At 72.1% G+C, this 57325-nt stretch carries 51 protein-coding genes and 1 tRNA gene (1 of these 52 cut by a window edge); 18 read left to right on the top strand and 34 right to left on the bottom strand.

All coding sequences use genetic code 11. The features are described 5' to 3' along the window. Positions 1–792, top strand: partial view of an amino acid ABC transporter permease gene (locus tag Q0283_RS15965; RefSeq protein ID WP_298045555.1) — the 3' portion only. The gene continues 96 nt to the left of window position 1, outside the view; the window shows 792 of its 888 coding nt (coding positions 97–888); its start codon lies off the left edge, out of view; the stop codon is at positions 790–792. 25 nt (positions 793–817) lie between these two features. Here the strand turns inward: Q0283_RS15965 and dapE are convergent, their stop codons facing one another. Then, entirely contained in the window at positions 818–2014 is a 1197-nt protein-coding gene (dapE, locus tag Q0283_RS15960) for a succinyl-diaminopimelate desuccinylase (RefSeq protein ID WP_298045553.1), read from the bottom strand. 17 nt (positions 2015–2031) lie between these two features. Here dapE and dapD point away from each other — a divergent pair, with 17 nt between their 5' ends. Both dapD and Q0283_RS15950 read left to right on the top strand, forming a co-directional pair. Next, on the top strand, positions 2032–3009 hold the full coding sequence (gene dapD / locus Q0283_RS15955) for a 2,3,4,5-tetrahydropyridine-2,6-dicarboxylate N-succinyltransferase (protein ID WP_298045551.1): 978 nt from the start codon (positions 2032–2034) through the stop codon (positions 3007–3009). Positions 3010–3024: 15 nt separating this feature from the next. Then, positions 3025–3879, top strand: coding sequence for a hypothetical protein (locus tag Q0283_RS15950; RefSeq protein ID WP_298045550.1), 855 nt, complete (start codon positions 3025–3027; stop codon positions 3877–3879). A 102-nt stretch (positions 3880–3981) separates the two neighbouring features. Here Q0283_RS15950 and Q0283_RS15945 read toward each other — a convergent pair whose 3' ends face one another. From Q0283_RS15945 to Q0283_RS15885, 13 genes are all read right to left on the bottom strand, one after another. Next, on the bottom strand, positions 3982–5265 hold the full coding sequence (locus Q0283_RS15945) for a citrate synthase (protein ID WP_010144451.1): 1284 nt from the start codon (positions 5263–5265) through the stop codon (positions 3982–3984). A gap of 121 nt (positions 5266–5386) precedes the next feature. Then, positions 5387–6529: a succinyldiaminopimelate transaminase gene (dapC, locus tag Q0283_RS15940; RefSeq protein WP_298045548.1), complete on the bottom strand. Its 1143-nt coding sequence runs from the start codon at positions 6527–6529 to the stop codon at positions 5387–5389. Next, complete coding sequence (gene fdxA / locus Q0283_RS15935) at positions 6529–6861, bottom strand: ferredoxin (protein ID WP_010144448.1); 333 nt, start codon at positions 6859–6861, stop codon at positions 6529–6531. Before fdxA ends, dapC begins: the two co-directional genes overlap by 1 nt. Before the next feature lie 84 nt (positions 6862–6945). Next, positions 6946–7434 carry a hypothetical protein gene (locus Q0283_RS15930; protein WP_298045546.1) on the bottom strand — a complete coding sequence of 163 codons (489 nt, stop codon included), beginning with the start codon at positions 7432–7434 and terminating at the stop codon, positions 6946–6948. Continuing rightward, the gene (typA, locus tag Q0283_RS15925) at positions 7421–9328 is read right to left on the bottom strand and encodes a translational GTPase TypA (RefSeq protein ID WP_298045545.1); all 1908 of its coding nucleotides are present in this window, start codon (positions 9326–9328) and stop codon (positions 7421–7423) included. The genes Q0283_RS15930 and typA overlap by 14 nt, the downstream gene beginning before the upstream one ends. A gap of 110 nt (positions 9329–9438) precedes the next feature. Continuing rightward, positions 9439–11259 carry an ABC transporter ATP-binding protein gene (locus Q0283_RS15920; protein WP_298045543.1) on the bottom strand — a complete coding sequence of 607 codons (1821 nt, stop codon included), beginning with the start codon at positions 11257–11259 and terminating at the stop codon, positions 9439–9441. 14 nt (positions 11260–11273) lie between these two features. Continuing rightward, positions 11274–12662: an ABC transporter permease gene (locus Q0283_RS15915; protein ID WP_324590045.1), complete on the bottom strand. Its 1389-nt coding sequence runs from the start codon at positions 12660–12662 to the stop codon at positions 11274–11276. 5 nt (positions 12663–12667) lie between these two features. Then, positions 12668–14185 carry an ABC transporter permease gene (locus Q0283_RS15910; RefSeq protein ID WP_183527099.1) on the bottom strand — a complete coding sequence of 506 codons (1518 nt, stop codon included), beginning with the start codon at positions 14183–14185 and terminating at the stop codon, positions 12668–12670. Positions 14186–14372: 187 nt separating this feature from the next. Continuing rightward, positions 14373–16211 (bottom strand): ABC transporter family substrate-binding protein, encoded by a 1839-nt coding sequence (locus tag Q0283_RS15905; RefSeq protein ID WP_298045541.1) that lies wholly within the window; start codon positions 16209–16211, stop codon positions 14373–14375. A gap of 272 nt (positions 16212–16483) precedes the next feature. Continuing rightward, entirely contained in the window at positions 16484–17368 is an 885-nt protein-coding gene (locus Q0283_RS15900) for a hypothetical protein (protein ID WP_298045540.1), read from the bottom strand. After that, complete coding sequence (locus Q0283_RS15895) at positions 17365–18132, bottom strand: hypothetical protein (protein WP_298045538.1); 768 nt, start codon at positions 18130–18132, stop codon at positions 17365–17367. Before Q0283_RS15895 ends, Q0283_RS15900 begins: the two co-directional genes overlap by 4 nt. Beyond that, positions 18129–19682 (bottom strand): NAD(P)/FAD-dependent oxidoreductase, encoded by a 1554-nt coding sequence (locus Q0283_RS15890; protein WP_298045581.1) that lies wholly within the window; start codon positions 19680–19682, stop codon positions 18129–18131. Before Q0283_RS15890 ends, Q0283_RS15895 begins: the two co-directional genes overlap by 4 nt. A gap of 243 nt (positions 19683–19925) precedes the next feature. Beyond that, entirely contained in the window at positions 19926–21026 is a 1101-nt protein-coding gene (locus tag Q0283_RS15885) for a serine hydrolase (RefSeq protein ID WP_298045537.1), read from the bottom strand. A 136-nt stretch (positions 21027–21162) separates the two neighbouring features. On the opposite strand from Q0283_RS15885, the gene zupT reads away from it, so the two are divergent. After that, complete coding sequence (gene zupT / locus Q0283_RS15880) at positions 21163–21966, top strand: zinc transporter ZupT (protein WP_183527117.1); 804 nt, start codon at positions 21163–21165, stop codon at positions 21964–21966. 50 nt (positions 21967–22016) lie between these two features. Then, entirely contained in the window at positions 22017–23333 is a 1317-nt protein-coding gene (locus Q0283_RS15875; RefSeq protein ID WP_298045533.1) for an MFS transporter, read from the top strand. Positions 23334–23337: 4 nt separating this feature from the next. Here the strand turns inward: Q0283_RS15875 and Q0283_RS15870 are convergent, their stop codons facing one another. Further along, on the bottom strand, positions 23338–24699 hold the full coding sequence (locus tag Q0283_RS15870) for a S1C family serine protease (protein ID WP_298045531.1): 1362 nt from the start codon (positions 24697–24699) through the stop codon (positions 23338–23340). Positions 24700–24709: 10 nt separating this feature from the next. Then, the gene (tpx, locus tag Q0283_RS15865) at positions 24710–25210 is read right to left on the bottom strand and encodes a thiol peroxidase (RefSeq protein WP_298045530.1); all 501 of its coding nucleotides are present in this window, start codon (positions 25208–25210) and stop codon (positions 24710–24712) included. A 31-nt stretch (positions 25211–25241) separates the two neighbouring features. Between tpx and Q0283_RS15860 the strand changes: the two genes are divergently transcribed. Continuing rightward, a complete protein-coding gene (locus tag Q0283_RS15860; protein WP_183527129.1) occupies positions 25242–26135 on the top strand; it encodes a patatin family protein in 894 nt (297 codons plus the stop codon). 39 nt (positions 26136–26174) lie between these two features. Here Q0283_RS15860 and Q0283_RS15855 read toward each other — a convergent pair whose 3' ends face one another. After that, entirely contained in the window at positions 26175–26762 is a 588-nt protein-coding gene (locus tag Q0283_RS15855) for a PACE efflux transporter (protein WP_298045529.1), read from the bottom strand. 345 nt (positions 26763–27107) lie between these two features. Between Q0283_RS15855 and Q0283_RS15850 the strand changes: the two genes are divergently transcribed. Then, positions 27108–28067 (top strand): diaminopimelate dehydrogenase, encoded by a 960-nt coding sequence (locus tag Q0283_RS15850; RefSeq protein ID WP_298045528.1) that lies wholly within the window; start codon positions 27108–27110, stop codon positions 28065–28067. A gap of 212 nt (positions 28068–28279) precedes the next feature. Further along, positions 28280–29344: a DUF808 domain-containing protein gene (locus Q0283_RS15845; RefSeq protein WP_298045527.1), complete on the top strand. Its 1065-nt coding sequence runs from the start codon at positions 28280–28282 to the stop codon at positions 29342–29344. A gap of 31 nt (positions 29345–29375) precedes the next feature. Here Q0283_RS15845 and Q0283_RS15840 read toward each other — a convergent pair whose 3' ends face one another. Beyond that, entirely contained in the window at positions 29376–29810 is a 435-nt protein-coding gene (locus tag Q0283_RS15840; protein WP_298045525.1) for a VOC family protein, read from the bottom strand. A 167-nt stretch (positions 29811–29977) separates the two neighbouring features. Here Q0283_RS15840 and Q0283_RS15835 point away from each other — a divergent pair, with 167 nt between their 5' ends. After that, complete coding sequence (locus Q0283_RS15835) at positions 29978–30886, top strand: macrolide 2'-phosphotransferase (RefSeq protein ID WP_298045524.1); 909 nt, start codon at positions 29978–29980, stop codon at positions 30884–30886. A 122-nt stretch (positions 30887–31008) separates the two neighbouring features. Further along, entirely contained in the window at positions 31009–31848 is an 840-nt protein-coding gene (locus Q0283_RS15830; RefSeq protein WP_298045523.1) for a patatin-like phospholipase family protein, read from the top strand. On the opposite strand, the gene Q0283_RS15825 is transcribed toward Q0283_RS15830, so the two are convergent. Beyond that, positions 31803–33419: an SDR family oxidoreductase gene (locus Q0283_RS15825; protein WP_298045522.1), complete on the bottom strand. Its 1617-nt coding sequence runs from the start codon at positions 33417–33419 to the stop codon at positions 31803–31805. The two genes, Q0283_RS15830 and Q0283_RS15825, sit on opposite strands and share 46 nt — an antisense overlap. 143 nt (positions 33420–33562) lie before the next feature. Between Q0283_RS15825 and Q0283_RS15820 the strand changes: the two genes are divergently transcribed. Further along, positions 33563–34042, top strand: a complete 480-nt coding sequence (locus Q0283_RS15820; protein WP_183527143.1) for a pyridoxamine 5'-phosphate oxidase family protein — start codon at positions 33563–33565, stop codon at positions 34040–34042. 56 nt (positions 34043–34098) lie between these two features. Here Q0283_RS15820 and Q0283_RS15815 read toward each other — a convergent pair whose 3' ends face one another. The 6 genes from Q0283_RS15815 to Q0283_RS15790 all read right to left on the bottom strand — a co-directional run bounded on the left by Q0283_RS15815 (position 34099) and on the right by Q0283_RS15790 (position 39595). Beyond that, a complete protein-coding gene (locus Q0283_RS15815; RefSeq protein WP_298045521.1) occupies positions 34099–35028 on the bottom strand; it encodes an NADP-dependent oxidoreductase in 930 nt (309 codons plus the stop codon). 47 nt (positions 35029–35075) lie between these two features. Further along, on the bottom strand, positions 35076–35423 hold the full coding sequence (locus Q0283_RS15810) for a hypothetical protein (protein ID WP_183527149.1): 348 nt from the start codon (positions 35421–35423) through the stop codon (positions 35076–35078). 147 nt (positions 35424–35570) lie between these two features. After that, a complete protein-coding gene (locus Q0283_RS15805) occupies positions 35571–37346 on the bottom strand; it encodes a glycoside hydrolase family 15 protein (RefSeq protein ID WP_298045519.1) in 1776 nt (591 codons plus the stop codon). Positions 37347–37378: 32 nt separating this feature from the next. After that, complete coding sequence (locus tag Q0283_RS15800; protein WP_298045517.1) at positions 37379–38188, bottom strand: alpha/beta fold hydrolase; 810 nt, start codon at positions 38186–38188, stop codon at positions 37379–37381. A 19-nt stretch (positions 38189–38207) separates the two neighbouring features. Next, positions 38208–39182 (bottom strand): SRPBCC family protein, encoded by a 975-nt coding sequence (locus tag Q0283_RS15795; protein ID WP_298045515.1) that lies wholly within the window; start codon positions 39180–39182, stop codon positions 38208–38210. Between the two features lie 32 nt (positions 39183–39214). Continuing rightward, positions 39215–39595 (bottom strand): helix-turn-helix transcriptional regulator, encoded by a 381-nt coding sequence (locus tag Q0283_RS15790; protein ID WP_298045514.1) that lies wholly within the window; start codon positions 39593–39595, stop codon positions 39215–39217. A 196-nt stretch (positions 39596–39791) separates the two neighbouring features. Between Q0283_RS15790 and Q0283_RS15785 the strand changes: the two genes are divergently transcribed. Continuing rightward, complete coding sequence (locus Q0283_RS15785; RefSeq protein ID WP_298045512.1) at positions 39792–40598, top strand: SurA N-terminal domain-containing protein; 807 nt, start codon at positions 39792–39794, stop codon at positions 40596–40598. On the opposite strand, the gene Q0283_RS15780 is transcribed toward Q0283_RS15785, so the two are convergent. Together Q0283_RS15780 and Q0283_RS15775 are read right to left on the bottom strand one after the other, a co-directional pair. Further along, complete coding sequence (locus Q0283_RS15780; RefSeq protein WP_183527180.1) at positions 40599–41381, bottom strand: SCO1664 family protein; 783 nt, start codon at positions 41379–41381, stop codon at positions 40599–40601. It lies immediately after the preceding gene. A gap of 9 nt (positions 41382–41390) precedes the next feature. Further along, positions 41391–42041, bottom strand: coding sequence for a histidine phosphatase family protein (locus Q0283_RS15775; RefSeq protein WP_298045509.1), 651 nt, complete (start codon positions 42039–42041; stop codon positions 41391–41393). Between the two features lie 76 nt (positions 42042–42117). On the opposite strand from Q0283_RS15775, the gene Q0283_RS15770 reads away from it, so the two are divergent. The 3 genes from Q0283_RS15770 to Q0283_RS15760 all read left to right on the top strand — a co-directional run bounded on the left by Q0283_RS15770 (position 42118) and on the right by Q0283_RS15760 (position 46321). Further along, complete coding sequence (locus Q0283_RS15770) at positions 42118–43551, top strand: sigma 54-interacting transcriptional regulator (protein ID WP_183527186.1); 1434 nt, start codon at positions 42118–42120, stop codon at positions 43549–43551. A gap of 9 nt (positions 43552–43560) precedes the next feature. Continuing rightward, positions 43561–45567, top strand: coding sequence for a VWA domain-containing protein (locus Q0283_RS15765; RefSeq protein WP_298045508.1), 2007 nt, complete (start codon positions 43561–43563; stop codon positions 45565–45567). A 67-nt stretch (positions 45568–45634) separates the two neighbouring features. Beyond that, on the top strand, positions 45635–46321 hold the full coding sequence (locus Q0283_RS15760) for an HD domain-containing protein (RefSeq protein WP_298045506.1): 687 nt from the start codon (positions 45635–45637) through the stop codon (positions 46319–46321). Positions 46322–46345: 24 nt separating this feature from the next. Here the strand turns inward: Q0283_RS15760 and Q0283_RS15755 are convergent, their stop codons facing one another. Beyond that, the gene (locus Q0283_RS15755) at positions 46346–47512 is read right to left on the bottom strand and encodes an FAD-dependent oxidoreductase (protein WP_298045504.1); all 1167 of its coding nucleotides are present in this window, start codon (positions 47510–47512) and stop codon (positions 46346–46348) included. A gap of 274 nt (positions 47513–47786) precedes the next feature. On the opposite strand from Q0283_RS15755, the gene Q0283_RS15750 reads away from it, so the two are divergent. Both Q0283_RS15750 and Q0283_RS15745 read left to right on the top strand, forming a co-directional pair. Continuing rightward, the gene (locus tag Q0283_RS15750) at positions 47787–48947 is read left to right on the top strand and encodes a serine protease (protein ID WP_298045502.1); all 1161 of its coding nucleotides are present in this window, start codon (positions 47787–47789) and stop codon (positions 48945–48947) included. Further along, entirely contained in the window at positions 48944–49441 is a 498-nt protein-coding gene (locus Q0283_RS15745; RefSeq protein ID WP_298045501.1) for a hypothetical protein, read from the top strand. The genes Q0283_RS15750 and Q0283_RS15745 overlap by 4 nt, the downstream gene beginning before the upstream one ends. A 15-nt stretch (positions 49442–49456) precedes the next feature. On the opposite strand, the gene Q0283_RS15740 is transcribed toward Q0283_RS15745, so the two are convergent. The 4 genes from Q0283_RS15740 to Q0283_RS15725 all read right to left on the bottom strand — a co-directional run bounded on the left by Q0283_RS15740 (position 49457) and on the right by Q0283_RS15725 (position 54334). Next, positions 49457–50923, bottom strand: coding sequence for a hypothetical protein (locus tag Q0283_RS15740; RefSeq protein ID WP_298045499.1), 1467 nt, complete (start codon positions 50921–50923; stop codon positions 49457–49459). Between the two features lie 108 nt (positions 50924–51031). Next, a complete protein-coding gene (gene selB, locus Q0283_RS15735; protein ID WP_298045497.1) occupies positions 51032–52840 on the bottom strand; it encodes a selenocysteine-specific translation elongation factor in 1809 nt (602 codons plus the stop codon). A gap of 1 nt (position 52841) precedes the next feature. Then, a complete protein-coding gene (gene selA / locus Q0283_RS15730) occupies positions 52842–54188 on the bottom strand; it encodes an L-seryl-tRNA(Sec) selenium transferase (protein ID WP_298045496.1) in 1347 nt (448 codons plus the stop codon). A gap of 51 nt (positions 54189–54239) precedes the next feature. Further along, a tRNA-Sec gene (locus Q0283_RS15725) sits at positions 54240–54334 on the bottom strand. A 39-nt stretch (positions 54335–54373) separates the two neighbouring features. Between Q0283_RS15725 and selD the strand changes: the two genes are divergently transcribed. Beyond that, a complete protein-coding gene (selD, locus tag Q0283_RS15720) occupies positions 54374–55462 on the top strand; it encodes a selenide, water dikinase SelD (protein ID WP_298045495.1) in 1089 nt (362 codons plus the stop codon). Between the two features lie 14 nt (positions 55463–55476). Here selD and nrfD read toward each other — a convergent pair whose 3' ends face one another. After that, positions 55477–56700 carry an NrfD/PsrC family molybdoenzyme membrane anchor subunit gene (gene nrfD, locus Q0283_RS15715; RefSeq protein ID WP_298045494.1) on the bottom strand — a complete coding sequence of 408 codons (1224 nt, stop codon included), beginning with the start codon at positions 56698–56700 and terminating at the stop codon, positions 55477–55479. Then, a partial coding sequence (locus Q0283_RS15710) for a 4Fe-4S dicluster domain-containing protein (protein ID WP_298045493.1) occupies positions 56697–57325 on the bottom strand: 629 nt, incomplete at its 5' end. The genes nrfD and Q0283_RS15710, both read right to left, overlap by 4 nt.

The raw sequence follows: 57325 nt of genomic DNA, 5'->3' as shown, positions 1-57325 counted from the left end.
GTCATCGTGGTGCTGGTGCTGATCCAGCTCAACGAACAGGACCAGCTGGCCCCGGAGAAGTGGGCCAACGCCCTGAACGCCAACGCCTGGGCCAACTACTACCTGCCCGGGCTGAAGTTCACCCTGCAGGCCTCCGGGATCGCCGTGGTCACGGCCATGGTCTTCGGGCTCATCTTCGGCTTCATGCGCCTGGCCCCGTTCGGCCCGATCCGCTGGATCGCCGGCGTGGTGGTCGAGTTCTTCCGCGCCGTGCCGGTGCTGGTGATGATGTTCTTCCTGTACTTCTTCTTCTCCCGCATCGTCGCCCCCTCGGGACTGATCGCCTCCGCGGACGCCGCGTACTACGGGGTGATCGTCGGGCTCACCGTCTACAACGGGGCCGTGATCGCCGAACTGGTCCGCTCCGGGGTGAAGTCGCTGCCCAAGGGACAGCGCGAGGCCGCCGCAGCCGTGGGGATGACCAACAACCAGTCCCTGCGCCTGGTCGAGGTCCCCCAGGCCCTGACCGCAATGCTGCCCTCACTGCTGAGCCAGTTCGTGGTCATCATCAAGGACTCCGCCCTGGGCTACCTGATCGGCTTCTACGAACTGCTGCAGTACTCCCGCCAGCTCGGCTCGGGCTACTCCAACATCCTGCAGACCCTCGTGGTGGCCGCACTGATCTTCATCGTCATCAACTTCATCCTCACCTGGCTGGCCTCCAAGCTCGCCGGACGGCTCTCCTCCCGCACCGGCGGGGACACCGCACCGGTCACCTCCACCACCATGGGCCCCGCACTCTCGGTCAGGTAGGCCGGGCGGCCGGCGGTCCGGGCCGTCAGCGGACGTCGGACTCCGGCACGAGCCAGCGACGCAGCGCCCCCAGGCACGCCCGCACCGCGCCGGCGGTGACGTGCTCGTCGTCGGCGTGGGCCAGCAGGGCGTCCCCCGGCCCGAAGTTCACGGCCGGCACGCCCAGCTCGGAGAACCGGGCGACGTCCGTCCAGCCGTACTTGGGCATCGGTACCCCGCCGACGGCGGCGACGAAGGCCGCCGCCGCAGGGTGGTCCAGGCCGGGGCGGGCCGCGGGCGAGGCGTCCGTGACCTCGACGGCCTCCGGGGAGATGCCGGCGTGGGACAGGACCGCGTACACGTGCTCGTGCGCCTGCTCGACGGTCTTGTCCGGGGCGAACCGGTAGTTGACCTCCACGGCGCAGGAGTCGGGCACGACGTTGCCCGCGGTGCCGCCGTGGATCCGCACCGCGTTCAGTCCCTCCCGGTAGTCCAGGCCCTCGACCGTGACCGTGGCCGGCTCGTAGGCGGCCAGCACCGTCAGCAGGGGGGCGGTCGCGTGGATCGCGTTGACCCCGCGCCAGGACCGGCCCGTGTGGGCGGCGACGCCCGGCACCGTCACGAGGTACCGGCTGGTGCCGTTGCACCCTCCCTCCACCACGCCGTCGGTGGGTTCCAGCAGCACCGCGAAGTCCGCCTCCAGCAACGCGGACGCCTGCCGGGCGATGCGGCCCAGGCCGGACCGCGCCGCCTCGACCTCCTCGTGGTCGTAGAACACCCAGGTGACGTCCCGCGCGGGACGGGGGCCGGCGTCGCGCCCCAGGAGCCCGGCCAGTGCCAGCTGGACGGCCACTCCGCCCTTCATGTCCGTGGCGCCGCGTCCGTAGAGCACGTCCCCGTCGGCCGGCACGGCCGCCACGGTCCCGACGCCGGTCGCCGGCTCCCAGCGCGAGGGCACCGTGCCCCGGGCACCGGGGACGGTGGGCAGCGGGACGGTGTCCAGGTGACCGGCCAGCACCACCCGGGAGTCCAGCCCGAACTCGGTGCGGGCCACCACCGCGTCACCGATGCGCTGCACGCTCAGGGCCGGCAGGGCCCGCAGCGCCTCCTCGACGGCGTCCGCCAGCAGGGTCTCGTGGTCGGACACGGAATGGATGTCCAGCAGCTCGGCGGTCAGCAGGGCCACGTCGAGGTCGAGAGGGGGCAGGACGGGCGCGGTGGTGACCGGGAGGGAAGAATCCATGCCAGTAGGATATTCCCATGGACTCCAACCCCTCCCAGCCCGGCGCCACCCTGACCACCCCACGGACGGCCTCCGGCCTCGGACTGGCGACCTTCGCCGCGGACGGCACCGTCCTGGACGCCTGGTTCCCGGCCCCGGCGCTGGGCCCGGCGGCCGACGTGGACAGCTCGATGACCGGGGCCCTGGAGTCCGTCGCCCGCCCCGACGCGGACCGGGGCACCACCCAGCGGGTCGTGACCGTGGAGTCTGACCTGGACTCCGCGCCCGTCGACACCCTGGACTCCTGGCTGCGGCTGCATCTGCTGTCCCACCGCCTGGCGGCCCCCAACACCCTCAACCTGGACGGGATCTTCGGCACCCTGGCCAACGTGGTGTGGACCAGCGCCGGTCCCTGCTCGACCGACGGCTTCGAGGCGACCCGGCTGAAGCTGCGCGCCCGCGGCCCCGTGGCGGTGTACGGCGTGGACAAGTTCCCGCGAATGACGGACTACGTGCTCCCCTCCGGGGTCCGGATCGCCGACGCCGACCGGGTGCGGCTCGGAGCCCACCTGGCCGCGGGCACGACCGTGATGCACGAGGGCTTCGTGAACTTCAACGCCGGCACGCTCGGCGCCTCCATGGTGGAGGGCCGGATCTCGGCCGGTGTGGTGGTCGGTAACGGTTCCGACGTCGGCGGCGGGGCCTCCATCATGGGCACCCTCTCCGGCGGTGGCACGCAGCGCATCGTCATCGGTGAGCGCGTGCTGCTGGGCGCCAACGCCGGCGTGGGCATCTCCGTGGGCGACGACTGCGTGGTGGAGGCCGGGCTGTACGTGACCGCCGGGACCCGGGTGACCGTGAAGCAGGACTCGGGGACCGAGTCCGTGGTCAAGGCGCTGGACCTGTCCGGGGTCCCGAACCTGCTGTTCCGCCGCGACTCCTCCACCGGCCAGGTCCAGGCCCTGCCCCGGGCCGGGCAGACCGTCGTGCTCAATGACGCGCTGCACGCCAACTGACGCCCGGGCGTACCGATGAGCCCCCGCCGGACGCGGCGCCGGCGCGCGCTCGGGGTGCTCGTGGTCTGCGCGGTGCTCGTGGCGGGCGGGTTCTGGGCCGCCTCCCGGTTCATCGACTCCTCCGAGATCCTGGTGCGGGAGCGGTGCACCGCCGTGGTCGGCACGGAGTCCTTCGGCCTCGCCCCGGACCAGGCGGCCAACGCCGCCCTGATCGCGGCCGTGGCCATGGACCGCGGGCTGCCCGCCCGGGCGGCCTCGATCGGCATCGCCACCGCCGTGCAGGAGTCCAAGCTGCGCAACATCGACTACGGGGACGAGGCCGGGCCCGACTCCCGCGGGCTGTTCCAGCAGCGGCCCTCGCAGGGCTGGGGGTCCGAGGAGCAGGTCATGGACCCGGTGTACGCCACGAACCGGTTCTACCAGGAGCTCGAGCTGCTGGTCCCGGACTTCGAGGACCTGGACATCACCGTGGCCGCCCAGACCGTCCAGCGCTCGGCGTACCCCGATGCCTATGCCGACCACGAACCGGAGGGCCGGGCCTACGCGTCCGCCCTGACCGGGCACTCCCCCGCCGGGCTGAACTGCGTGCTGCGCTCACCCGAGGGCCCCGGGGACGCCCGGGCCCTGGTGGCCGCCCTGACGGACCAGCTCTCGGACGTGGATCCCGCGGTCTCCGGGGACGGGCACACCGTGACCATCCCGGCCACGGGCGCGCGCGGCTGGGCCCTGGTGCAGTGGGCCGTGGCCAACGCGCGGCAGTACGGCGTCACGGCGGCGTCCTTCGGCGGCCAGGGCTGGGTCCGCGCGGACCACGGCTGGTCGCCGGCCACCGGGACCGAGGGCGCGGTCACCATCACCCTGGCGGGTTGAGCGGTCCACAGACGCACGAATCCCGGTCATCCCGACCACGCCCCCGCCGGGACGGGCGGGGTGTCGTCGGGAGGACCGGGAGACGCGGACGGGTGCTCGGGCTCAGCGGCCCGGGTAGTCCCGCAGGTCGTAGCCGGTGTAGACCTGGCGCGGCCGGCCGATCTTGGTGGACGGATCCTGCATCAGCTCGCGCCACTGGGCGATCCAGCCGGGCAGGCGGCCCAGGGCGAACAGCACGGTGAACATCTTCTCCGGGAAGCCCATGGCCTTGTAGATCACGCCGGTGTAGAAGTCGACGTTCGGGTAGAGGCGGCGCTCCACGAAGTAGTCATCGGCCAGGGCCTTCTCCTCGAGGCGCTGGGCGATCTCGAGCAGTTCGTCGTGGCCGCCGAGCTTGCCCAGGATGTCCTCGGCGGTCTTCTTGATGATCTTGGCGCGCGGGTCGTAGTTCTTGTAGACCCGGTGGCCGAAGCCCATCAGCTTGATGCCGGCCTCCTTGTTCTTCACCTTCTCCATGAAGTCCTCGGGGCTGACACCCTCGTCCTTGATGCGGTGCAGCATGTTCAGCACCGCCTCGTTGGCCCCGCCGTGCAGCGGGCCGTAGAGGGCGTTGATGCCGGCCGAGACGGAGGCGAACATGTTGGCCTGCGAGGAGCCCACGAGGCGCACGGTGGAGGTGGAGCAGTTCTGCTCGTGGTCGGCGTGCAGCATGAGCAGCATGTCCAGGGCCTTGACCATGTCCGGGTCCAGCTCGTAGGGCTCGGCCGGGACGCCGAAGCACTGGCGCAGGAAGTTCTCCACCAGGTTCAGCGAGTTGTCCGGGTACAGCATCGGCTGGCCCAGCGACTTCTTGAACGCGTAGGAGGCGATGACCGGCAGCTTGGCCATCAGCCGGATGGTGGAGATGTGGACCTGTTCCTCGTCGAACGGGTCCAGGGAGTCCGGGTAGAACGTGGACAGCGCGGACACCGCGGAGGACAGGACCGGCATCGGGTGGGCGTCCCGCGGGAAGCCGCCGAAGAAGCCCTTGAGGTCCTCGTGGAGCATGGTGTGGCGGCGGATGTTCTCGTCCCAGGCTCCCAGCTGGTCACCGGTGGGCAGGTCGCCGTAGATCAGCAGGTAGGCGACCTCCAGGAAGGAGGAGTTCTCGGCCAGTTGCTCGATGGGGTAACCGCGGTAGCGCAGCACGCCCTCGTCGCCGTCGATGAAGGTGATGGCCGACTTGGTGTTGGCCGTGTTCATGAACCCCGGGTCGTAGGTGACCAGACCGGTGTTCTTCAGCAGGGGCCCGATGTTCAGACCGTCGTTGCCGGCGGTCGCCTGCTCGCGGGGTAGGTCGACGCTCGTGCCGTCGACGGACAGCGCTGCCGAAGTGTTCTCGGTCATGGGTACTCCCTCATGAGTTCGTCGGTGACGCGGACCACGGCACCGAGGGGTGGGGGTCGCGATGATTCAATCCTCGTCAACGCTACCAAGCACCGGGCTGATGCACGGAATCGGTGACGACCTAACGCCAGGCGCGAAGCCGTTCCGCGGCCCGGGCGACGGCGTCGTCCGTGGCCGTGATCGCGACCCGGACGTAGCCGTTGCCGGCCGTGCCGTAGAACGTGCCCGGGCCCACCAGGATGCCCCGTTCCGCGAGCTGTCCGACCAGCGCCCAGCTGTCCGCCTCGCTGGGCGCACCGTCCCGGGTGCCGTCCCGGGTCCAGAGGTAGAGCCCCGCCTCGGAGTGGTCCACGACCAGGCCGGCCGAGGTCAGGGCGTCCTTCAGCAGCGACCGCCGGGCGCGGTACCGGTCCTTCTGTGCGGCCACGTGGGCGTCGTCGCCCAGCGCGACCGTCATGGCGGCCTGCACCGGCGCCGGGACGATCATCCCGGCGTGCTTGCGGCTGTTGACGAGGTTCCTCACCAGGCCCGGGTCCCCCGCCGCGAACGCGGCCCGGTAACCGGCCAGGTTGGACTGCTTGGAGAGTGAGTACACGCTGAGCAGGCCCGTGTGGTCCCCGCCGGAGACCTTCTCGGAGAGGATGCAGGGCGTGCCGGCCGCGGAGTCGTCCCACCGGTCCCAGCCGAGCTCGGCATAGCACTCGTCCCCGGCCACCACCGCGCCGAGCCGCCGGGCCTGGTCGACGACGGCGCGCAGCCGGTCGGCGGAGGCCACCTGCCCGGTGGGGTTGGCCGGGGAGTTGGTCCAGACCAGTCTCACGCGGGCGCGGGTCCCGGCGTCGAGGTCGTCCAGGGAGTCCGCGGCGACGGCCTCGGCACCCACCAGCAGCGCGCCGATGTCGTAGGTGGGGTAGGCGACGGTCGGGCGGACCACCACGTCCCCGGGGCCGATGCCGAGCAGCAGCGGCAGCCAGGCGATGAACTCCTTGGAGCCCACGGTGGGGATCACGGCCTGCGGGTCCAGCCCGGGCACGCCGCGACGTCGGGCGTACCAGGCGGCGATGGCCTCGCGCAGTTCGGCCGTGCCGTGCGTGGTCGGGTACCCGTGGGCGTTGGCCGCCGCGGCCAGCGCACGCTGGATCAGTTCCGGGGTGTCGTCCACGGGCGTGCCGATGGACAGGTCGCTGATCCCCCCGGGATGGCCCGCTGCGGTGCGCCGGTAGGGCGCCAGGGACTCCCAGGGGTACTCGGGCAGTGTGAGCACTACAGGTCGGCCGGCTGTGGCTGCGGGGGCAGCGCGGCGACGAGCGGGTGGTCCTTGTTGATCAGGCCCATCTTGGCCGCACCGCCCGGGGAGCCGAGGTCGTCGAAGAACTCCACGTTGGCCTTGTAGTAATCGGCCCACTCCTCGGGCGTGTCGTCCTCGTAGTAGATCGCCTCGACGGGGCACACCGGTTCGCAGGCGCCACAGTCCACGCACTCGTCGGGGTGGATGTACAGCATCCGCTCCCCCTCGTAGATGCAGTCCACCGGGCATTCATCGATGCAGGCCTTGTCCTTCAGGTCCACACACGGCAGGGCGATGACGTACGTCACTTCAGACCGTCCACCTTCCAGCGGTTCGTCGGTTCGGGTCCGGGCACCACGCGGCGTGCCGGACGAGAGGTTTCTGCGGACAGTCTAGTCCCGTGACGCGGGCACCCGCAGGAGCGGCTGGGCCACGAGCATCGTGAGCACGGCCACCACGGGCAGGCCCCACAGCCAGACCGCGCCGGAAACCGCCGGGCCCGGGACCACGCGCAACGTGTACTCGGTCAGGGCCACCGCGAAGGTGTCCAGTCCCGGCCAGGCGGACAGCCCCAGCGCGGTGGTGAAGGCCACGATGGCGCTCACGCCACCGGCCCACGCGACCGAGCAGCGCAGCGTCCACCACAGCTGCGCGGACGCGGCCAGCACCAGCGCGAGGACGGCTCCCCACGGCAGGACGGTCTCACCCAGCCAGGCGAAGTGCGTGTGCAGCACGGTGCCCAGGACCCCGACGCCCGCCCCGACCAGGACCGCACCCAGCGCGGCGCGCCAGGGGGCCATGACCGCGGACGGGGCGTCGTTGTGCCGGCCGGGACCGTCCGGTGTCGGGGTGTTGCGCCGGGGCGCCTCAGGCGCGGGCACGGGCGCGGTTGGCCTTGTTCCGCTCGTTGGCGTCCAGGATCACCTTGCGGATGCGGATGTCCTCGGGGGTGATCTCCACGCACTCGTCCTCGCGGGCGAACTCGAGCGACTCCTCGAGGGTCAGCCTGCGCGGCGGGGTCAGCCCCTCGAAGGAGTCCGAGGAGGCCGCACGCATGTTCGTGAGCTTCTTCTCCTTGGTGATGTTCACGTCCATGTCATCGGCGCGCGAGTTCTCGCCGACGATCATGCCCTCGTACACCTCGGAACCGGGCTGGATGAAGAACGTGCCGCGTTCCTGCAGGTTGATCATCGCGAACGGGGTGGCGGTGCCCGAGCGGTCGGCCACCAGCGAGCCGTTGGTGCGGTACTCGATCGGGCCGGCCCAGGGCTCGTAGCCGTTGGCGATGGAGGAGGCGATGCCGGCCCCGCGGGTGTCCGTGAGGAACTGGGTGCGGAAGCCGATCAGGCCGCGGGCGGGGACGTTGAACTCCATCCGGATCCAGCCGGTGCCGTGGTTGGACATCTCGGTCATCCGGCCCTTGCGGGCGGCCATCAGCTGGGTGATGGCGCCCATGAACTCCTCCGGGGTGTCGATGGTCATCAGTTCCATCGGCTCGTGGACCTTGCCGTCGATGGTCTTGGTGACCACCTGGGGCTTGCCGACGGTCAGCTCGAAGCCCTCGCGGCGCATCTGCTCCACCAGGATGGCCAGCGCCAGCTCACCGCGGCCCTGGACCTCCCAGGCGTCGGGACGCTCGGTGGGCAGGACCTTCAGCGAGACGTTGCCGACCAGCTCGGCGTCGAGGCGGTCCTTGACCTGGCGGGCGGTGACCTTGGCGTTCTTCACCCTGCCCGCCAGCGGGGAGGTGTTGATGCCGACGGTCATCGAGATCGCCGGGTCGTCCACCGTGATCAGCGGCAACGGCTTCGGGTTCTCCGGATCGGTGAGGGTCTCGCCGATCATGATGTCCTCGATGCCGGCGACGGCCACGATCTCCCCCGGGCCCGCCGACTCGATCGGCTCGCGGGACAACCCCTTGGTGCCGAGCAGCTCGGTGATCTTCACCGTCTTCAGCTGCCCGTCCTGACGCGCCCAGGCCACCTGCTGGCCCTTCTTCAGGGTGCCGTTGAAGATGCGCAGCAGGGCCAGGCGGCCCAGGAAGGGAGAGGCGTCCAGGTTCGTGACGTGGGCCTGCAGCACCTCACCGGGCGTGTAGGTCGGGGCCGGGATGTGCTCCAGGATGGTCGCGAACAGCGGCTCCAGGTCCTCGCTGTCCGGCAGCTGGCCGTCCGCCGGCTGCTCGAGGGAGGCCCTGCCGGCCTTGCCGGAGGCGTAGACGATCGGCAGGTTCAGCACGGAGTCCAGGTCCAGGTCCTCGACCTCGTCGGCCAGGTCCGAGGCCAGGCCCAGCAGCAGGTCCATGGAGTCGGAGACGACGCCGTCGATGCGCGCGTCCGGACGGTCGGTCTTGTTGACCACGAGGATGACGGGCAGCTTGGCGGCCAGGGCCTTGCGGAGCACGAAGCGGGTCTGGGGCAGCGGTCCCTCGGAGGAGTCCACCAGGAGCACGACGCCGTCCACCATGGACAGCCCGCGCTCGACCTCACCGCCGAAGTCGGCGTGGCCGGGGGTGTCGATGACGTTGAAGGTCACCATCTCGCCCTTGGCCGCGGGACCGGAGTAGAACACGGTGGTGTTCTTGGCCAGGATGGTGATGCCCTTCTCGCGTTCGAGCTCACCGGAGTCCATCACCCGGTCCTCCACCTCACCGTGGCTGGAGAAGGCGCCGGCCTGGCGCAGCATCGCATCCACCAGGGTGGTCTTGCCGTGGTCGACGTGGGCCACGATGGCGACGTTGCGGAGATCGGTGCGCTGGGTGAGGGTTTCAGTCATAGAGGTGCCTGTTCATCGAGGACGGCGGAAGGTACGGGGCTGCCGGCAAAGCCGTCTACAGGCCCCGTCCGATTGTACGGGACGCCGGCAAGCGCTCCCGTCCGCCGTCCTCAGTAGGGGGTCTCGCCCAGGGACTGCAGCAGCTGGCGCCGCTCGGTCCGCTTGGCCAGCTGCTCGTCCGGGTCCGGGGCCGGGGCGGCCGCCAGCAGGCGCTTCGTGTAGTCCTCGGCCGGGTGGTGCAGCACCTCGGCGGTGGGGCCCTGTTCCACCTGGCGGCCGTCCTTGAGGACCAGCACCCGGTGGGCCAGCATGTCCACCACGGCCAGGTCGTGCGAGACGAACAGGCAGGCGAACTCGTACCGGGACTGCAGCTCGGCGAACATGTCGAGCACGGCGGCCTGCACGGACACGTCCAGGGCCGAGGTCGGCTCGTCCGCGATCAGCACCTCGGGGTCCAGGGTGAGCGCCCGGGCGATGGAGATGCGCTGACGCTGACCACCGGAGAGCTCGTGCGGGTACCGGTTGACCACCGAGCGCGGGAGCTTGACGGCGTCCAGCAGCTCGTAGGCCCGCTGCATCTGCGACGCCCTGTTGCCCACCTTGTGGATGACCATCGGTTCGGTGATGACGTCACCGATCGGGAAGCGCGGGTCCAGGGAGGCCGCGGGGTCCTGGAAGACGACTCCGATGCGCTTGCGCATCCGGCGGGCCTCGCCACCGGCCATCCGGGTCAGGTCCTCCCCGCGGATCCTCAACGAGCCCTGGGCCACGGGCAGCAGCCCCAGGACGGCCTTGGCGATCGTGGACTTGCCCGAACCGGACTCCCCCACCAGCCCGAGGATCTCCCCCGGGGACACCGTGAAGTCGATGTCGTGCACCACGCGGTTCTTCTTGCCGCGGTGGTCGTACTCGATGCACATCCCCTCGGCCTCGATGGCATAGCTGACCCTCGACTGGGTCTCGGTGACCGGCTCCGGTTCGGCGACCTCCAGCTCGGCACCGAGCCGCGGCACGGACGCCAGCAGCCGTTGCGTGTATGGGTGCTGGGGGTTCTGCATGACCTGGTGGACCTCGCCGGACTCCACCAGCTCGCCGCGCAGCATCACGCAGACGCGATCGGCCATGTCCGCCACCACGCCCATGTTGTGCGTGATGAGCAGGATGCCGGTGTTCAGCTGGTCCTTGAGCGAGCGCAACAGCTCGAGGATCTCGGCCTGGACCGTGACGTCGAGTGCGGTGGTCGGTTCGTCGGCGATGATCACCTCGGGCGAGCAGCTGATCGCCATGGCGATGACGATGCGCTGGCGCTGGCCTCCGGAGAACTGGTGCGGGTACTGCCGCAGCCGGTTCTTCGCGTCCTGGATCCCGACCATCTCCAGCAGCTCCGCGGCCCGGCGGTCCGCCTCGGTGCCGAAGGCGATCCCGTGCAGGTTCAGCGCCTCGGTGAGCTGGTCACCCACGGTCAGCACGGGGTTCAGCGCGGTCATCGGCTCCTGGAAGACCATGGCGGCATGGCGGCCACGGATCCGGCGCAGTCCGGAGGCGTCCAGTGCGGTGACGTCGCGGTCGCCCAGCATCACCGTGCCGGAGACGTTCGCGTTGTTCGGCAGCAGGCCCATGGCGGTGGCCGAGGTGACCGACTTGCCCGAGCCCGACTCACCGACCAGGGCGACGACCTCACCCGGCTTGATGTCGAAGCTGACCCCCTTGACCGCCTCGACCTGGCCGAACTCCGTGTCGAAGGTCACCGAGACGTCCTGGAAGGACAGGATCGGCCTGCCGTCGCGGTCCGGGTGGCGCTGGACCACCCCCAGCGAGCCGGTGGCCGGGGATGAGCCCGACGTCGGCCGGGCCGCGTGCGAGCCCGGCCCGGGAGCCTCGTCCACCACGTCGGCGGTCCCTTCACGGTTCTTGCGTCCGAAGATGCCCATGGCCTCTCCCCTCCTCAGTCTCTCGGTTCCTGGTCGTCACGACGGTGCTCGTCCGGGCGGTCTCCGCCCGGGTGGTCTCCGTCCGGGCGGTTCCTGCCCTTCCGGCGGTCCCCGTGCCGGCGGGGCCCCCCGTGCGGCTCATCGTCCGAGTGGATCTCGTCGCGCAGTTCCGCGGAGGTCGTCGTCGGCCTCAGCGCCCCGGTGGCGGGCACGTCCCGGCCGCCGGCTCCGGCGCTGGTCTCCGTGGCGGCCCGGTCGAGGGCCTTGTCCCGACCGGAGATGCCGAAGGTGCCCAGGCGGCGGTTCCTCCGCGCCGTGCGCGCGCCCTGGCGGGGGTCGAACGCGTCGCGCAGGCCGTCGCCCAGGAAGTTCACGGACAGGGCGATGGCCAGGATGAGCATGCCGGGCCACCAGAACAGCCACGGACGGGTGGTGAAGGCGTTCTGGTACTGGCTGATCAGCAGGCCCAGCGAGGACTCGGGGGCCTGGACGCCGAAGCCCAGGAAGGACAGCGAGGTCTCCAGCAGGATGGCCGAGGCGATCGCGAAGGTGGCGTTGACGACGATCACGCCGATGGTGTTCGGGAGCAGGTGCCGGCCGATCACGCGGGCCGGGTGGGCTCCCATGGCCACCGAGGCCGCCACGAACTCCTTCTCGCGCAGGGACAGCACCTCACCGCGCACCAGCCGGGCCAGGGAGGTCCAGGTGACCAGTCCCAGCACGACCGCCAGGGGGATGATGCCGGCATCGAGGCTGGAGGTCATCCGGCCCAGCACGGCGGCCAGCACCAGCAGCGGGATCACGATGATCAGGTCGGTCAGGCGCATCAGCAGGGAGTCGATCCACCCGCGGAAGTACCCGGCGATGGCACCGATGGTCGCACCGATCACGGTGGAGACCAGGCCGACCACCAGCGCGATGATCAGGGACTGCTGGGTGCCGCGCATGACCAGGGCGAAGTAGTCCTTGCCCGTGTTGTCCTGGCCGAACGGGTGCTCGCCCCAGCGGATGCCCTCCCCGCCCAGCCACTGCGGGACCAGGGACAGGGTGGGGGCGCCGCCGTCGACCACCGTGGACGAGGTCAGGTAGCTCTTGTCCCACCAGCCGGGGATCCCGGCCCAGCCGATCGAGCTGAACGCGAGGATGAAGATCAGGACCAGGAACACGGCCGAGGGCATGGCGGCCCTGTGGTTCCGGAACTTGCGCAGGACCATCTGGCCCTGGCTGTAGGACTTGCCGGTCTTCTGCCGCAGCTTCGCGTCCTCGACCTCGGCGAGGTTGGCCATGTCGACGGCCTGCTGGGAGGGGCCGGTGCCGTCCCGCAGGGTCGTGGCGGTTCGTGACGGGTTCTCGTCCATGGTCTTCGGGTCCTGCTCGTTGCGGGGGTCGGTGTCGTTGCGCATGCCGCTCACACCCGGATCCGGGGGTCGAGGACCGCGTACAGGATGTCGGCCAGCAGGTTGAACAGCACCGCGGCCGTGCCGGTGACCAGGAAGAAGGCCATCACCGGCGCGGGGTCCACCTGGTCCAGTCCGGTGGCGAACATCTCGCCCATGCCCTTCCAGCCGAAGACCCGTTCCGTGATGACGGCACCGCCGATCAGGGCCGCGAAGTCGAAGGCCATGATCGTGGTGATCGGGATCAGCGAGTTGCGGAAGGCGTGCTTGAGGATGACCTGCCGCTCGCCGAGCCCCTTGGCACGGGCGGTGCGGATGTAGTCCTGCTGGCTGACCTCGAGCATGGACGCGCGGGTGTAGCGCGAGTAGGTCGCCAGGGAGACCAGGGCCAGCAGGATGGTGGGCAGCAGCAGCTGGGTCCCCTTGTCCAGGAAGTCCTCCCAGAAGGTGCCGGAGAAGTTCGGGGTCTGCGAGCCGATGGTGGAGATCGGCCGCCCCACGATCTCGAGGTATCCCGGCCAGGCGCGGAAGAGGTGCTCCACGATGATCAGCAGGCCCATGACCCCGGCCGTGAAGAGGGACACGATGGTGGCCGCGCCCTTGGAGAACCCGCCCATCAGGCGACCCACGGCGACCGCCACGATGACCAGCACGACCGCCAGGACGAGCAGGGTCGTCCAGGTCGGGTCCCACAGCAGGGTGTAGGTGGCGTAATAGGACACGACGCCCAGGGCGGCGGTCACCAGCCCCGCGTACAGCACGCGGCGGTTCTGCAGGCCGGCGCCCAGCGCGGTGGCCCCGACGGCGGCCGCGGCCCCGACGAGCGCGATGACGACCGGGCCCAATTGCGGGTACTGGGCGAAGTTCAGCCAGTCCAGGTACGGGATGGCCAGGACGGTGAAGAGGAAGGCGCCCAGGAAGGTGAAGAGGCGGCGCCTGGCCGGACCGGCCAGTACGGCCTGCAGGACCACCCCGAGCAGCAGTCCGGCGACGATCGCCGCGGGCCAGGTGAAGCCCGGGTCCGCCATCCAGTCGTTGAACCCGATGGCCAGGTACTCCTTGAGCAGCACGGCCGCCCAGAAGACCGGCAGCGAGAAGAACAGGAACGTCAGGAAGGTGACCGCGTAGTCCATGCCGGAGTACTGGCGGATGGCGGTCAGGATGCCGATGACGATGCCGAAGACCATGGCGATCACCGTGGCCAGCACGACCAGGCGCAGGGTCGAGGCGGCGGCCAGCCCGAGCAGGTCGACGACCTCCTGGCCCTGGCGGTTGGTGCCGAGCTCACACTGGCCGATGAAGCACTGGCCCACGCCGGTGAGCCAGGTCCAGTACCGCTGGTACCAGGGCATGTCCAGGTTCATGAACTGGGTGCGCTGCTGCATGAGGTAGTCGCGGTTCTCCGCGTTGGACTCGCGCAGGTCGGCCAGGGGATCGCCGGAGTTGATGGTGAGCACGTAGAGCAGCACCGAGGCTCCGAGGAGCACCAGGAACGAGCTGCCGAAGCGCCTGAGGATGAATTTCAGCACAACTGAACGTTGCCTTCCGTACCAAGGGTGTCGTGGACGTGGTCATGATCACACCACGGGCCGCTCCCCCGACACGGCCGGACCCGCCGGGTCCGGCCGGTCGTGGGGAGCACGGCTGAGGCCCGGCCGGATGATGGCCGGGCCTCAGCAGTGGTCATGGATCATCCCCGTGGGGGTCAGCCGAGGGTCACTCGGCGCGGACCCACTGCTGGGCGTTCCAGACGGCCCCGGACTGGGTGGCGGTGTCGCGGACGTTGGCCACGTCCGCCGAGTGCGCCACGACGCCCGGGTGCGCGTACAGCGGGATGCCGAACAGGTTGTCCCACAGGCCCTTCTCGATGACCTTCACCTGCTCGGCGTGCACGGCGGGGTCGACGGATCCGGCCAGGGTGTCCCAGGCGGCGTCGACCTCCTTGTTGGAGAACTTGCCGTAGTTCTGCTGACCGGTGGAGTGGTAGATGTTGCGGCCCGAGGCGATCTGGCCGGAGCCGGCCCAGGCGAACAGCGCGACCTCGTAGTCACCCTGCGGCATGGTCTTGTCGAAGAAGTCGGCGGAGCCCACGTCCTCGATCACGAAGCCGGCCTCGTCACAGGAGGACTTGATGGCGGCCACGGTATCGGAGCGGCGCGGGTTCGGGGCCGAGTAGCCGATGCGGACCTTGGTGCCCTCGGCGCCCTCGGCCTCGACGATCTTCTTGGCGCCCTCGACGTCGACCTCGTCATAGCTGCCGTCATAAGCGGCGTCCACGACCTCCTGGTAGGTGTCCTGGAACGGGAACACCTCGCGGGCGTTCATGACCACGGCCTCGGGGTCGACCGGCTTGATCAGGTTGTCCACGATCTGCTGGCGCGGCACGCACATGGCGAAGGCCTTGCGCAGTTCGAGGTTGTCCGCGAACGGCGAGCCGTCCATGAAGTTGAAGTCCAGGTGCTCCCAGGTCAGGGAGGCACCGGTCTGGATGACGATCTGGTCGCCCAGGTCCTCCAGCTGGGACAGGGTGTCCACGGTGGCCTGCGGCTCGATGACGTTCAGGTCACCGTTGGCGAGGGCCTGGACGTGGGTGTCGGCGGCCGCGAAGCGGATGACCAGTTCCTTGGTGGCCGGCGGGGTGCCCCAGTAGTTCTCGTTGGCCGTCAGGGTGATGGACTGGCCCGGCTCCCAGCTCTTGAACGTGTAGGGGCCGTTGGAGGGGGCGATCGACTCGTCCGGAAGGGTGCCCGGGGAGGTGTTCCAGCCGGTGTTCCAGAACTCGGCGGCGGGGGCCAGGGCCTTCGCGTCCTCGTTCCGGACGGCCTCGAGCATGGCGTCCATGCCCATGCCGGACTCCTCGGCGACCACGTGGGCCGGCAGGGCGGTGTCCACGAGGATCGGCCAGTCGGCGTAGGGCTCCTTGAAGGTGATGGTGAATTCCTTGCCGGCGGGATCACCCTCCGGCGCCTCGCTGACGTACTCGCCGAAGGACTGCGAGATGGCATTGAACAGCGGCGCCGCCTCCTCGCCCGAACCGGTGGTGATGCGCGGGTTCTCGACGCCCCACTTGAGGATGTAGTCGGCGGCGGTGACGGGGGTCCCGTCCGACCACACGGCCTCCTCGTTGATGGTGTACTTCACCGTCAGCGGGTCATCGGAGACCTTCTCGTAGGTGCCGTACTCCTCGTTCTGGTAGATCTGTCCGTCGGTGCCGAAGTAGGCGAAGGTGGAGATGAGCCGCTCGGTGACCGCCGAGTTGTAGGTCGAGTAGGTCTCCGGCGTCATGGAGTTGTAGGAGATGAACTCGTCCTCGCCCACCGAGTAGGCGATGGAGCCGTCCTGGGTCTCGATCTCCCCGAGGTCCGCCAGTCCGGTGTCGGCGGGTTCGACGGTGTACTTCTCCCCGAAGTCGCCGGTCGCGACCTCGCCGTTGCCCTCGGGGGCGGCGGAGCCGGTGTCAGAGTTCTCGGCCGGGCCGCCCGGCGCGCAGGCGGACAGGACGAGCGCGGAGCCGGCCAGGAGGGCGGCTGCGGCAGAAAGCTTTGTGTACTTCATCAAAGCGTCTCCATTCAGACAGGTGCGAGGCGTGCTGTGCTCCCGATCCGACCCGTCTGGGGTGGAGGGCCGGTCTCCGGCCGAAATCCGGTTTCCCCTCCCCGGCCGGTAGTGAGCGACACCACAAGGTGTGCAAGACATTAGTCCCGCAACATGTAAAAGCACCATTGAATAGTCGGCCGCCGACCGGATCGTTACCATCCCGTAACTTGGCGGCCACCAGCGGAAACATGCTGTTTTCAAGACTTCATCGGCGGTTCACAAGCGGGCTCTCACCGGGGCATTTGGGGCCCCGCCGGGACGTACGGCAGGTAGGAGATCCCGGAGACGTTGTACGTGAACCTGATGCCCATGACGATCCGGATCCCCACGTGCATGCCCCACGCCCCGAGGGCGAACGCCTGGCCGAGCCTGCGGTGCACGAGCGACAGCGGCGCCCCGAGCTCCACGGTCAGGGAGACGGCGGCGAGAAGGGTGAACAGTCCCTTCTGCCGGTACAGCGCGGAACCGGCCTCGGTCCTGGCGGAGCCGAAGAGGTCCTTGCGCAGTCCGTCCACGGCGATCTGGCCGCGCAGTACGTCGCCCTGTGCCCACCTCATCCCGAGGGGGCCCCGGACCTTCGCCACGCCGGAGATGAAGTAGACGGCGCAGGTGGCGATGTTCAGCACGGTCGGGACCGCGCCGTAGGCCCGGTCGAAGCGCTGCGGGAGCAGGGTGCGGTCACGGACCAGGGCGTCGACGCTCAGGGCGTCGGCGGAGCGGGTGGTTCCCAGGACCATCTGGTGCATCGTCATCATGTTGTCGTTGTGCAGCAGCATCGTCCAGGAGTTGCGGTAGGTGATGGTCCACAACTGCAGCGCCGCGTTCAGCGGACCGGTCACCCGGTGGCCGATCCCCAGCGTCGCCGCGATGTTGACCGCCTGGGCGGTGTCGAAGAGGGCGTCCGCCACCGTCGGCGGCAAAGGCCTCCTCAGCACCCTGACCACCCCGACAGGGGTGAACTGCGTCTCGTCCTGGCGGTGGAGCCTGCGGAACATGGGACGCCGGCGGATGTTGTGCACCGCGGAGAACGTGCCGGTGGCCAGGCGCAGCACGGCCGGGCGCACGGGTTGGGCCGCCGGGCGGAGGTGGTCGACGAGGGTCTGGACGAGGGTCATCGGGTGGTCTCCTGCGCGGGGGCCCGCACGGTGCGCGGTGCGGCCTGGACGGTGTGCTCGGTGCGGTAGTCGGCCGGCGTGTTCCCCTGGCCGATGGGGGCGGGTGGCGTATTGCCGAGCCCGGATCGGGCCATCGGCCCGGTGGGCGGTCCCTGCGGGTCCTGGGTGGGGTCGGTGCGGGTCTCGGCGACCTCGACGGCCGTGCCTCCGACGTCCGCGCGGGCGTGGACGGTCTCGACCTGCGGGGTGGTGTTGCCCGCGTAGTAGGTGTCGAAGAAGTACCGCGAGCGCACGACCTCGACGCGGACGATGCCGGATTCGCGGCGGCGGCGGACGGCACCGGGGCCCCCTCCGCGCGGCACGGGCCGCTCACCCTGGGCGGCCAGGGCATCGGCGTAGCGCTGGGCGACCTCCACCGCGCGGCCCTGGCGGACCATGCGGGTGACCTGTTTGCGGACCTGGTTCAGCCCGCCGGCGCCGAAGTGGCTGTAGTGCGGGACGATCCGCTCACCCTCGGTGGTGAACCCGGTCACGTGCGGGATGCGGGTCCGGTCCTTGCGGTGGTCCGAGAACATCGGATAGGTCGAGAGCGGGAAGGAGTCCTCCTCGGCCTTGTCCCTGCCGTTGAAGTAGTGGCGCACCGGGGAGAGCAGCACGGCGGCCAGGGCGGCTCCCGCGGCCAGCGCCCAGAGGTCCCGCTCCGTCGCTGCGGGGGCGGTCAGCACCCCCGGCAGCGACGTCGGACGGGTGGGGTCGTCTGTCATGGTCTGTCCTCTCGAGGGGTGCGGGGGTGCGTGTGACGCCGGGTGCGGCCCCGCGCCGCGTCGGCCAGGGCGGCCCGGGCGGCGTGCAGTCCGGCCATGCCGTGCACCCCGCCTCCGGGCGGGGTGGACGAGGAGGCCAGGTACAGCCCCGGTGTGCCGGTGCGGTGGGGGCTGAGCACGGGGGCCGGTCGCAGCACCTGCTGCAGCCCGCCCATGGATCCGCCGGCCACGTCCCCGCCGATGAGGTTGGGGTTCCAGGACTGGAGGGCCGAGGGGGTGGTGGCCACCCGGTGGACGATCCGGTCCCGGAAACCCGGGGCGAAGCGTTCGATCTGTTCGGCGATCAGGTGCTCGACCGGGGCGTCGTACCCACCGGGGACGTGGGCGTAGGTCCACACCACCGTCTTCCCGGCGGCCGGGCCGGTGGCCCGGGACGGGTCCCCCGCCTGCTGCTGGCAGACCATGACGAACGGCCTGTCCGGCATCCGGCCGGCCTTGGCCTCGCGCTCGGCGTGCTCCAGCTCGGCCAGCGTGCCGGTCACGTGGACGGTACCGGCGCCGGCCACCCGGGAGTCGGTCCACGGGATCGGCCCGTCGAGCAGGTAGTCCACCTTCGAGACCCCTGTCCCGTAGCGCCAGCGCCGCAGGTGCGCGGCATAGCGGTCACTGAGGTCCGCCCCGTCGAGGGCGAGCAGCTGCCGGGGCGTGAGGTCGAGCAGGATCGCGTCCGCGTCCGGGAACTCGCGCAGGTCGGTGACCTCGTGGTCCAGGTGGATGCGCCCACCGTGAGCAGCCAGGACGGAGGCGAGCGCCGCCGTGATGGCACCGGAGCCGCCCTTGGCCACGGGCCACCCGCGGGTCATGCCCAGGGCACCGAAGATCAGGCCGAACGCGGCCGTGAACAGGTGGGTGGGCGGCAGGATGGCGTGGATCGAGGAACTCGCGAACAGGGACCTCGCCGTCTCGTCCCGGAAGATGGCCCGGCCGACGGCGCCCGCGGGCCAGAGGGCCCGGATCCCGAAGCGGGCCATGCTGACCGGGTGCCGCGGCACGCGCACCAGTGACGGGCCGAGGATGTTCTCCAGGTGCGCGTCGATGTCCTTCACGAGCGGGGCGTGCAGCCGGGTCCACGCCGTGCCGTCCTGACCGAGTCCGGCGGCCGTGGCCTCGAGGGTACGGTGCAGGATCGCCGCCGGACGGCCGTCCAGCGGGTGTGCCATCGGGTAGTCACTGTGCAGCCATTCGAGGCCGTGTGCGCCCAGGTCCAGGTCCCGGAACACGGGGCTGGCGACACCGAAGGGATGGCCCGCCGCCCCGAGGTCCACGATGGTCCCCGGGCCGAGCACGTCGGCGGAGGCGGAGGCACCGCCCGGGGCCGTGTGCCGCTCGTAGACGTCGACCTCCCAGCCCGCGCGGGCCAGCACCGCGGCGGCGGTCAGCCCGTTGGGTCCGGAGCCGACGACGACGGCGCGCCGCCCGTGCGTGGATCGCCTGGATCGACCGGTGGGTCGGGGAGTGTGCGCCTGCTGCGCCGGCTCCTGGTGCGTCATCACGTCTGTTCCTGTCCTTGGAAGATCCTGTGAATATCCTGCGGGACCGGTATGAGACGGGGATGAGTCGACGATGAGACGACGATGAGGGCCCCGGCCGGGTCGGCGATCCCGTCCTGCCGAACCTATCGGATGGCCCTGGTCCTGGGGATGGGCCCGGTCCTGAGGAGGGCCCGGTCCGGAGAGAGGCTGCGTCTCGGGACGGCCCCGAACCACGCGCGCCGGTCAGTACCGGAACGCCGGTCAGCACCGGCGGGCGGCGGCGCGGATCGCGTCCGAGACCCGCACGAGCAGCCTCTTGTCCGCGGGGTGGCCGCTGGCCCGGTCGGTGACGAGGCCGACCGCGAGGTCCAGGTCGGGATCCGCCCAGCCCAGGCACACGTCCGAACCGTTGTGCCCGAAGGACCGCACGGTGCTGGTGGCCCCCAGCGGACACCATGCACCGGTGCCGCCGAGCTGGATCCCGGTCCCCCACCGGGTGGGCAGCCGGGTCCAGGCGTCACGGCCGCCGTCCGAACTGGGTGCGCACAGTGCCTCCCGTTCCGGGGCGGAGAGCAGGTCGCGGTAGAACAGGGCGAGCTGGCGGGCCGTCGTCGAGATCCCCGCCGCCGGGATCCGTGCCTGGCGCACGGACCGCCGGTTGACGATGGCCGCGACCACCGGTCCGCCCGGCAGGGCCCGGTGCGAGCCGTCGAAGGGCAGGCACCGGTGCAGCTGGTCGTCCGGCACCCCGGGGTGGACGTCATGCAGTCCGGCGGGGCCCAGCACCAGGTCGTGCAGCAGCTGCGGCCACGGACGGCCGGTGGCCCGGCGGGCCACCTCGGCCAGGATGAACCCGAAGTCCAGTGGCTGGTAGGCGGACAGGCCCGGATAGCGGTGGTCCCGGCGTCGGCCGCGGGCCACCCGCTCGAGCGAGGCCTCGAGGCGGTGCATGGCCAGCACCGCCGCCGGGTACGGCCCCGCCGTGGGGGCGGCCGCGCGGTGGGTGAGCACGTCCCGGACGGTCGTGCCGGCCTTGGAGCCGTCCCCACCGGTCCCGAACTCGGGCCAGTACTCCCCCACCGCGGCATCCAGGTCCAGCACGCCCCGGCCCGCCAGCCGGTGGACCAGCAGGGACGTGAAGGGCTTGGAGGCCGAGAACAACCACCCCAGGGCGTCCGGGTGGCAGCGGACCGCCCCGTCCAGGACGATGACCCCGCGGTGGATCACGGACAGCTGCACGCAGGCCCCGCGCGAGGCGGCCAGGGCCAGGACGTCCCGCCAGCCACCCTCGGACACCGGACGGGCGTCCGGCGGCGGGCCGGCGCCGGCGGGACCACCTGCCGGGTCCGGCGTCGTCATCATGGGGACAGCGTACTGAGGCCCGTTCCGCCGCCCCTACACTCGGTGCATCCCCCGGCACCAGTGGCATTCGGCGGACGCCGGGGTGCACGGGGGGGGGCACGACCCTGCAGGACACGGACGCAAGGAACGGCTCGGCGTGGAGAACTTCTGGCTGGCACTGGGGCTCACCGTGCTCGCCGGGTTGTGCACGGGCATCGGCGGGCTCATCTCCGTGCTGCCGCGGCGCACCAGCGGCCCGTTCCTGTCCGTGGCCCTGGGCTTCTCGGCGGGCGTGATGCTCTACGTGTCCTTCCTGGAGATCATGCCCAAGGCGCTGACGTCGCTCACCGCCGCCACGGACCCCACGGGGGGCCACTGGGCGGCCGTGGCCTCGTTCTTCGGGGGCATCGTGGTGATCGGGGTGATCGACCGCCTCGTCCCCGCACCCATCAACCCGCACGAGCCCGGCCAGGTCCACGACCCGGCCACGGCCGCCCGGCGCCGGCGGATGATGAGGACCGGCACGGTGACCGCGCTGGCGATCAGCCTCCACAACTTCCCCGAGGGCTTCGCCACCTTCGTGGCCGGGCTGACGGACCTGTCGATCGCCCTGCCCGTGGCCCTGGCGATCGCGCTGCACAACGTCCCGGAGGGCGTGGCCGTGGCGGTGCCGGTCCGGGAGGCCACCGGGTCCCGCCGCAAGGCCGTGCGGTGGTCCTTCGTCTCGGGGCTGGCCGAGCCGGCCGGTGCGCTGATCGGTTTCGCGCTGCTGATGCCGTTCCTGAACGACGTCCTGCTGGGCATCACCTTCGCCGTGGTGGCCGGGATCATGGTGTTCATCTCCCTGGACGAGCTGCTGCCCACGGCCCGGGAGTACGGCAAGCACCACCTGGCGATGTACGGCCTGGTGGGCGGCATGGCCGTGATGGCGGTGTCCCTGCTGCTGTTCGCCACGGTCTGAGGTCCCCCCTCCCCCCGGACCCGCGGCGACGAACGGTGTAGAACTGGTCCATGACCAGTAGTGACCCCGGCGCCGACGCACGCACCGCCCCCGACAGCCCGGCCGACGCGGGGCGGGCTCCGCAGCCGGCACCTGCGGCGGGCACGGGTCGGTCCGCGCGTCCGGGGACCGTCGGCATCGTCCTGGCGGTGCTGGCCGTGCTGTTCATCGCGGCGAACCTGCGCCCGGGCGCCACCTCCCTGGGACCGGTCCTGGCCGAGGTCTCGGCGTCCTTGGGGATCGACGGCGGCGTCGCCGGGGTGCTGACCGCGCTGCCCGGGCTCATGTTCGGGGTGGTGGGACTGCTCGCGGTGCGGATGGGCCGGCGCGCGGGGCTGTCCCTGACCATCGCCCTGAGCCTGGTGCTCGTGGTCGCGGGGCTGCTGCTGCGCCCGGGCTCCGGCTCGGTCTGGGCGTTCGTGCCGCTGACCGCGCTGGCCCTGGCCGGGATGGCCGTCGGCAACGTCCTGGTCCCGGCGTGGGTCAAGCGGCACGGCCGCCGGCACACGGTGGTCCTGATGACGCTCTACAGCATGTTCCTGACCGTGGGAGGCTCGGCGGGCTCGGGGCTGGCGGCCCCGATGGCCGGCCTCGCGGGCGCCCTGGGCGACCCCGCGGACGGCTGGCGCTACGCCCTCGGGTTCTGGGGACTGATGGCCCTCGTCCCGTTGGTGCTGTGGCTGGTCGTCGCCCGCCGCACCGGGCACGACTTCCCCACGGCCCCGCCCCGCGAGCACCCGGACCGGAGCCTGGCCTCGTCCCCCACCGCCGTCGCCCTCATGGTGCTGTTCGGCGTGCAGGCGATGAACGCCTACGTGCAGTTCGGCTGGATGCCCCAGGTCTACCGGGACGCCGGCCTGGATGCGAACCTCGCCGGTTCCCTGACGGCGGTCATCGCCGGTATGGGCATCATCGGCGGGCTGGTCATGCCCACGGTGATCGAGCGCTCCCGCACGCTCGCACCATGGATGCTGGGCTTCGGACTGCTCACGACGGCCGGGTACATCGGCCTGCTGCTCGCACCCGTGGCCGGTGCCTGGCTGTGGTCGGTGCTGCTGGGCGCCGGCGGTTTCGCGTTCCCGACGGCGATCTCGCTCATCCCCGCCCGCAGCCGCGATCCCCACGTCACCGCCCGGCTCTCCGGATTCGTCCAGCCCTTCGGCTACATCCTGGCGGCGCTGGGGCCCCTGGCCGTCGGCTTCCTCCACGCCGGGCTCGGGGACTGGACGCTGGTCCTCGTCCTGCTGGCCGCCTCCGGCGTGGTGATGGCGGTGGCGGGACTGCGCGTCTCCGGCCGGGTCTTCGTGGACGACGAGCTGGCCGGCTGAGCGGTCAGTACACCACGGCCGCCTGCAGGTCGACCTCACCGGCGCGCTCCTGGCCGTCCACGGTGGTCCACTGCACGGAGACGATGTCCCCCACGTTGTGGTCGTTGACGATCTCGGACAGCTCGGCCGCCGAGACCACCGGGTGCCCGTCGACGGCGTGCACCGTGTCCCCGACCCGCAGGCCGAGCCGTTCGGCGGAGGAGCCCGGGGACACCTCCCTGACCACCGCGGCCCCGTCCTCGGTCTGCACGGTGATCCCCAGGGCCCCGTCCACGCCGATGCTGACGGTGTCCGTCTCCTCCCCGGACAGGACCTGGGCCACGATCTCCAGCGCGGTGGCCACCGGGATGGCGTAGCCGTCCACGGCCTCCGCGTCCTCGCCCTGGGAGGCGGCGGTGGTGATGCCCACCACCTGGCCGTCACCGTCCACCAGCGGCCCGCCCGAGTACCCCGGCACGACGTCGGCACTGGTCTCGATCAGGCCCGTCAGCCGGGAGTAGTCGTCCGGCACGCCGGAGGAGGCGACGATGGACTCGCCCAGTGCGGTGACCTCACCGGTCACCGCCGTGAGGAACCGCTGTCCTCCGCCGTTGCCGACGGCCGCCGAACGGTCCCCCAGTCGCGGCACCTCCGGGTCGATCGACGCCGTGGGCAGGTCCGGGGCGTCCTCGATCTGGAGGACGGCGACATCGTGCAGGGAATCGCGCCCGAGCACGGCGGCGTCGTAGGTCTCACCGGTGTCCGCCACGGTCACGGTGACCTCCGAGGCGTCCTCGACCACGTGGTAGTTCGTGATGGCCAGTCCCTCCCCGCTGAGCACGATCCCGGTGCCGGTGCCGATGCCGGACATGAGCCGGGTGTCCACCATCAGCACGCCTGGTGCCTCGGTGACCTTCCGGCCCTGGTCCAGCCCGGCCTCGTCGAGGTTCGGGCCGGCCGCCCAGTCCACCCGGATGCCCTCGTGGGCATGCCGCAGCGTCTCCCCCAGGGGCTCCCCCTCCGCGGCGGGCCGGGCCGTCTCCCCCTCCTGGACCGCGACGATGTCCCGGATCTCCTGGACGGTCAGCACGGTGACCCCGCCCGCGAGGATGAGGGCCCCCGTGACCCCGGTGGCGATGATCAGGCGGTACGCACCGCGGCGGGGGCGGCGGGGCGGCCGGCCGGAGGGGAACTGCTGGTGCGGGTACTGCCCGTACGGGACGTGCTGGTGGGTACCGGCGTGGTGCCCGTGCGGAGGGTGCGCGCCCTGGGCCGGGTACTGCCCGGGCACGGGGAAGACCGGCCCGACGACGGGGGGCCGGCCTGGGTAGGGCGGGATCCCGGCTGCGTCGCGGCCGGGATCCCGGGGGTCGGAGGGGTCGTTCACCGTGCTCCGGTCAGGCGCGGGCGGCGGCGATCGCCGCGTCGTAGTCCGGCTCGGTGGTGATCTCCGGGACCACCTCGGTGTACGTCACGGTGCCCTGGGGGTCGATCACGATGACCGCACGGGCCAGCAGCCCCGCCATGGGTCCATCGGCCTGGGTCACGCCGTAGTCCTGGCCGAAGCTGGAGCGGAACACGGAACCGGTGACGACGTTGTCGATGCCCTCCGCGGAGCAGAACCGGCCCGCGGCGAACGGCAGGTCGGCCGAGACGGCCACCACGGTGGTGTCCTGGAGCCCGGCGGCCAGTTCGTTGAACGTCCGGACGGAGGCGGCGCACACGCCGGTGTCCAGCGAGGGGAAGACGTTCAGGATGACGGTGCGGCCGGCCAGCGACTCGAGCGAGACGGGCGACAGGTCGGAACCGGTGAGCTCGAAGGCGGGGGCGGAGGACCCGACGACGGGGAGTTCGCCGACGGTGCTGACGGGGGTGGACTTGAATGCTGTGGTTGCCATGCGTTCAAACCTAGCCGTTTAGGCTGTCGGCGTGGAACTGCGCAGCAACGTCACCGACACCGCACTGCTCTTCGAGGGCGGCGGCATGCGGGCCTCCTACACCTCGGCCATGGTGGTGGCCCTACTGGAGGCCGGGATCCACCTGGACTTCGTGGCCGGGATCTCGGCGGGGTCCTCCAACACCGCGAATTACCTCGCCCGGGACGCCTGGCGGGCACGGCACTCCTTCGTCGACTTCGCGGCCGACCCGAAGTTCGGCAACTGGAGGACGTTCGTGCGGGGCGACGGGCTGTTCAACGCGAAGTACATCTATGAGGAGACCGGGCTGCCGGACCAGGCGCTGCCGTACGACTGGGAGACCTACTGCGCCAACCCGGCCACCGTCCGCATCGGGGCCTTCGACGCCGAGTCCGGTGAGCAGGTGTGGTGGGGGCGCCAGGACACCCCGGCGATCCAGGACCTCATGGTGCGCGTCCGCGCGTCGTCCACCATGCCCGTGCTCATGCCCCCGGTGCACCTGGACGGCCGGACCTACGTGGACGGCGCGCTGGGCCCGGACGGCGGCATCCCGGTGTCGGCGGCCGAGGAGGCCGGGCACGAGCGGTTCCTGGCGGTGCTCACCCGCGAACGGGACTACGTGAAGGGTCCCGAACGCTTCCCCCGGTTCTACCTGCGTTACTTCCGCAGGCACCCCGCGATCGCCGAGGCGCTGCTGACGCGGTGGACGCGGTACAACCAGACCCGGGAGCGGCTCTTCGACCTCGAGCGCCAGGGCAAGGCCTACCTCTTCGTCCCGGAGCGGATGCCGGTCTCGAACGGGGAGCGGAACGTGGCCAGGCTGCGCGCCTCCCACGAGGCGGGGCTGGCCCAGGCACGCGGCGAGATCCCCGCGATCCGGGACTTCCTGGGCCTGCCGGCCGTCTAGGCCTGAGATCGCCGCGGCAACCCGGTTCCCCGTACGGGGCTACTGCGCGGAGTCGGGCAGGCCGAAGATGCGGTCGAAGCACCAGGCGTAGACGGCGTTGTAGACCAGGAAGAAGATGATCAGCGCCAGTTCGTAGAGGAACGCCTCCCAGAGGCCGACCTGGAGGATCAGCGCCACCGCCGGGACGAGGACCACCACGAGCCCGGCCTCGAACAGGAACGTGTGCAGCAGGCGCATCCACAGGGGCCTGCCGGTGTGCCCGGAGCGACGCTCCCACCACTCGAACAGGGTGTTGAACAGCATGTTCCACAGCAGGGCGACGACCGAGGACACCACCCCGACGACGGCGCTGGAGCCGGCCGGGTTGCCCAGGGCGGCCAGGATCAGGGTGGTGAACACGATCGCCAGGGCCTCGAAGACCACGGCATAGGCCACCCGGCGCTGCATCGGCGACGAGAAGACGCGCCGGCCGACGAGGGCGGGACGGCCGCCCGGGGCCGCGGGCACGTCGCCGGCGTGCCGGCGGGCCCGGCCACCGGTCACCTCGGCGGGTGCGGCGCCGGGTGCGTCACCGGTTGCCTCAGCGGCAGCGTCGACAGGCATATCGGGGCGTGGGCTCGCGGGCATGGGTACTCCTCCATGGTTCTGTCCATGGGAAGTCCTCTGCCGGTTTCGCGTCCATGGAATCGGATGCTCGGCGCGCAGGTCCCGTCCCCGGCCGACGGCGGACACCCCCGACCCGGACGGCCTCGACGGCGCCGTGGCCCCAGTCTAGCAAGGCCCCGTCACGCGAGACGACGAGACGGTCCCTCGCCCGCGGCGGCGTCACCCCCGGCCTAGGATGTCGGGGATCGCGGGCGCCGCGGTCCCCCGGCCGGGCCGGCCGGAACGGACGCGGCACCGCCACCGCAGCACATCGTGGAAATCGTGGAAATCGTGGAAATCGTGGAAATCGTGGAAAGAGGACAGCACATGACCATCAGGGCCGCCATCGTCGGGTACGGCAACCTCGGCCAAAGCGTGGAGAGGCTCGTGCGGCTCCAGCCGGACATGGACCTGGTCGGGATCTTCTCCCGGCGCAGCGGCCTGGACACGGACACCCCGGTCCTGCCGGCGGCCAGTGCCGCCGAGCACGCGGACGAGGTCGACGTGCTGTTCCTGTGCCTGGGCAGCGCCACGGACATCCCCGAGCAGGCCACCGGCTACGCGCGGCACTTCACCACGGTGGACACCTATGACAACCACCAGCTCGTCCCGGACCACTACCGGGCCATGGACGCGGCCTCCCGCGAGGGCGGCCACGTGGCGATGGTCTCCACGGGCTGGGATCCCGGACTGTTCTCGCTGAACCGGACCCTGGCCGATGCCCTGTTCCCGGATGCCCAGCAGAACACCTTCTGGGGCAAGGGCCTGTCCCAGGGCCATTCGGACGCCGTCCGGCGCGTGCCCGGCGTCCGGCGCGCCGTGCAGTACACGATCCCCAGCCAGGAGGCGATCGAGGAGGCCAGGGCCGGCCGGGGCGCCGAGATCACCGGCGCCTCCGCGCACGTGCGGGAGTGCTACGTGGTGGCCGACGAGACCGACCACGCGGCGATCACCGAGGCCGTCACCACCATGCCGGACTACTTCGCCCCGTACCGCACCACCGTGAACTTCATCACCGAGGAGGAGTTCGAGCGCGACCACCAGGGCATGCCGCACGGCGGGCACGTCATCACCTCCGGGGACCTCGGCGGGTCCCGCAGCTCGATCGAGTTCGCCCTCGAGCTCGGCAGCAATCCCGACTTCACCGCCGCCTCCCAGGTGGCCTACGGGCGGGCCGCCGCCCGCCTGCGGGCCGAGGGCAGGACCGGTGCGTTCACCGTGCTCGAGGTCGCGCCCTACCTGCTCTCCCCCACCCCGCTGGAGGAGCTCATCCGCCGCGACGTCTGAGCCCGCTCCGCCCCCCGCCGGGCGCGGCCGCGGGAGCAGGCCGCGCCCCGCGGGGAGGAATGGTCCCCGCGGGAGGACCGGCCCCCTCGGGGGACGACCGTTCCGCACCCGCCTGGACGGTCGCCGTCGTATGCTCGGGACATGCCGATCACGAGCGAGACCCGTGTCCATGACCGCCGCCCCGGCCAGCCCTCCCAGGACGGGGGCACCCGGTGAGCGGCGGCCTCGTCGCCCTGCTGGACGACGTCGCGGCACTGGCCCGCATCGCGGCCGCCTCCGTGGACGACGTCGCGGCCGGTGCCGCCAAGGCGAGCACGAAGGCCGCGGGCGTCGTGATCGACGACGCCGCGGTCACCCCGCAGTACGTCTCCGGGGCGGACCCGTCCCGCGAGCTGCCCATGATCAAGAGGATCTTCTGGGGCTCGCTGCGCAACAAGCTGCTGGTCATCCTGCCCGCCCTGTTGCTGATCAGTGCGTTCATCCCCTGGCTCATCCCGTTCATCCTCATGCTGGGCGGGACGTACCTGTGCTACGAGGGCGCGGAGAAGGTCTGGCACAAGGTGCGCGGTCACCACGGCACCGAGGAGACCCCGGCCGTCGAACGGGGCCCCGCGGCCGAGGACAAGGTGATCAAGGGCGCCATCACCACCGACTTCATCCTGTCCTGCGAGATCATGGTCATCTCCATGAATGAGGTGGCCGACGAGTCCCTGTGGGTCCGCGCCCTGATCCTGGTGGTCGTGGCGATCGCCATCACCGTGCTCGTCTACGGCGCGGTGGGGCTGATCGTCAAGATGGACGACATCGGTCTGCACCTGACCACCAAGGACTCTCCCGGCACCCAGCGGTTCGGCAGGTTGCTGGTCCAGGGCATGCCGGCCGTCCTCGGCTTCATCACCTTCATCGGCACCATCGCCATGCTCTGGGTCGGTGGCCACATCATGCTCCAGGGCGCGTATGACCTCGGCTGGCACGCACCCTACGACCTGGTCCACGTGCTGGAATCCCCGTTCGCGGGCCTTCCCGTGGTCGGCGGGTTCCTGGCCTGGCTGGTGAACACGATCTGCTCGGCCATCCTCGGCCTGGCCTGGGGCCTGGTGATCATGGCGATCCTGCACCCGCTGCTCAAGGTCCTGCCGTTCGGCAGGGGAACCGCCACCGGCGAGGGCACGGGCGAGCACGAGGAGGGCGACCTCCGTGCCGCGCTCGCCGGCCACCGTCGCGCCGACCGGGACCCGCGCCCCGGCGCCGGAGGGGCCGGCGGGCCCACGCACTGAGGCCGGTCCGGGCCCGGGCCACGTGACGGGTTCAGGCCTGGGGCGCCTCACCGTCCACGCTGAACGCCCACATCACCCCGTAGCGGTCGAAGACCTGTCCGTACCAGCCACCCCACGGGGCCCGTTCGAAGGGCATGCCCACGGAGCCACCGCCGTCCACGAGCCGCTGGATGACCGACTCGGCCTCCTGGGTGCTCTCCAGCGTGTAGAGCAGTGAGTACGCGGTGTCCCGCAGCGGGTACTCCTTCTCGTCCATGACGTCACCGCCCGCGAGCTCGCCCCCGGGCAGGCTCAGGGTGACGTGCGCCACGGACTGCGGGTCCGGTGTGAAGGGCATGCCCTCCATGGCCGGCATGTCCCCGTAGCGCATGATCTCCAGCTCGCCCCCGAAGACCTCGTGCCAGTGCTCGAAGGCCTCCGCTGTGGTGCCGGGCAGCGAGATGTAGGTCGCCAGGTTCTTGCTCATGATCATGCTCCTGTGCTCGGCGGGTGCCGGTCGGGGCCGGGCCGGTTCTGGGTGGACCGCCGCGTCAGCCCTCTGAATGGGTGGCTCCAGCTTCCCCGCCGCCCGCCCGGCGGCGCATCTCCGATCCTGCTCAGCACGAGAGACGGGTGTGATCCTAGACTGGGCCGATGGCCACCGACGACCCCTCGGCGATGACCGGGACCGCGATCCGTGCCCTGGCGGCCTCGGCCGGACTGTTGCTCGACGACGGCCCGATCCGGGTCAACGAGATGGGCCTGGACTTCCGCGTGGCGATCGCCCGGGACACCGCCGGCCAGGACTGGGTGCTGCGGATCCCCCGCCGCCCGGACGCCACCGCCCGGGCCCGGGACGAGGCCGTGACCCTGCGCCTGGTGGCCCCTCACCTGACCCCGGCCGTCCCGGACTGGCGGATCAGCACACCGGACCTGATCGCCTATCCGCTGCTGCGCGGCGAGCCCGGGCTCACCCTCGACGACGACGGCACCCCGGTCTGGCACCTGGACACGGCCTCGCTGCGCTACGCCCGGTCCCTCGGGGACTTCCTGGCCGAACTGCACGGCATCGACCCGGACGAGGCCGCCGGCGCCGGGGTGCGGACCCGGGGTCCGGCCGAGGTGCGCCAGGCGTGGCGGACGGACATCGACCGGGTCCTCGCCGCGTTCGAGGTGGCACCGGACCTCCGGGACCGGTGGGGAGCCTGGCTGGACGAGGACAGCTACTGGCCGCAGTGGTCGGTCCTCACCCACGGGGAGGTCTACCCCGCGCACACGCTCGTGGTGGACGAGCGCATCACGGCGGTCCTGGACTGGACGACGGCGGCCGTGGACGACCCCGCCCGGGACTTCGCCTTCCATCACGCCTCGGCCCCACCGGAGGCCTTCGCGGTGACGCTCCAGCGCTACACGGAACGCGGTGGCCGGGTGTGGCCACGGCTGGCCGCGCACTGTGCCGAATTGATCGCCGCCAGCCCCGTCGCCTACGGCATCTTCGCCCTCGACACCGGCGTCGAGGAGCACCGCCGGGCCGCCGCGGAACAGTTGAACCCCGCGGGCTGACCCGGCAGGGCGGACCCTGCCCACGGACCGCCCGGTCGGCCCGGCACGAGCCGTTCACCCCGCGGACGCCGTCCAGCCACCAGCGGTGACGTCACCTCGTGTGGGCGGTCTACCATGACGGCGTGGAGAACAACAGACCGGTGACGGCCTTCGTGCTGGCCGGCGGTGGCGTGCGCGGCGCCGTGCACGTGGGGCAGTTGCGCGCCCTGCTGGAGCGGGACATCACCCCGGACATGATCGTGGGGACCTCGGTCGGAGCCCTCAACGGTGCCGTTGTCGCCCGCAACCCCCACCCCGACGTGGCGCACGAACTCCTCGAGATGTGGCAGACGGACGAGGCGCGCGCCATCTACGGACAGTCCTGGCTCAGCCAGGCCGGACGGGTGCTGCGGGGCCGGACCCACACCCTCTCCGCGCAGCCGCTCTGGGACCTGGTCAGCATGCACTTTCCCCACGACGCCCGGATCGAGCACCTCGAGCTGCCCTTCATCACGGTCGCCACCTCGATCGAACGCGCCTGCGAGCAGGCGTTCGACTCCGGCCTGCTGGTGCCGGCCGTCGTCGCCTCCTCCACGGTGCCCGGCCTCCTGCCTCCCACGCAGATCGCCGGCGAGCACTACCTCGACGGCGGCCTGGTCGCCTCGGTGCCGCTGGGCCAGGCGGTGCGCCGCGGCGCCACCACCATCTACGTGCTGCAGGCGGGCCAGCTGGACCGGGAGCTCACCGTCCCGACGTCGATGCTCGACACCCTGCGGGTCTCCCTGGCCATCTCCCGCCGCCACAGCTTCACGCACGCACTGGAACACGTCCCGGACGGCGTCACCGTCCACGTCCTGCCCACCGGTGGCCGCCCGAACGTGCGCGGACTGAAGTCCATGGTCTCCCTCGAGCACACCGTGGAGCGGGCCGAGCTGGCCTACGCGGCCACCTCGACCGCCTTGGACCGCGGGGTCATGCTCTGATCGTCCATCTCCTGGGCGGCGGCCAGGATGTTCCTCGCCATGGCCGGGAAGACGAGCGCGTGGAACGGCAGGATGGCCCGCCAGTAGAGCCGTCCCAGGATCCCCTGCGGGATGAACACGGCGCGCTGGCGGTACCTCGACCCACCGCCCTCCCGCGCCTCGACGCCCAGCTGCAGCCAGGCCCGTCCACCCGTCTTCATCTCGGCCCGCAGCGTCAGCAGCCGGCCCGGCTCGATCGCCTCGACGCGCCACCAGTCCACGTGGTCGTTCACCTTCAGCTGGCCCGGGTCACGCCGGCCGCGGGCCATCCCGTAGCCGCCCAGCACCTGGTCCATCACCCCGCGGATCCGCCACAGCACCGGCGTCGAGTACCACCCGGTGGTCCCCCCGATCGCCTCGATGGCGCGCCAGACCGCGTGGGGTGAGGCCTCACCGTCGCGCTGGCGGACATCGGTGAACACCGTGTGGCCGGCCCACTCCGGATCGGAGGGCAGTGGTTCGGCGGGGTCCCGCACGGCCAGGACGTCGTCGTCCCACGTGGCCGGGACGTCCCCGGCGAGCTGGCGGGCGATGGCGCGCCGGCAGGCCTCGCGGTAGGGCGTGAGACCGCCGGGCGGGTCCGGGATCAGGGCCGCGATGTCGTGCTCCTCGGTGACCGCGTCCTCGGCCATGGACGCTGCCAGGGGCATCGCGATCCCCCGCGGGATGGGGGTGACCATGCCGATCCAGAACCCGGAGAGCCGCGGCGCAGGCAGCCGCGTGGCGAAGATGGTGCGCTTGGACAGCCCGGCCACCTCCGCGTAGTCGGACATCATCGTCTTGAACGGCTGGCTCGTCCCGCAGCCGATGTCGAAGGCGCGATTGACCGGCGCGCTCAGGGCGCAGGCGTGGGCGAGGTAGTAGAGCACGTCCCGGATGGCGATCGGCTCGATCCGGTTGTCCAGCCACTTCGGGCCGGGCATCACCGGCAGCCGCTCCGTGAGGTGCCGGATCATCTCGAAGGACACGGACCCGGAACCGATGATGACCCCGGCCTCGAACACCAGGGCCGGGACGGTGCCCGCCAGCAGGATCCGGGAGACCTGCTCTCGCGAGCGCATGTGGTCGGAGAGGTCCTCCAGGGGCTTGTCCGGGTGCAGGCCGCCGAGGAAGACGACCTGCTGGACGCCGGCGTCGGCCGCGGCCTGTGCCACCGTCTCGGCGATGAGCCGTTCACGGTCGATGAAGTCATCGCCCCTGCCCATGGAGTGGACGAGGTACAGCACGGTGTGCACGTCCCGCATGGCCTCGCGGACCTGATCGGGTTCCTGCAGGTCCGCCTCGGCCCGTTCGACGGCGTCGAACCAGTCCCGCGAGGCCAGGTCGTCCAGGTGCCGGGCCGTGGCCCGCACGGTGAACCCGGCGGCGAGCAGTTCCGGGACCAGTCGCCCTCCCACGTAGCCGGTGGCACCGGTGACGAGCACCCTGCGGCCGGCGCCGTCCGGCAGGGACAGGCCGAGGGGCGAGTCGGGGAGGTCCTGGTCGGAGGGGTCGGACGAGGAGGAGGGGCGCTGCTCGGCGTGCTGGCTCATGGACCCACGCTAGCCGCAGGCCTGCGGGGACGGTACCGGTGGCGCGGGCGCGCCGGTCATCCGGTCCCGGCACGGGCGTGCCACTGTTCAAGCCCCGTGTCCGTCTGCTGGACTGCAGGGACACCGCAACCGAAGGAGAGCCCATGAGCACGAAGGATCCCGTCAAGACCCTGCTGGAGAAGCTGGCGGACACCAGCGTCTGCATGCTGACCACCACGCACGAGGGGCGCATCCACAGCCGCCCCATGGCCCTGCAGGAGGTCGACGAGGACCATGCCCTGTGGTTCCTGACCCGGCTGACGAGCCCCAAGATCGCGGACACGACCGGCGGCCAGGCCGTGAACGTGACCGTGGCGGAGAAGGGCTTCTGGGCCTCCGTGTCCGGCACGGCCACGGTGGTGCGGGACGTCGAGCGCCAGAAGGAGTACTGGAGCAAGGCGACCGAGTCGTTCTACGGCGACGCCTCACCGGAGGACCCGCAGGTCGTGCTCCTGAGGGTCGAGCCGGACACCGCCGAGTACTGGGACTCCCCCGGGCTGGCGGCCACGGCGTTCGAGATGGTGCGGGGCAAGGTCACCGGGCAGCCGGCCCGGCCCGGTGACAACCCCACCGTCCAGCTCTGAACCGGTGACCGCGACCGCCGGCCGGCCCCGCGCTCTCGCGGGCGCCGGCCGGCGGCTCAGCGCTCGACGTCGATCACGATCTTGCCCCGGGCCTCGCCGGACTGGCTGAGTCGGAAGCCCTCCGCGACCTCGGCCAGGGGCAGCACCCGGTCGATGTCCAGGGTCAGCTCTGCCCGCTCCACCCGCGCCAGCAGGTCCGCGAGGCCATCGCCGTCGGGGCGCACCCACAGCCAGCGCCCGCCGTGGTCCTCCACGGCCGGGTCGGCGATGGACACGTGCCGGCCGCCGTCGCGCAGCACCGCCAGGGTCGTCTCCAGGACCCCCTCGGCGCCGGAGAAGTCGGCGACCGCCTGGACGCCGTCCGGGGCCAGTTCACGCACGCGCTCAAGGAGCTCCTCGCCGTACCTGACCGGGACCACGCCCAGGGCCTCCAGCTTCGGGAAGTTGGCCTCGGAGGCGGTGCCGAGCACACGGGCACCGGTGGCCACCGCCAGTTGGCAGGCCAGGTACCCGACCCCGCCGGAGGCCGCGTGGATCAGCACGGTGTCATCGGCCGTGGGGGCCAGCGCGTCGAGGGAACGGCGCGCGGTCAACCCGGTGAGGGGCAGCGCCCCGGCCACGTCGTCCGTCACGGCCTCGGGGATGAGGGCGGCGAACTCGGCCGGGACGGTCACGTACTCGGCGAAGGTGCCGCCGGAGACGACCATCTTGCGGGCGTAGGCCGCGACCCGCTGGCCCGGGCTGAACTCCGGGGTGTCGGGCCCCACCTCCTCGACGACGCCCGCCACGTCCCAGCCGGGCACCACCGGGAAATGGGCGTCCATCATCGCGTCCAGGCCGCCGGACATCACCTTCCAGTCCACCGGGTTGACCGAGGACCGCCTGATCCGGATCAGGACCTGACCGGGGCCCACCTTGGGCCGGGGCAGGTCGGTCATCTCGAGGACACTGTTGTCTCCGTACCGGGAATACGTCATAGCTCGCATACCGGGCGCAACCATGGATCCGCGGCGGCTATTCCGTCCCGCCGGCCTCACTGGGTGTGCGAGGTGGCGATGTGCAGTTCCTCCAGGATGGACAGCACCGGCGTGCCCGGCTGCCCGATGGCGTACAGCATGCTGGCCATGGCCTGCCGGACGGCCGCGGCCGGCCGCGTGGACCCGTGGGCGTTGGCGAACCGCATGAGGTGCTCGACGAGGGTGATGCGCTCGGTGGTGCGTTCCTCGCTGGGGTCGTTCAGGGTGTCCTCGACGGCCAGGATCGCCAGGCGGGTGGCCACGGCGGCCAGCGTGTCATAGCTGGCCCCGCAGCTGGTGAACGCCTCGGCGGTGCGGTAGTCGGCGGTCAGCAGGGGGGTCGGGGTGGTCGTAGGGGTGGTCATGACGACCTCGGGTGGGTGAGTGCTCTTTCCGTTGGACGAGACCACCGTAGGACCGGGCACGGACACGTTAAGCCGCCCCTGCCGGGACCCCGGGCACGGGGTGCAGCGGCCTGCGGCGTGAGCGCCTCACCGGGGAGGCCGGCGGCGTCAGTGGTCGGTGAGGGGGACGGAGAGGTGCCGGGCGGTGTTGACGAGTCCGACGTGGCTGAAGGCCTGCGGGGTGTTGCCGAGGTGGCGGCCGGAGAGGGGGTCGTACTCCTCGGCGAGGATCCCGAGGTCGTTGCGCAGTCCCAGCAGACGCTCGAAGAGCTTCCGCGCCTGGTCGGTCCGGCCGATCCCGTGCAGCGCATCGGCCAGCCAGAAGCTGCACGCCAGGAACGCCCCCTCCACCCCGGGAAGCCCGTCCACGTCGGCCCCGGACCGGTAGCGCAGCAGGAGCCCCTCCTCGACCAGCTCGCGCTGGACCGCGTCGACCGTCCCGGCCACGCGCGCGTCGTTCCACGGCAGGAACCCCACCCTCGGGATCAGCAGCAGGGCCGCGTCCAGCCCGGCGGAGCCGTAGGACTGGGTGAAGGTGCCCCGCACCGGGTCGTACCCGCGGTCGCAGACCTCGTCGTGGATCTCCTGGCACAGGGCCCGCCACCGCTCGACCGGACCGCACAGGCCGAACCGGTCCACACCGCGCACCGCCCGGTCCAGGCCCGCCCAGGCCATGACCTTGGAGTGCACGAAGTGCCGGCGTGGTCCGCGCACCTCCCACAGGGAGTTGTCCGGTTCCCGCCATCGGCCCTCGAGGTGCTCCACCAGCGCCTGCTGCAGGTCCCAGGCCTCGGCGACGGGTGACAGCCCCGAGGATCGGACCACGTGCAACCCGTCCAGCACCTCCCCCCACACGTCGAGCTGGAGTTGGGCCACCGCCGCGTTGCCGATCCGTACGGGGCGCGATCCCCCGTACCCGGAGAGCCAGTCCAGCTCCAGCTCGGTCAGCCGCCGGGAGCCGTCGATGCCGTACATGATCTGCAGGTCGGCCGGGTCCCCGGCCACCGCCCGCAGCAGCCAGTCCCGCCAGGCCCCGGCCTCCTGGACGTAACCGGTGCCGAGCAGTGCCTGCAGCGTGAAGGTCGCGTCCCGCAGCCAGCAGTAGCGGTAGTCCCAGTTCCGGGTCCCGCCGAGCCGTTCGGGCAGGGAGGTGGTCGCCGCCGCCACGATCCCCCCGGTGGGGGCATAGGTGAGGGCCTTGAGCAGCACCAGCGAGCGCGTGACAGCCTCCGTCCACTCCCCCGTGTACTCCGCCCGGCCCACCCAGTCCGTCCAGAACCGCTCGGTGCAGGACAGGTCCCCGGCTGCGTCACTGGGCGCAGGAGGGCTGTGGTGTGAGGGGTGATAGGTCAGGACGAAGGGCACGCTCTGCCCGGCGGCGACCTCGAACTCGGCCACGGTCGCCAGGTGCTCACCGTGCAGCGCCACGGGGGTGTCCAGCCAGACGGCGTCGGGGCCGGCGATCGCGGAGAGCCGCTCCCCGTGACGGCGCACCCACGGCACGATGTGCCCGTAGTCGAACCGCAGTCGCAGCTCCATGCGCATCGGCACCCGCCCGCGGACCCCCTCGACCACCCGGACCAGGTCGGTGGCCTCGCCCTCACGGGGCGGCATGGCGTCCACCACGCGGACCGTTCCCTCCGGGGTCTCCCACTCGGTCTCCAGCACGAGCGTCTGTCCCCGGTAACGGCGCCGGGTGCACGGCCGGGCGTCCGCCGGGGCGATCTGCCAGAAGCCGGCCTCGGCGTCCCCGAGCAACCGGGCGAAGCAGGCGCCGGAGTCGAACCGCGGCAGGCAGAGCCAGTCGATCGACCCGTCCCGGCCGACCAGGGCCATGGTGTGCAGGTCCCCGATGACCCCGTAGTCCTCGATGCCCTGCCCCATGGGTCTCTCCCGCCGCCGTCGGCGAGCCGGAATCAGGCCCCGGTGTGCTGGAGGAACCCGCGCAGCACCTCGACGAACTTCTCCGGCTCCTGCGAGTGCACCCAGTGGCCGGCCTCGCGGATGGTCACCCGGTGGGTCCTGGGGAACAACCCGCGCATGATGGGGGCGTACTCGTCCCGGACGTAGTCCGACCGGCCGCCGGCCACCCAGAGCACCGGCCTATCGTAGACCGCGTCCCCGGTGTCCGGGAAGCCGCCGATCGCGTCCAGGCTGGACCGCAGCAGCTCCAGGTTCGGCTCCCAGTGGAAGCCCTCCCGTCCGCTGCGCAGGTTCTGGAGCAGGAACAACCGGGTGGTGTCCCACGGGATGGGCTCCTTGAGGGCCTCGTCCGCGTCCGACCGCCGCTGGAGCGCGGACAGGTCCACGGCGGCCAGGCTGTCCAGCAGGTGGGCGAACTCGCCCTCGGCGCCCCCGGCCTGGGTGGGGGCGATGTCCACCACGACCAGCCGGGAGACCAGGTCCGGGTGGCGCAGTGCCAGCACCATCGCCACCTTGCCACCCATCGAATGCCCGACTACGGCGACCGGTCCCTGCGCGGCGAAGCCCTCGCGCAGGGACCGGGCCAGGGAGTCCGCCATCTGCCGGTAGTCCACCGTGTCCGTCCAGTCGGACTGCCCGTGGTTGGGCAGGTCCACCAGCAGGCTCCGGTAGTCCGGCGCCAGGTCCTTGGCGATCCGGGTGAAGTTCTTGCCGCGCCCGAACAGGCCGTGCAGGAAGACCACGCGGTCACCGTGGTCGCCGATGGCGGTGGTGTGCAGGGAACTCGTCTGGATGTCAGCCACAGCTTGAGCCTAGGTGAGCTCAGGCGGCGGCGAGGACCTCCGACTCGAGGCGGGCGTAACTGGCCTCCATGCCGTCGGCCATGCCGGTGCCCAGGACGGTCTCGCGCGCACCCTCGGGGAAGGTCATGAGCAGGGACAGCAGGGTGCCGCCCTCGACCTCGGTGAGGGTGAGTTCGTTGACCACCGGCGGGCCGTCCTGGCCGGTCATCGACTCCGTGGTGACCACGCGGTGCGGGGCCTCGATCTCCAGGACCTCGCCCGTGAAGCCGAACCGGTTCCCCCCTCCCTCCTGTTCCCACTCGTACCGATAGGTGTCCCCGACGGCGGTGCCGACCTCGCAGACCGGCATGGACCAGCCGTCAGGACCCAGTTGCCACCGCGTGAGCAGCTCCGGGTCGTGGTGGGCCCGCCAGACCTGGTCCTTGGTGCCGTGGACGATCCGGCTGAGCCGTGCCCGGTCCTCCCCGATCAGCTGGGTGCGCACCGGTTGTCCCGCGGCGAAGGACTGCCGGTCGGCCAGGACGGCGTCCATCTGGCCCATGGCGGACAGGGTGCCCTCCTCCATGCCCATTCCCAGCAGCTGCTCGAGCTGCTCGGACGAGTCGAAGTGGGTGGTGGTGGTCACCCGGGAGCCGGCGTCCGTCTCCTCGAAGGTGAAGACCATGCGCATGGTCGGCATCTGCCGGTCCTTCGACCCGTCCTCGGCGCGGAAGCCGTCCAGCACCTCGAAGGAGCGGCCGGGGTCCACCGCGAGGTACTCGAAGTACCCGCCGGCCTGCTGCCCGTCCGGGCCGGTCATCAGGTAGTGCGACTCCCCGCCGGGGTAGAGGTCGTGCCGGGTGAAGGTGGCCGGCCAGTCGACCGGGCCCCAGAACCGCTCCAGCTGGCGCGGGTCCGCGTAGGCGTCCCAGAGCCGGCGGACGGGGACGGGGAACTCGGCCACGATGGTCATGGTCAGGGTACGGGGGTCCTTGGTGACGTCGATGACAGGCATGTCGGTGCCTTCCAGTCGGGGCGAGGCCGGGGTCAGGCGGGGGCCGCCGGGTCCGCGGGCGGTCCGCCGGCCGGGTCACCGGCCAGCAGCGCGTCCAGGCGGTCGATCCGCCGGCGCCAGAGCTCCTCGTACTGATCCAGCAGGAGCTGGGCCTTGCGCAGGGTGTCGGGGTTGCCGCGGACGAGGCGTTCGCGGCCGTGTCGGTTCTTGTGCACGAGTCCCGCCGATTCGAGGACGGAGACGTGCTTCTGGACGGCCGCGAACGACATCTCGTACGCGGCGGCAAGGGCGGAGACGGTGATCTCCTCCGTGAGGGTCCGCCGGACGATGTCCCTCCGCGTCGCATCCGCGAGGGCCCGGAAGATCCGGTCCACCTCGTCGTCGCTCAGCGTCAGTGACGTGTCATCGACCACCGTGGCCTCCTGGTGTGTCCCGGTCAGATATACAACCGGATGGTTGTACGTTAGGACGTGGCCTCCTCGGCGTCAACCCCCTGCCGGCCCGGCAGCGTCGTCCGAGTCTGTGCGCGTGCTGACCGCTTCCTGACCGCGACGCCCAGCGTGGCTTGCTACGGTGCCCGGGCCATCTCCAGAAAGGACGGTCATCCTCATGCGGAGGAAACTGCTCACCAGCGTCGCACTCGTCGGCTCGCTCCTCGCCCTCGGGGCCTGCGGCAGCGCGGATGCCGAACCCACCACCGCCGGCACGGCCTCCACCGAGGCGGCCAGCGCGAGCCAGGCCGCGCCCGAGAACGGTCAGGAGGCCATGCCGGAGCCCGACCTGAAGGGGATCCCGGACGTCGTCGCCACCGTCAACGGCGAGGAGATCTCCGGGAAGGACTTCTCGGGTGTCTACGAGTCCCAGTTCCAGCAGATGGCCCTGCAGGCGCAGATGTCCGGCCAGGAACTCGACCAGGACGCGTTGAAGAAGCAGACCCTGGACTCCATGGTGGGCAGCGAGCTGCTGGTCCAGGACGCCCAGGCCAGCGGGCACGAGGCCACGGACGAGGACGTCGACGCCCTGCTGGAGGAGACCGCGAAGTCCCAGCAGCTCGGCTCCGTCGACGAGCTCATGGCGGCCTACAAGGAACGGGGCTTCGCCGAGGACCAGGTCCGTTCCGATGCCCGGAAGCAGGTGCTCATGACGGCCGCCATCCAGGAGATCGACGTCCCGAAGCCCACCGAGAAGGAACTGAAGGCCCTCTACGACCAGGCCGTGGCCTCCCAGCAGCAGGGCGGCGGTCAGGACGGCGGTCAGGAGGGCGAGGGCGGGGCCAGCCCCTCCGCCAAGACCCCGTCCTTCGAGGAGGCCAAGCCGCAGCTCGAGCAGCAGGTCACCTCACAGAAGCAGAACGAGGCCATCATGCAGCGCATGGAGGAGCTGAAGAAGGACGCGGACGTGGAGGTCAGGCTCTGATCAGATGAGCGGCCAGGGGAAGCGCATCCCGCTGGGGTCCTGCGGGAACCGCGGTGCGGTGAGCAGCTGACGGACCCGCGCCTGCAGGGCATCGGCCTCACGCCAGTGGAGCAGGTCCGCCAATTCCCCGGGCACCTCCTCGGCGAGCGGGGCGACGTCGGCCACCAGACCGGGGTCGATCTCCTCACCGGCGAAGTCCCACATCACCGTGCGCAGCTTGTACGGGGCGGCGAAGCACAGCCCGTGGTCGATCCCCCACAGGCGCCCGTCCGTCCCGGCGAGCACGTGCCCGGCCTTGCGGTCCGCGTTGTTGGCCACGAGGTCGAACAGGGCCAGCCGGCGCAACTGGTCGACCACGGCGAGGGGGTCCTCGGGGCCGGCCGGTCCCGCGAGCGCCACCGCATCGGCGGCGCCGTCCAGCAGGACGAAATAGTGCCGGTCCGGGTCGTGCTCGATGAACAGCTGCAGCGACCCGACGCCGAAGGGGGCCTCCTCGCGCACGACCGTGGGTGGCACGAGACCCCAGCCGAGCGCCTCGCTGAGCAGGAAGGCGGCGCTCTCCCGGCGGTGCAGCCCGGGCGGGAAGTCCCGCAGCGGCCGTTCACCGAGCTCCGGCTTGTAGATCGCCCAGTGCTGCACCTCCCCGAGGGTGAGTTCGGCGAGGAAGGTCTCGTTGCTGCTGTTCACCATCCGGCCCAGCAGCTCGATCTCCCCGCGCCGCAGCAGGTCCACGTCCGGGACGCGCGGTGCACCCGCGGGATCGGGGGACACGTCGGCGGACACGGCGGGGACCTAGGACGCCCGGAGCTCGGCCAGCGAGTCCTGCGTGGAGTTCACGGTCAGCACCACCGGGTCCTCACCGTCCCGGTAGGCGATGGCCGAGACCGAGCAGGGGCCCACGCTCAGGCGCTGGAAGCGGTTCAGCGGCGTGCCCAGGGCGTCGGACACGGCCACCCGGATGGGGTCCGCGTGGGAGAAGCACACGACCGTCCCGCCCGCATGGGCCCGCCGCAACCGCGTCAGGGTGTGGGCCATCCGGTCCCGGATCTCCACGAAGCTCTCCCCGTTCGGGAAGCGGAACGCCTCCGGTTCGTGCTGGACGGTGTGCCACTCCGGCAGCCGTGCCAGCTCGGCCAGCGACCGGCCGGTCCAGTCGCCGAACTCCCCCTCGATGAGCCCCGCCTCGGTGAGGACCGGCACCCCGGTGCGCTCCGCCGTCGGGCCCGCGGTCTGCAGGGTGCGTTCCAGGGGCGAGGAGTACACCGCGGTGACCGGCAGTGCGGCCAGTCGCCCGGCCACCCGGTCGGCCTGGTCCCGGCCGGCCTCGGACAGGTGCAGTCCCGGGGCACGGCCCGGCAGCACCTGTCCGGTGGTGGGCGTCTGTCCGTGCCGCACCAGCAACAGCAGGGTGGGGGGCTGGGGGGTCTGGCTGTCCTGGTCCATCACGGCCAGCCTAGGACGCGCCCGGGTCCCGGGACACCCCTCGACGCGTCCGGGGCGCGGGACTAGCGTGAGGACCGTGAGCACCCGTCCCGAGATCAGCACCCTGGCCGAGCTGCGCGCCTCCGGGCACCGCATGCGGACCCTGCGCGAGGAGATTCGCGAGAACCTGCTGGCCGCCCTGGCCGCGGGAGTGGACCCCTGGCCCGGACTGCACGGCTTCGGGACCACCGTCATCCCGCAGCTGGAGCGTGCGTTGATCGCCGGGCACGACGTCGTCCTGCTCGGCGAGCGCGGGCAGGGCAAGACCCGGTTGCTGCGCACCCTGAGCGGGCTGCTGGACGAGTGGTCGCCCGTGATCGCCGGCTCCGAGCTCAACGAGCACCCCTACGCACCGATCACGGCCGAGTCGATCACGCGCGCCGCCACTGACGGGGACCGGCTCCCCGTGGCCTGGCGGCACCGCTCCGAGCGGTACGTGGAGAAGCTATCCACCCCGGACACCTCGGTGGCCGACCTCATCGGGGACGTGGACCCGATGCGGGTGGCGGAGGGCCGGCGCCTGGGCGACCCGGAGACCATCCACTACGGACTGGTGCCCCGCGCCAACCGCGGGATCGTGGCCCTGAACGAGCTGCCGGACCTGGCCGAGCGGATCCAGGTGGCGCTGCTGAACGTCATGGAGGAGCGGGACATCCAGGTCCGCGGTTACGTGCTGCGCCTGCCGCTGGACGTCCTGGTGGTGGCCTCGGCCAACCCGGAGGACTACACCAACCGAGGCCGTATCATCACCCCGCTCAAGGACCGCTTCGGGGCGGAGATCCGCACCCACTACCCGCTCGAGCTGTCCGATGAGATCGCCGTCATCCGGCAGGAGGCCCACCTCACGGCCGAGGTCCCGGACGTGCTGCTGGAGATCCTGGCCCGGTTCACCCGCGCCCTGCGCTCCTCCTCGGCGGTCAACCAGTCCTCGGGCGTCTCGGCCCGGTTCGCGATCGCCGGGGCCGAGACGATCGCGGCGGCGGCCCGCCACCGGGCCACGGTGCGCGGCGGCACCGGCGGTCGGGGCGAGGACGGCCCGGCCGGCGCCGACGAGGCGGTCGCCCGGCTGGTGGACATCGAGGCCGCGGTCGACGTGCTCGGCGGCAAGATCGAGTTCGAGTCCGGTGAGGAGGGCCGCGAGGACGAGATCCTGGAGCACCTGCTGCGCACCGCCACCGCGCAGGCGGTGCGCGAGCACTTCGCGGGGCTGGACCTGGCCCCGCTCGTGGACGCCTTCGACGGGCACCGCACCATCACCACCGGGGAGCGGGTCACCGCCGGGGAGTTCCTCGCCGAGCTGCCGGAACTGGAGGACCCGGGACTGTACGACGAGATCGCGGCCCGGGCCGGGGCCAACGGCGCGTCCAGCCCGGGCCACCGCGCCGGGGCCATCGAGCTCGCCCTGGAGGGGTTGTTCCTGGCCCGGGAGCTGTCCAAGGAGTCCGGGGACGGGCAGACCGTCTACGGCTGAGGAGACACCATGCGCCACGGCAGGTCATCACGCTACGGCCGCTATGCCGGCGGCCCCGATCCGCTCGCGCCCCCGGTCGACCTGTCCGAGGCCCTGGACGCCGTGGCCGAGGACGTCATGGCCGGATACTCCCCCGAACGGGCCCTGCGCGAGTACCTGCGCCGGGGGTCCCGGACGATGACCGGACTGGACGACCTGGCCGGCCGGGTGGCCCAGCGCCGCAAGGACCTGCTCGGCCGGCACCGCCTGGACGGCACGCTCCAGGAGGTGCGGCGCCTGCTGGACGAGGCGGTGCTCGAGGAGCGCAAGCAACTGGCCCGGGACATCCGGATGGAGGAGACGGACCGGTCCTTCCGGGAGATGCAGCTGCAGAACCTTCCCCCCTCCACCGCGGCCGCCGTCACCGAGCTGTCCTCCTACGACTGGCAGTCCTCCACGGCCCGTGAACGCTACGAGCAGATCAAGGACCTGCTGGGCCGGGAGATGCTGGAGGCGCGCTTCGCCGGGATGAAGGACGCCCTGCAGAACGCCACGGACGAGGACCGGGCCGCCATCACCGAGATGCTGCGCGACCTCAACGAGCTGCTGGCCAAGCACGCCCGCGGCGAGGACACCCCGCAGGACTTCGAGGACTTCATGGCCCGGCACGGCGACCAGTTCCCGGAGGACCCCCAGGACATCGACGAGCTGATCGACGCCCTGGCCAAGCGCTCGGCCGCCGCCCAGCGCATGCTGCGGTCCATGACGCGCGAGCAGCGGGAGGAGCTCATGGCCCTGTCCGCCCAGGCCTTCGGCTCCCCCGAGCTGATGGACCAGCTCAGCCGGCTGGACGCCAACCTCCAGGGCCTGCGCCCCGGTGAGGACTGGTCCGGTTCGGAGTCCTTCGACGGGGACCAGGGCCTGGGACTGGGCGACGGCACCGGCGTGCTCCAGGACCTCGCCGAGCTCGACGAACTGGCCGAGCAGCTCTCCCAGTCCTATGCGGGCTCGACCCTGTCCGACCTCGACGTCGACGCGCTCGACCGCCACCTGGGTGATGACGCCGCGGCCTCCGCCCGGACACTGGCCGCCCTGGAGAAGACCCTGCGCGACTCCGGCCTGCTGCGACGAGGCACCGACGGGGACCTGCGGCTCTCACCGCGGGCCATGCGCCGGCTGGGGCAGTCCCTGCTGAAGGACGCCGCGGGCCGGCTCTCGGGCCGCCAGGGCCAGCGGGACACCCGCCATGCCGGGGCCGCCGGGGAACTGACCGGATCCAGCAGGCCCTGGCAGTTCGGGGACGCCGAGCCGTGGGACGTCACGCGCACGGTGACCAACGCGATCGGGCGAACGGCCGCCGAGGGCCGGGATCCGGCGTCAGGGCTGCGGCTCCAGGTCCAGGACGTGGAGGTCCAGGAGACCGAGGACCGCACCCAGGCGGCCGTGGTGCTGCTGGTGGACACCTCGTTCTCCATGGCGGCCGAGGGCCGCTGGGTCCCCATGAAGCGCACCGCGCTGGCCCTGCACCACCTGGTCTCCACCCGGTTCCGCGGGGACGCGCTGCAACTGGTGAACTTCGGCCGCTACGCCCAGACTGTCACCGTCGACGAGCTCACGGCCCTGCCGCCGCTGCGGGAGCAGGGCACCAACCTGCACCACGGGCTGTTGCTGGCCAGTGCGTTCTTCCGGAAGCACCCCACCCGGCAGCCCGTGCTGCTCGTGGTGACCGACGGGGAGCCCACCGCCCGCCTGATGGCCCACGGGGAATCCTGGTTCTCCTACCCGCCCGAGCCGGAGACCCTGCGCGCCACGGTGGCCGAACTGGACCGGGTGGGCCGGAACGGGGCGGAGATCACCTTCTTCCGGCTGGGCGACGATCCCGGGCTCGAGCGTTTCCTCACCGCCATGGCCCGCCGGGTGGGTGGTCGCGTGGTGGCGCCGGACCCGGAGGACCTGGGGGCCGCCGTCGTCGGGGAATTCCTGCGCAGCCGACGCCCGCGGTTCCCCTCCTCCTTCGGTGACCTGGACTGGGACTGACCGCGCCCTTCCGTCCAGCGGGACACCGGGCTGGACGACGACGGTCCGTTCGCCCAGCATGGCAGTCATGAGCCCGCAGACACGCCCCGCCGCCAACCAGCTGGGACGCGACGTCTCGGCGTTCCTGCCCGACCGCGCCAGCCTGCGCGGACTGCCCGACCTCGACGAGGCCCAGCGGCGGATCTGGGACCTGGCCGCGCCCCACCTGCGCGTGCGCGGCAACGACCGGCATTCGCTCTACGCCTTCGGGATCGCGGCCGCGCTGCTCGAGTTCCACCCGGAGGCGGACGCCGACGTGGTGCTCCCGGCCATCCTGCTGCACGACGTCGGCTGGTCCCGGGTCCCGGAGGACGAGGTGCTGGAGGCGATCGCCCCCGGTGGCGGGAGACCGGACCTGGTGCTGCTGCACGAACGGGAGGGCGCCCGGATCGCCGGTGAGATCCTGACGGAGGTGGGTCACCCCGGTGAGCGCATCCGGCGCATCCTGGAGATCATCGACGGTCACGACAGCCGCAGGGAGTCCCTGTCCATCGAGGACTCGATCGTCAAGGACGCGGACAAGACCTGGCGGGTGACCCCGTCGGGACTGGACACCATCATGGGCTGGTTCGGCCTGGAGCGGCCGGCGGCACTGGCCCTGGCCGCGTCCCGCGTGCTCGGCCACCTGTTCACGGACGAGGCCCGGGCACTGGCCATGGGGCTCACCGCCCTGGAGTCGCTCGCCGGGTCGGAACCGGTGCGCGCGCTGGACTGAACCGGGTCACCCCGACGGCCCCGGTCACCGTGCTGATGACGTCCGGCCCGTGACGCCCCGGGCGAGCAGCCGGCCGGCACCCGGCAGGGCCATCAGGTGCAGCATCAGCAGGCGCCGGCGACGGGCGGCCTCGGATCGCGGCAGGAACCACTCGGCACCCCGGCGGCCGGCCCGCTGGGCGGCGGTGACGACGGGGCGCCACTGCTCCTGGTACCCGCGCAGCGCGGCGGGGACGGAGGGCGCGGTGACGAGGTGGTCGGCCAGGACGCAGGCACCGGCGACGGCCAGCGAGGCCCCCTGCCCGGCGAGCAGTGAGACCGCCTGGCAGGCGTCACCGAGCAGGACCACGTTCCCGCGCCGCCAGTCGGGCACCTCCACCTGGGCGACCTGGTCGTAGTAGACCTCCTCCCCCAACGGACAGCGGTCCAGGGTCCGGTCGGCCACCCAGCCCAGGCCGGCGTACCTGTCCCTTAACGCCGCCCGCCGGTCCGCCGGCAGGTCCGGGTCATCACTGGTGTGGGCCATGAACGCCGCCACGCGGTCCCCGTCCAGGCCGTACAGGCCGAGGGTGCGGTCGACCGTGTCCGTCATGACGAACCGGCCGGCCAGGGCGGCGTGCACCTGCCGGTCGTCGAAGGTGTAGGCCGCCGTGTGCAGTCCCAGGTACCGGATGAACTGTTCCTCGGCACCCCACAGGTGACGGCGGACGTGGGAGTGGATCCCGTCGGCGCCGACGAGCAGCCCGGCGTCCCGGACGGATCCGCCGGCGAACGCCACCCTCACCCCGTCGCCCCGGTTCGTGACCTCCCGGACGGTGTCCCGGTAGCGGAACTCCGCGGCGTCACCGATCGCCTCCCGCAGTGCCCGTTCCAGGTCCGGCCGCATGATGCTCAGCAGTCGGTCGTCCAGGGCGCGGGCCAGACGGGCGTACCCCACCGAGGCACGGGTCCGTCCCCGCTCGTCCACATAGGCCAGGGCGTCGACGTCGTGGCTCAGGTCCCGGAGCCGGCCCAGCAGTCCCATCCGCTCCGCGGCCTCGTACCCCGGTCCGAAGAAGTCCATCATGTATCCCTGCTCACGGAGTCCCGGCGCGCGCTCCACCAGGGTGGCCTCCCAGCCGTGGCGCACCAGTTCGTGGGCCAGGGACAGCCCGGCGATGCCGGCCCCGCAGATCACGGCAGACCCGATCATGGCGGCGACGGTATCAGCCGGTTCCCCGCCCGTCACCGCCCGTCACCGGCCGCCACCCGCGCCCGCCCCGGCCCTCCCGCCCGCCACGCAGGTGCCGTCGGCACACGGGCCCACACCGACCCGGAGGACCGTGGACCGCCGGAACCTTGACTTCTGTCCGGGCCGCGTCCAATCATGTGAGCCACCGACGCTCTGGTGACCCCCAGACCGCGGCTGTCCGGTTGCCCCTCGACGAGGTGTGGCCGGATCCGCAGACCGACCGAGGGATGGACCCATGGACCACGCGAACCCACGGAGATGGTGGTTCCTCCCCACCGCAGCACTGGCGGCAGCCGCCCTGGTCACCTCCCCGGTGCCGGCGTACGCCGACGCGGACGGGCGGCCGGGCCGGGAGGCGACGACGACGACCGTCACCGCCGCGCCGGTCACGGACGACCTGACGGGCCTCGCGCCCACCGCGGGGTCCCAGGACCCGGGGACCGCCGTGGACGACGTGGAGGCCGTGACGGAGTACTGGACGGCCGAGCGCATGGAGAGGGCCATCCCGGCCGACGGACCGGAGGGCGACGGCACCGGTCAGGAGTCCGGTGCGGGGGCCTCGGCCGACGCCGTGGACGAGGCCCCCTCCTCCCCCGCGGACGAGTCCGACCCGCCCACCATCATCGCCGAGCCGGCTCCTCCCGCCGACGACCCGGCCGGGGCGCCGGCTCCGACCAGCGCCGAGTCCTCCCCCATGGAGGCCGGTGACTCCCCCACCAACGGCAAGGTCTTCTTCCGCAACCAGCAGGACGGACGGGATTACGTCTGCTCTGGGTCCGCGGTCAACAGCGCCTCGAAGCGTCTCGTGATCACGGCCGGACACTGCGTGCACGGCGGACCGGGCGAGACCTGGCACGCGAACTGGGTGTTCGCCCCCGGGTACGATCACGGCCCCGGGACCGAGGGGACGTTCGCCGCGGCATCGTTCAGGGCCTTCGACGAGTGGATCACCCATGGCGCGAGCGGCCGGGGCTTCAGTTCCGACGTGGCCCTCGTGACCACCCAGGACAACGAGAACGGCGAGACCGTGGCCGACGCCGTGGGGGGCCACGGCCTGGCGACCGGCGGCAGCCGGGAGTTCGACGCGTCCATCTTCGGTTACCCCGTCAACCTGGACGCCGGCGAGCGGATGTGGACGTGCACGGGAACGACCGTCACCCAGCAGGTCGAGACCTTCCTGTTCCCCTCGATCAGCGGTTGCGACTTCGGCCCGGGCTCCTCCGGTGGTCCGTGGCTGACCGAGTACGACGACTCGACCGGCCGGGGCTACGTGCGCAGCGTGACGTCGTTCGGTCCCTCGAACAGCACGGCCTACATCAGTGGCCCCTACTTCGATGAACGCGTCGAGGAGCTGTACGCCGCCGCTGAGGACGACGGGAGTGGTGAGACCCCGTGAGACCGATCTCCCGCGGCGGGTACCGCCTCGTGGCCGTCCTGGCCGGGGTGGCCCTGCTGACGGCTGCGGGGGCCGGGTGTGCCCGTCAGGATCCGGGCGGCGGGGACGAGAGCGGTGGCAGTGGGGTGAGCGGCAGTTCCACCGCCCATTCGGCCCCCACGCAGGACACCACCGGGGACGCCGTCGTGGACGACGAGCCCCGGGACGACCTGACCGGCCAGAAGGTCGTGGAGTGGACGGACTACGAGGTCGTCTCGGAGCGGGAACTGCGCTTCCACTTTCCCACCGGGACGCCCGACTGCTACGGATCGCGCACCGCCGTCGAGGAGGACGACTCCGGCATCCGGGTGGCCACGATCGTCGGTTTGGTGCCCGGTGCACCGGAGAACTGCGCCCTGGTGGGCCGGACCGCCTCCATCGTGGTGACGACCGAGACCCCCGTCGGGGACCGGACGGTGGAACACCTCGAGGTGGCTGACGAGGACCTGCCGTAGCACCCGGGGTGGCCGTCAGTGCCCGTGCCCCCCGTGGTCCTGGTCTGCGTCGGGCTGCTCGCCCTCGGAAGCGGCGGCGCCTGCCGTGATCGACGCGGGGGCCTCGGGGTGCCCGGTGACGACGGCCATCTCCACGGGGCTCACCGGCAGGTCGACCTCCTGGACGACCTCACCGGCCTCCAGGTCCACGACCACCAGCTTCTGCTGTTCGGCGTCGGTGACGTAGGCCATCGACCCGGCGGTCTTGAGGATGGGGCCGGGCTGCTGCCATTCGTCCTTCTCCTCCCAGGACTCGATCACCGGGATCTCGCCAGTGATCGTCCCGGTCTGCTCGTCGATGACCGTCAGCTCACCGTCATAGGTCAGCACCAGGGCCTCCCCCTCCGGACCCCGGGCCAGGGACCGGAACCAGTAAGACGAGCCCAGCTCCACGGTGGTCAGAGAGTCCTCCAGGGAGTCGATCAGGGCCACCTCGGTCGGGCGCTCCTGCTCGGCCTCGGCGTCGGTCTTCATATCGGCCAGGACGATCGAGGAGTGCTCAGAGCCGGCCAGGTTGCCGTTGCGCACGTAGTCACCGTCGACGGGCACCTTGTGGAAGGCTCCGCCGCGGTAGACGACCGGTCCGTCCTCGCAGCCCAGCACCACCACGTCACCGCTCTCGTCCGGAGCGGCCGCGGTCTCACCGTGTACGCCGGGGCATTCGGAGGTCTCGGCGACGACCTCGTCGCCGTCCCTGACCTGCACGGTGTCACGGGACTCCTCGGTGCCCTGGGTGGTCAGCAGGGTGCCATCGGTGAGCTCCAGGGCCACGCCATGGTGGGCGGCGTCCGTGAAGGCCTGCTCGGTCCGGGGCTGGCCCTCCTTCAGGTGCTCGGACGTGAAGGTCTGGACCGAGCCGTCGCCGTCGGCGAACAGCGTGGTCAGCCCGTGGTGGACCACCACGTGCCCGGCATGCGGGGCCTCGAAGCGGATCCCGCTCAGGCCCGGATCCGAGGTGTAGTAGTGGAAGTGGTCGCCGTGGCCCTGCGCGTCGATGCCGGCGTTGTAGACCTCGAAGGCATCCCCCTTCGTGACCATCACGTGCTGGCCGTCCCCCGCGTTGTTCAACCGCAGGAACCCTGGCAGGTCCTCCTCGTGGACCGTCTCGCCGGTCTCGGCGTCAACGGTGAGCAGGCCCCCCTCATGGCTGAGCACCACCCGGGGGGCGATCGCGGCGACCTCGGTCCGGGAGGCGCGCTGCTCCGCGTTGACCGGCCCCTCGGTGGTCGATGCGGCGGGGGAGGACGCACCGGTGCCGCCGGTGTCCGCGGAACCCCCCGTCCCGGCACCCGGCCCCGGTGCGCAGGCGGAGACGACCAGTGCGAGGGCGCCCAGGGCGACGGCCCCACCCAGGGGGCGTCGAGCGTGGGGGGAGGTGCCCGTCGTGCGGAACGGGACGGTCGCGGGAGAGGGGCGCTCGGCAGGCGGGAACGAGGTGTGCATGCCGACGACTCTAATCGTTACTGAGAATCATTTGCAACAAGAGCGGATCGGCGGGCCTGCATGGGGCCGCCTGCCGGAGTGCTCCGTCGTCGAGGGCCGGCGCCTGCGTCAGCGCACCACCTCGCGGTGTCCGGCATCCAGCCGGCGGGTCCAGCCACGGGCGTCGAGCAACTCCAGCAACGGGATCGCCACCCGCCGGGTGGTGCCCAGGGCCCGGCGGGCCTGGCTGGTGGTGAAGGGCTGGTCCAGCCGGGCCAGTTCACGCATCGCCAGGGCCGGCGCCGTGGGCAGCAGCACCACGGACCCGTCCAGCCGCAGCAGGCGGCCGAGCCGTTCCGCCGCGGCCAGTTCGCGGGCCCCCAGCCGCAGGGCCGTCAGCTCGTCCCCCTCCGGGGCGCTGAACGGGTCCCGTGCCAGGCGGTCCTCGACCGCGGCCACGGCGTGCTCGGCGGCGCCGAGTCCCCGGTGCGCACCCGGCAGGACGAGGTACCCGGCCTCGTGCACGAGCCCGGCCTCGGCCACCACTGCGTCCAGCAGGACCGGGTCCGGCACGGCCAGCAGGTCCAGCGCGGCACCACGGCTCACCCCAGGGGCCAGCGGGTCCCGTTCGGCCAGCCCGGTCACGGCGCCACGCACGCGTTCGCACCAGCCGGTCAGGACGGGTTCGTGGACCCACCACTGCCCCAGCCGACGGACCCCCGCGGCGTCCGCCGGCACCGTCAGCCCCAGCCGGTCCAGGTCCTCGGCCCGCACCGCGCCCCGGCGGGTGATCTCCCCGAGGGGATCACCGCCGTCGGGCATGGCCGCCAGGGTCGCGGCGCGGCGCGTGCCGTCCCCCCGGCGGGTGAGCTCCGGCGGGTCCACGTCCAGCACCCGCACCCCTCCCAGGATCGTCCGGGCCCCCGGATCGCGCAGCACCAGCCGGTCACCGGGCACCAGCGGCAGGCGCCGCTGGAGCGTCAACCGGGCGTGGGTGTCGTCGAAGGGACGCACGTGGACCGGGACCGTGGCGGTGCCGACGTGCACCAGCAGCTCCGCGGCGGCCTCGACGAGGCTGTCCCCGGTGGTCCGGCGGACGTCCACGACGCTGGCCAGGGGCCAGGCCCCGGGCGTGACCAGGGCGTCCCCCCGGTGAACGGCCTCGGCGTCCACCCCGCGCAGGTTCACCGCGACCCGGTTGACCGGGCCGATGGACTCGTGGGGGGCGTTGCGGCTGTGGAGCGCGCGGACGGAGACGTCGCGCGGGGCTCCCGCGCCGAGCAGCTCCAGCCGGTCACCGGTGGACAGCGTCCCGGCGGCCAGGGTGCCGGTGACCACGGCGCCAGCCCCCCTGACCGTGAAGGACCGGTCCACCCACAGCCGGACCCGCCCGGTGGCGTCCGGGGCGCCGGTGGCGGCCAGCACGTCGTCGAGGGCCCGGCGCAGGTCCTCGAGTCCGGCACCGGTCGCCGCGGACACCACGACGGCGGGTGCCCCGGCAAGCCCGGTCCCCGCGAGCTCGGCGCGGACCCGGTCCAGCACGGAGTGGATCCGTGCGGCCGCCGCGTCCGGGCCGTCCTGGGCGACGAGGTCGGCGCGCGTGATGACGATGAGGCCGTGCTCGATCCCCAGGGCCGCGATGGCATCGCGGTGGTCCCCGGACTGCGGTTTCCACCCCTCGTCCGCGGCCACCACGAGGCAGGCCACCGGTGCCGGTCCGAGCCCGGCGAGCATGTTGGACAGGAACCTCTCGTGGCCCGGGACGTCCACGAAGGCGACCTCGCGGCCGGAGGGCAGTGCGGTCCAGGCGAAGCCCAGGTCGATGGTCAGCCCGCGGCGCCTCTCCTCCGCCCAGCGGTCCGGTTCCATGCCGGTCAGGGCACGGACGAGGGTGGACTTGCCGTGGTCGACGTGCCCGGCGGTGGCCACGACGTACATCTCAGGAGTCTCCGCTCAGCGCGTCCAGGGCCGCGCGCACCGCGGCGGTGAGCGCCTCGTCGCGTGGCTCGGGGACGCAGCGCAGGTCCACCAGACAGGCGCCGTCGTGCACGCGCGGCAGGACCGCGGGATCCCCGGCGCGCAGCAGCGGGGCGACCGCCTCGGGCAGCCGCACGGCCCAGCCGGGCAGGGGGACCCCGGACGCTCCCCCGCCGCCGACGCGACCGTCGTGCGGGACGACCGTGGCGTCACCGCCCCGCGCCCCGGCCAGGTCCCGGGCCAGCGTCTCGGTCCGTTCGCGCAGCCGTCCCGGGTCGGCGTGCAGGGACCGGGCGACCGGAGCGGGACCCCCGATGAGCGTGGCCTCCAGGGCGGCCAGGGTGAGCTTGTCCGCGCGGACGGCCCGGGCGAGCGGGTGCCGGGCCAGGCGCTGGATGACCTCCGCACGGCCCAGCAGCAGTCCGGCCTGCGGGCCGCCCAGCAGCTTGTCCCCACTGGCGATGACGACGTCCGCGCCGTCGGCGAGGGCCGAGGCCAGGTCCGGTTCCTGCGGCAGCGCCGGGTCGTGGCGCAGCAGCCCCGAACCGACGTCCACCACGAGCGGCACGCCCCGCTCGAGGGCCAGGTCCCTGAGCCCTGCGACCGGCACGGCGGCGGTGAACCCGCTGACGCGGAAGTTGGACGGGTGGACCTTGAGCAGGCAACCGGTGTCCGGACCGACCGCGTCGGCGTAGTCGGCGAGGTGCGTCCGGTTGGTGGTGCCGACCTCGCGCAGCCGCGCGCCCGTGGAGGCGATCAGGTCCGGCAGCCGGAAGCCGGCGCCGATCTCCACGAACTCCCCGCGGCTGACGATGACCTCGCGGCCCGAGCCCAGGGCGGTGGTGGCCAGCACGAGCGCGGCGGCCCCGTTGTTGACCACCAGGGCGTCCTCGGCCTCCGGCAGCGCTGCCAGCAGCGCCGCCCGCGTTCCCGCGCCCCGCCGGGACCGCACCCCGGAGGCGAGGTCCAGCTCCACGTCCACGTAGCCGCTGGCCGTCACCAGTGCCTGGACGGCCGCCTCGGACAGCGGCGCCCGGCCCAGGTTGGTGTGGACCACCACCCCGGTGGCATTGAGCACCGGACGCAGGCTGGTGGCCGAGCGGGCGGCGAGGTCGGCCACCAGGGCGGGGGCGACGTCGTCGGGGGCGATCTGGCCGGATCGGGCCCGTTCCTGGGCCCGCCGCACCGCCTCCCGCAGCACCGTCTCGCTGAGCCGGGACCGGGCGGCCGCGACCTCGGGCAGTGCCAGCAGGTCATCGGTGCGCGGGATCCGGCGGCGGGGGTCCTGCGCGAGGCGCTGCTCGGTCACGGTCCTCCTCGGGCAGGCGGGCGGGTGCGCTGCGCAGGCAGGCACCGTGGTTGGCGGAGGCGGACGGGAATCGAACCCGCCAGGCCGGGATGCCCGGCCTCACCGGTTTTGAAGACCGGGGGGCCCACCAGGACCCGGACGCCTCCATGGTCGAAACTACCACCGGGCGTGGCTACAGTGGCCGCATGGAGACCACCGCGCCGGGCACGAGGACCGAGACCCCCACCACCGACACCACCGACACCACCGCTGCCCGGGGCGAGGACCGCACGAGCCCGACGACGACCGCCGCGGTCCGGCTGACCGGGTACGCCAGTGGTGGCGGGTGTGCCTGCAAGATCCCGCCGGGTGAACTGGAGGACGCCGTGCGGGGGCTGGTCGGCCGGCAGACGCCGGGCGCGGCGGAGGTCCTCGTCGGCCTGGACGACGGTGACGACGCCGCGGCCGTGCTGCTGCGGGAGGACCTGGCCGTGCTGTCCACGGCGGACTTCTTCACCCCGATGGTGGACGACGCCTATGACTTCGGCCGGATCGCGGCCGCGAACGCCCTCTCGGACATCTATGCGATGGGCGGCACGCCCGTCGTGGCGCTGAACCTGGTGGGCTGGCCGCGGTCCGTGCTGCCGATGGAGCTGATGACCGAGATGCTGCGCGGCGGGCTGGACGTGGCCACCGAGGCCGGTTGCCCGGTCATCGGCGGGCACTCCATCGACGACCCGGAGCCCAAGTACGGGATGGCCGTCACCGGTGTGGCCCATCCGGACCGGCTGCTGCGCAACGACGCCGCCGAGGCGGGACTGCCGATCACGCTGACCAAGCCGATCGGGGTCGGGCTGCTGAACAACCGGCACAAGCAGACCGGTGAGGTCTTCGCCGCGGCCATCGCGTCCATGACCGCCCTGAACAGGGACGCCGCGGACGCGGCCCTGGCCTCCGGGGCGCGCGCCGCCACCGACGTCACCGGGTTCGGGCTGCTGGGCCACCTGCACAAGATGATGCGGGCCTCGGGCGTGGGCGCGGTCATCGACCGCACCGCGGTGCCCCTCGTCGAGGGCGCCGCCGAGGCCCTGCGCGACGGCTTCGTCTCCGGCGGCACCCGCCGCAACCTGGACTGGGTGCGCCCGCACGTGAGTGCGGACGCCCCCGTGTCCGAGGAGGACCTGCTGCTGCTCGCCGACGCCCAGACCTCCGGCGGACTGCTGGTCGTCGGCGAGGTGCCGGGTTACCCGGTGATCGGCGAGACGGTGGCCGGCAGCGGCATCCGCGTGCGGTGAACCGGCCTGCCGGTTCAGCCGGCGGTGGTGATGGAGTCGTGCGTGATGCCGGCGCGGCGGCGGGCCTCCAGCCGGCGCTTCTGCGGTTCGATCGTGTAGCGGGGGTCCATGGCGGAGTCCTTGCCGGCATAGAACACCCCGAACCGGGTGAACGCCGACGCCGTGACGAGTGCCGCCCCCGAGGCCGCCGCGACCCAGCGACTGGCCCGAGGGGCGGTCCGTGCGGTCACCCCCGCGGCGACCGTGCCGATGCCGCCGACGATCGCCAGCCGTTCGCTCCACCGCATCAGCCACCCGGGGCGGCCCTGGTGCAGGGGCTCGGCGGCCACCGGGTCCATCCTGCGCTCCATGGCCTGGGCGGCGACCAGGTCACCGGCCACCCCGGCCAGCGCGAGGGCACGGGCCGGTCCGGCCTGGACGGTCGGCGTGGTGATCATGGCCATCCCGCCCGAGGCCAGTGACGCGGAGGAGACGAACACGAACGGCAGGTCGTCCTTCGCGGCGTTCCACGTGGGCATGGCGGTGTCCGAGAGCAGCACGGCGGTGTAACCGGCCAGTGGCGCGCCGAGCAGGGCCGCCAGGGCACCGGCCGGCGCCTCGAACGCGCGCAGCACGGACCGCAACGGGCCCAGCGGCAGCACCTCACCGGTCATCCGGTCCACGTCGGCGATGGCGGCCACGCCGGCACCGGTGCTGAACCCGGCCAGGATCCACGACCCAAGGCTCATGGGAGAGGTCGGCTTGATGGTACGCAGCATGTTGAGGAACCGCTCGGGCCGGCCCAGGTCCGCCACCAGGGCGAGGGCCCCGACGCTGGCCGTCCCCAGGGCGGTCAGCCGCGCGTTGCGCCGCAGCACGTCGCGTCCGGTGAGCTGGGCCCCGAACGCCAGCAGGGCAGGGCCGCCGGCGATCCCGCCGCAGACCAGGTACAGCGCGACCCGCTCGTCCCACGGCGGGGCCTTGACCACGGGGCGGCCGTAGTAGCCGTCGGCGGAGACGAACTCGGGTTCCGGCACCATGGCCATCTCGCGCGCACCGTCGCTGCCGGCCGGGGCCAGTCCCCCGCGGCGCCTGCCTGCACCCGGGGCGGCGCCGGCCGGTGCGGTGGGCCCGCCGGCGGCCGTCGCCGTGCCCACGGCATACGCCGACGCCTCGTGGCCCGCGGCGGGCGAGTCCCGGTTCCTGCGGCGGCGGGGCTCCTCCGGCGGGCGGTAACGGTCGAACTCGGAGGTGGTCACCGGCGTCCTCCCAGCACGAACGCGAGCGCGGACGCCGCGGCCATGCCGGCCATGGCGATCCCGGCGCGGGCGTACATGCGGGGCAGGTCGGCGGTCGGCACGCGGGGGTCCGGCGGCAGGCCATAGACCTCCGGCTCGTCCAGCAGCAGGAACACCGACCCAGTCCCGCCGACCCCGTCGTTCGGGTTGGCCCCGTAGAGCCGGGCCTCGGTGCGCCCCTCGGCGTGCAACCGGGCCACCCGCTCCCGGGCCCCGCTCACCAGGTCCTCACGTTCGCCGTACTTGATGGACGTCGTCGGGCAGGCCTGGGCGCAGGCCGGGGTCTGGTCGTCGACGAGCCGGTCATAGCAGAGCGTGCACTTCTGGGCCACGCCGACGTTGCGGGCCTTCTCCGGCTTCCCGGGCCCGGTGGGCGTGACCGGGGCCGCGGAGCGCTCCGTCTTCGGCTGGGCGATGCCGTCCTTGCGCCGCTCGATGACCCCGAACGGGCAGCCGGCCACGCACGTGCCGCAGCCGTTGCAGACGTCGTCCTGGACCACCACGGTCCCGTGCTCGGTGCGGAACAGCGCCCCGGTCGGGCACACGTCCAGACAACCGGCGTTGGTGCAGTGCTTGCAGACGTCCG

This window comes from uncultured Citricoccus sp., from assembly GCF_937871995.1.
Classification (GTDB): Bacteria; Actinomycetota; Actinomycetes; order Actinomycetales; family Micrococcaceae; genus Citricoccus.
The sequence above is the reverse complement of the archived record's forward strand: the minus strand, read 5'-3'. Positions and strand labels throughout refer to the sequence as shown.

Coding starts and splice junctions, on each gene's coding strand:
- Q0283_RS15885 (WP_298045537.1), bottom strand. CDS start 21,026: ATGATGACGACGCCGGACCCGGCAGGTGGTCCCGCCGGCGCCGGCCCG.
- dapE (WP_298045553.1), bottom strand. CDS start 2,014: ATGGATTCTTCCCTCCCGGTCACCACCGCGCCCGTCCTGCCCCCTCTC.
- Q0283_RS15810 (WP_183527149.1), bottom strand. CDS start 35,423: ATGACCACCCCTACGACCACCCCGACCCCCCTGCTGACCGCCGACTAC.
- Q0283_RS15795 (WP_298045515.1), bottom strand. CDS start 39,182: ATGCCTGTCATCGACGTCACCAAGGACCCCCGTACCCTGACCATGACC.
- Q0283_RS15750 (WP_298045502.1), top strand. CDS start 47,787: ATGGACCACGCGAACCCACGGAGATGGTGGTTCCTCCCCACCGCAGCA.
- Q0283_RS15900 (WP_298045540.1), bottom strand. CDS start 17,368: ATGACCCTCGTCCAGACCCTCGTCGACCACCTCCGCCCGGCGGCCCAA.
- Q0283_RS15765 (WP_298045508.1), top strand. CDS start 43,561: ATGCGCCACGGCAGGTCATCACGCTACGGCCGCTATGCCGGCGGCCCC.
- Q0283_RS15755 (WP_298045504.1), bottom strand. CDS start 47,512: ATGATCGGGTCTGCCGTGATCTGCGGGGCCGGCATCGCCGGGCTGTCC.
- typA (WP_298045545.1), bottom strand. CDS start 9,328: ATGACTGAAACCCTCACCCAGCGCACCGATCTCCGCAACGTCGCCATC.
- selB (WP_298045497.1), bottom strand. CDS start 52,840: ATGTACGTCGTGGCCACCGCCGGGCACGTCGACCACGGCAAGTCCACC.
- Q0283_RS15835 (WP_298045524.1), top strand. CDS start 29,978: ATGGCCACCGACGACCCCTCGGCGATGACCGGGACCGCGATCCGTGCC.
- Q0283_RS15905 (WP_298045541.1), bottom strand. CDS start 16,211: ATGAAGTACACAAAGCTTTCTGCCGCAGCCGCCCTCCTGGCCGGCTCC.
- selD (WP_298045495.1), top strand. CDS start 54,374: ATGGAGACCACCGCGCCGGGCACGAGGACCGAGACCCCCACCACCGAC.
- Q0283_RS15785 (WP_298045512.1), top strand. CDS start 39,792: ATGCGGAGGAAACTGCTCACCAGCGTCGCACTCGTCGGCTCGCTCCTC.
- Q0283_RS15740 (WP_298045499.1), bottom strand. CDS start 50,923: ATGCACACCTCGTTCCCGCCTGCCGAGCGCCCCTCTCCCGCGACCGTC.
- Q0283_RS15895 (WP_298045538.1), bottom strand. CDS start 18,132: ATGACAGACGACCCCACCCGTCCGACGTCGCTGCCGGGGGTGCTGACC.
- Q0283_RS15760 (WP_298045506.1), top strand. CDS start 45,635: ATGAGCCCGCAGACACGCCCCGCCGCCAACCAGCTGGGACGCGACGTC.
- Q0283_RS15915 (WP_324590045.1), bottom strand. CDS start 12,662: ATGCGCAACGACACCGACCCCCGCAACGAGCAGGACCCGAAGACCATG.
- Q0283_RS15855 (WP_298045529.1), bottom strand. CDS start 26,762: ATGCCCGCGAGCCCACGCCCCGATATGCCTGTCGACGCTGCCGCTGAG.
- Q0283_RS15825 (WP_298045522.1), bottom strand. CDS start 33,419: ATGAGCCAGCACGCCGAGCAGCGCCCCTCCTCCTCGTCCGACCCCTCC.
- Q0283_RS15815 (WP_298045521.1), bottom strand. CDS start 35,028: ATGCGAGCTATGACGTATTCCCGGTACGGAGACAACAGTGTCCTCGAG.
- dapD (WP_298045551.1), top strand. CDS start 2,032: ATGGACTCCAACCCCTCCCAGCCCGGCGCCACCCTGACCACCCCACGG.
- Q0283_RS15805 (WP_298045519.1), bottom strand. CDS start 37,346: ATGGGGCAGGGCATCGAGGACTACGGGGTCATCGGGGACCTGCACACC.
- Q0283_RS15890 (WP_298045581.1), bottom strand. CDS start 19,682: ATGACGCACCAGGAGCCGGCGCAGCAGGCGCACACTCCCCGACCCACC.
- Q0283_RS15875 (WP_298045533.1), top strand. CDS start 22,017: ATGACCAGTAGTGACCCCGGCGCCGACGCACGCACCGCCCCCGACAGC.
- Q0283_RS15920 (WP_298045543.1), bottom strand. CDS start 11,259: ATGGGCATCTTCGGACGCAAGAACCGTGAAGGGACCGCCGACGTGGTG.
- Q0283_RS15850 (WP_298045528.1), top strand. CDS start 27,108: ATGACCATCAGGGCCGCCATCGTCGGGTACGGCAACCTCGGCCAAAGC.
- Q0283_RS15950 (WP_298045550.1), top strand. CDS start 3,025: ATGAGCCCCCGCCGGACGCGGCGCCGGCGCGCGCTCGGGGTGCTCGTG.
- tpx (WP_298045530.1), bottom strand. CDS start 25,210: ATGGCAACCACAGCATTCAAGTCCACCCCCGTCAGCACCGTCGGCGAA.
- Q0283_RS15775 (WP_298045509.1), bottom strand. CDS start 42,041: ATGGACCAGGACAGCCAGACCCCCCAGCCCCCCACCCTGCTGTTGCTG.
- Q0283_RS15945 (WP_010144451.1), bottom strand. CDS start 5,265: ATGACCGAGAACACTTCGGCAGCGCTGTCCGTCGACGGCACGAGCGTC.
- Q0283_RS15840 (WP_298045525.1), bottom strand. CDS start 29,810: ATGAGCAAGAACCTGGCGACCTACATCTCGCTGCCCGGCACCACAGCG.
- Q0283_RS15820 (WP_183527143.1), top strand. CDS start 33,563: ATGAGCACGAAGGATCCCGTCAAGACCCTGCTGGAGAAGCTGGCGGAC.